This window comes from Citreicoccus inhibens (genome assembly GCF_019039035.1).
GTDB classification, from domain to species: Bacteria; Myxococcota; Myxococcia; order Myxococcales; family Myxococcaceae; genus Citreicoccus; species Citreicoccus inhibens.
The window spans coordinates 1-57671 of record NZ_JAHNZT010000009.1; the positions used below are offsets into that span (position 1 = coordinate 1).

Consider the following 57671-nt stretch of genomic DNA (forward strand, 5'->3'; position numbering starts at 1 on the left):
CGGAAGTTAAGCCCTCCAGAGCCGATGGTACTCCGCGGGAAACCGCGTGGGAGAGTAGGTCGCTGCCGGATTCTTTTTGAGAAGCCCTCGTCGCCTTCATGGCGCCGGGGGCTTTTCCTTTTTCTGCCCCTGGCTTCTCCTCCGGGGCTTTTGCTTGAGTGGCACTTCCACCCTGAACCGGGAGTCCCTCGCATGAAGCTGCTTCGTCCCTGCGTCGGTGCGCTGTTCGCACTCACCCTCGTTCTGGCTCCGAGCGCATCGGAGGCCTCAGCGGTTCGCGTGGGGCTTGGCGCCGACTACTGGATCGACACGAGCGCGCTCTTCAGCTTCACCTTGGGGGTTGAGGGCCATGTCGCGGGTCCGCTCTCCGCCGGGGGCCGGGTTGGCGCGTTCCTCGTGACGGACGGAAACACGGTGGGCGTCCCCTTGGATGTCTATCTTCGCGCGACCATTGATCGTGTCTACATCGAGGGCCTTGCCGGGCCGTGGATCTTCTTCGAGGGAGACACGTTCCGCGCTCATGGCGCGTTTGGATTTGGTCTCCAGGGCAAGGCCGCGAGCATTGGAGTCGAGGTGGGCTATCTCGATCCCAAGCCGACGATTGGCCTGAAGCTTGGCTACCGCTTCTAGCCGTGCTGGCTCAGTAGTGTGGTGGACGCTCGTTCGCGCGTGCGTCCACCAGCCCCGGTTCCGCATCCAGCTTGCGCTTCAGGACATCGAGTTCTGCTCGGAGACTGTCGATGACTCGCTGCTGGGCGTAGAGAACGTCGCTCAGTTCCTGCAGGGTCTCCTGCTGCTGGGTGTACCGAATCTCGAGCTCCACGATGCGGTTCTCGTCCATGGGGGCTTCCCCATACACCCAAGCCACCCCGGTCGTCCTCTTCCTCCTCTTGCGCTCGGTTCCACATGAAAGCCTCGCAACACATCCAGCGTGCGCAGGAGTTGCGGGAGCGCGGGCGCCTTGACCTCGCCGAGTCCGCTCTCAGTGATGCCATTGACGCGGCGGTGGCCGAGGAAGATCTCATCCTGCTCACCCGCGTTCGGTTCCTGCTGGGCGCGCTGCTCTTCGAGCAGGATCGTGACGATGAGGCGCTTCCTTATCTCAAGGCGGTAGTCCGCACCGAGCGTGTCGATGGCGCCGTCGACTCCGAGGTGAAGGAAGCCGCGCGGATGCTTCGCCAGATGCGAGACATTGCCCCGGAATGATGGGGAGGCGGTGGTCGCCGCCGGGAGCGGCGTCGGCGGCGACCGGAGCTGTGTTTACGGCAGCGTGCAGCGCTCGCGAATGGCGTCCATTCGCTGTGGGAACCGTCGCTCCAGGTCCATGCGAGACGTGCGCGCCGCCTCAATCTGGCCTGTCTTCAACTGGAGGGCGCAGAGGGTGGCCAGCGGCTCCTGGTTGGAGACATCCAGTCGGTCGGCTTGCCGAAGCGCGTCTTCGGCGGCGATCTCATTGCCGAGTCGGAACCACGCCAGGCCCAGCTCGAAGTGGCCTTCGGCGAGCTTCGGATCGCTCTGGACGGCTTCCTGCAACAGCTTCACGGCGTCGCGATCACGCCCCTCCTTCGCTCGGACCAGGCCCTGTTCCACCAGGAGCCGCGCGTGGGTCAGCTTGCCCTCCATCGCTCGGAACACCGCCATCGCTTCTTCGGGCTTGCCCGTGCGACTGAGCAACCGGCCGTAGCGAAGCGCGAGGAACGTGTCGGTTGGCGCCTGGGCATGCGCTCGCTGGAGCGCCTGAGTCGCGCCTTCCACGTCGCCGTTCTGCTCACGCAGGTCCGCACGGAGAAGCTGGGGGCGGGGATCCGTCGGCGCGGCCTTCTCGGCTCGCTCCAGTGACTGCTGCACGCAGCGCTCCATCCGCTCGACGTCGCAGACGCGCGCCATCAGGAGCAGCGTCTCCATGTCTTCGGGATGACGGCGGTCTGCTTCCTCGACGAGTTCGTGTGCCTCGGCCGGTGCTCCGCTCAGCAGCAGTTCGGCGGCCTCGCGCAGGTTGGCAGGCGTCGACTTCTCGTTGTTCTTGAGCGGGAGCAGGAACCTCACGCGGTGGGCGGGGTCCGGGGTCGCTCGGGCGATGGCCAGCTCCTGCTCGGGCATGTTCCGAGGCAGCAGGAGGGGGATGATGTGGATCAGCACGGCCACACCGCAGAGGGCCAGCACTCCTGGCAGTCCCGGGTCTCGCCAGCGCCGTCGCTGCCCAGTCCCCGTCTCGCCACGCGTCATCGATGCATCACCCACGAACTCCTCCTGCTCCTCGCGCGTCTCGCTTCGCGGACCGCGCTACACCGCTCTCAACTGGACTCGCAGCCCCGAGGGCAGCTCCAGGCCACAGCTCCAGCACACCTCGAAGTTCCCCGGGTTCTCCTCGCGGCACTTCGGGCAGGCGACCACGCGTTGCGCCGCGGCCTCGTTCTCCCGCATGGCGTCGAGGACCTGTCGAGCCGTGTCCAGCTCGTGGGGCCACACCCACAGCTCTACCCACGCCTCCGACATCGGGATCTCGCCCGCCAGCGGGGCCAGCGACTCACCCCGCAGCTCGACCGCCACCCCGGCCGCTTCCAGCGCGCTGGCGAGCAACCTCGCCTCTCCCACGGTGCGGTACACGGCGAGCTGCGCGCGCTTCATCGCCCCTGTGTCTCAGATGCGCGGGTCCCCAGCAACCATCACCCACCTCGGCACCCACGGTCTGCCTAATCGGTCGCCGTGTCCGTGGTTTGTCTATCGTCGCCTGGCGCACATCCTGGATCGAAATCAAGCGCTGGATTCACCGCCAAATCGGCTTGTCGATAAGATTCCGGCTCCCCCGCACCTGCCACCGCGATCCTCCACCGCGTTCGCCTTGGTGCTGTATGTATAGGGTTTGTTCATGGAGGCCTGACGCTCTCTATGTCCGCGCCTGCTCGCTCCGTTCGCGTTGCTCCCCCAGGTCGCGCTCGCTGGCTCGCTCACGGCCTCGCCTTGGCGCTCACTGGAGCTGCTTTGGGTGTGCAGTGGGGGCTCGCCGCCACCCGAGTCTCGCCGCCCTTCTTGCTCTTCCTGGTCGCGGTCTGCCTCGCTCGTCGCTGGGCGGGGACCGGGCCCGCGTGGCTCGCCACGGGCCTGTCCGCGCTCCTCTCGCTGGTCCTCACCATCCAGGAGCCCGCCACGGCTCAGTCGCACACCGAGGTCGGGGCCGGCCTCTTTCTCCTCCTCTGTGCGTTGATCGTCCACTGCCCGGAGAGGCGACCCCTGGCCGCAGAGTTCAGTGCACGGGCGGCGTCCTGGTCTGCGTCCCTGCTGCATGCCCTGCCGGATGCGTTCGTGGCGACTGACATGGATGGCCGGGTGTGTGCCTTCAACTCGGCGGCCTCCCGGCTCACGGGCTGGTCCGTGTCCAATGCCTTGGGGCAGCCGCTTGCTCGGGTTCTCCGCCTGATGCGGCAGGACACCCGTGAGCCTTTGGCGGATCTCCTCGGTGACTCGGCGTGTCCGAAGGGCGACAGTGTGTCAGTGCGGCCCTGTGTGCTGGAGCGCATGGATGGCTCGGTCCTCTCCGTCGAGGTCAACCTCGCGCCGGCGCCAGCTCGGACCGGACCGATGCAGGGCGGCTGGCTCCTGCTGGTGCGGGATGCCTCCAGTCGTCATTGGCTGGAGGCCGAGCGGGCCCGGTGGCTGGCCCGTGAGCATGCGGCGCTGCGTGAGGCGCAATCCACGTGTGCGCGTCAGGAGGCGATGCTCACCCAGGCGCCCATCGCCCTCTTCACGTTCCGAGGCCCCGAGCATCGCTGCGAAAGCCTCAACCCTGCCGCGCACGCGCTCCTCTCCGAGCGCTCCGTACTTGGCCGTCCTGTACGTGAGCTGCTTCCCGAAGGTGAAGCGGTGCTGGTCCGGTGTCTTGATGAGGTCTACCGCAGCGGGGAGCCCTTCGTCAGCCGCGAGGTGACGCTGTCACTGAAGTCACCTGTCACCGCATGCGTCGAGCCACGTGCCTTTGCCCTCACGTGCCAGCCCTGGCACGACACGCATCGGAGTCTCCAGGGGGTCATCTGCCTCGCGGTGGAGACGACCGATGCGGTTCGCGCGCGACGGGCGAGCGAGGCCCAGGCGGAGGCGCTGCGCGCCGCACTCGAGACCCGCGACGAGTTCCTGTCCATCGCGAGTCATGAGCTGAAGACACCGCTCACGTCTTTGCAGCTTCAGTTGCAATTGCTCGCGCGGGCCGTGGCGGGCCGCGCTTCAGAGGGTGAGGCTTCGCCACTGCCCGCGCGCGTTCGTGCGGCGCAGCGACAGGTGGCTCGGCTCGCGTTGCTCGTGGCGACCTTGCTCGACCTGTCCCGCATTCGGGCCGGACGGTTGGAGTTGGAGCCCGAGCAGTTGGACCTCTCCGCGCTGGTGACGGACCTGGCGTCTCGCTGCCAGGAGGATGCCACCAGCGCTGGGTGCCTGCTGAATCTGCAGGTGACGCCGGGGGTGGTCGGGTTCTGGGATCGCCTGAAGCTGGAGCAGATTCTCACCAACCTGCTCTCCAATGCCTTCAAGTACGGCGCGGCCCATCCCGTGGAAGTCACGGTGGACCATGACGACGCCAGGGCTCGCGTCATCGTGCGAGACCACGGCATTGGAATCGACCTGGAGCACCAGGTGCGAATCTTCGAGCGCTTCGAACGTGCTGTGTATGCACGGGACTATGGCGGGGTGGGGCTCGGCTTGTGGATCTCCCGCAAGCTGGCGCGCTCACTCGAAGGCGACATTCGCGTCGAGAGCGTGTTGGGCGAAGGCTCCACCTTCATCGTTCAGCTGCCGCTGCGTCCTCTGGCCTCCATCTCCGTGTGACGAGGGGGCCGGTGGTTGCCGCGCTCACTCTTCTTCGCGGAGTTGATGTGGAAGCACGGCGTGGGCGTGACGCGGGGCCCGGGTGTGCAGCTCCGCCGTGAGCAGGGCGTCCAGCTCGGCGAGCAGCGCATCGAGGGCGGCCCCCGCTCCTCGCGCGGGGAGGTGTGCTGTCGTCAGCCGGACGCGTGGCAGTTCCTCGTCCTCGAAGGCGAGGGTCACCATCAGCCCGTCGCTCTCTCCGGTGGCTGGCGCGAGCGGCGCGGGTGCGGGGGACTGACCTGCTTGCTCCACGAGGGGCAGCAGGCGGCGGGATTCCTCCGCGGTCAGGTCTCGCTCCACCAGCGACTCGCCTTGCTCCAGCACTCGGAGGTGTCGCAGTCCTTCCAGGCGCAGGGCCTGCGCGCCCGTGTTCGTCTTGCCGCTGCGCTCGTACATCACTGTCCTCACGTGGCCGCGCCTCCTTGGGATACGAAGTAGGCACGCCTGACGCGAATGCGCATGGAACTCCGTGCGAGCGACCGTTGCATGACAGTGCGGCGAGCCCCACGGCCGAGTGCGCCCTCCCAGGTGCTTTTCTAGGTTGCCGACCTCCCGGGCAGTCTCGCTCGGGACCGGAGGTCATGACGATGAGCAAGGATTCTGGAAAGCCGACCAGCCCGAACGACCAGCGCTCCAACTCGAAGAACCCCAACAACGGAGCGCAGAAGGCGGCACAAGAGAATCGTGGCAATCAAATGAACCCGAACAACCCTCGCCACCCGTCGAACTCGCCGGGGTCCGGCGGGTCGGGTTCCCCGAACTCGGGCGGTAGCGGCCACGGTGGGAACAAGAGCTGATGCAGCGCGCGGGTCGCGCGTCCCTTCGTGAGGACGACGCGACGCGCGCCTCCAATCGAGCGCGTGAGGGAAGGCAGTGGCTTCCCTCACCTCCAGGTGCCTTGCGCGATTGGCTTCAGCGCGCGCGTGGCGCGCACTCTCCCTCGCCGCGGTAGTGCCCCAACGTCCGCGCCAGCGCGCTGACGAAGTCCCGCAGGTTGTGCACGTTGGCCGCGCCGCCCGTGCCGTACTGGTTGGCGGGCAGCTCGGTCAGGTCCACGGCCGCGAGTTCCTCCAGCGTCACCTCTCCATCCGGTCCCACGATGCCCAGCTTGTCCGCGGCCGCGATGGCGTCGAAGCGCATCCTGGCGTCCGCGGACTGGAGGTCGTCGAAGAACAGGTGGTCGCCGTGGATGGTGAGCTGCACCGTCTCCGTGCCACCGCTGGGCACCGTGACGCCCTTGCCGACATCCGGGCTCTCGCAGTGCTCGTAGAGGGTGTTGAGCGGGAAGCCCCAGCGGAAGCGCTTGGTGGTCGAGCCCTTGGTGGCCGTGCCCTCCACGTAGATGGACCAGCCCTCCTTCTTCATCTGCTCCACGTCCGCCGCGTCCGCGGTGGCCGCCGTGGCGTTTGGCCAAGGCGCGATGGAGTACTGCACCTCGTCCCAGGTGTCCGAGGGCAAGTCCGTGAAGGCGGCCACGTTCACGGGGCCGGGCTTGTGCACATCGAACACGCGCGCGTCCGCGCGGTCCGCCGCCACGTCGCCGCCGTGCTTCGAGACCTTCAGCTCCCCGAGCGTCACCAGGAACTTGCTGTAACGGATGCTCCAGCCGTCCGCGAACGCGGCGGCGGGAATCTCCTTCTCGATGAAGTCCTCACCGTAGGTAGTGAACGTGACGTTGCCGGGGCTGCCGCTGCATGACACGAGCCCCAGGACCGATAGCCCCAGCATCCACTTGTGCTTCATTGCGCTGCTCCTTCCACCCACGTCGCGACGTAGGCGCTGGTGTCTTCCACGCCTCGGGTCAGCGCATTCTGTGCCTGACTCTCCGCGGGGAAGTGGGAAATGCCATCCGGGCCCGCCGAGGCCACGGTGGCGAAGTCGATGCGGCCGAGCCACGTCTTCAGGTCCACCGCGATGCGCACCCGGCCACTCTCCTTCTTCATCGTGCGCTCGAAGCGGATTCCTTCGATGGCCTTGGGCAGATCCACCGTCGCGTCGAAGTGCACACTGCCTCCGTCCGCGTGGCGCGCCGTTCCTCGCACATGCACCGCGTGGCCCGTCAGGGCTCCCGAGGCATCGGTGGACGCGGTGGGCGGCGTGAGCGTCAGCTCCAAGGAGCCGTACTCTCCTGTCACCGCGTTGGCGTCTCCGAGCGTCACGGGGCCCGCGAGGAGATCCACCGTGTGCGTGGTCAGCACCTCGCCCAGGGCGTCTCCCGCGATGTAGTGCCCTGGGTGCGCGTTCGCCGTGCCCCCGATGAGCGAGTACCAGTCGAAGCGCGGCGCTCGGCGCGAGATGAGGACCCGGCCCTCGAAGAATCGGACAGGGCCCATGGAGACGAAGAGGGACTCGGGGGTGACGCTCCAGCCCTTCTCATTGGGGCCCGTCATCGGGACGGCGGTCACCTCCACGGGGAAGGTGATGCGCTCCTCTGCGCTTCCGCAGCCCAGGCTCGTCAGCCCGAGGGCCAGCGCGCACGTCGCTTGTTGCCATCGCGTCACAGGTGCAACTCCAGGGTAAGCGAGGCCTCTCGGGGAGCCCCCGCGGTGAAATGTCTCGAAGGGACGAGGCTCGCGGGTGCGCTCGGGTCGAAGCGCGAGCTGTAGACGAACTCCCCGTCACGCCACCGCGCGTCGAGCAGGTTCTTCACGTCCAAGCGCAAGCCCACGTCGTCACGCCGCGCCGCGAGCAGCAGGTCCGCCAGGAAGACGGAGTGACTGCGCTCGTCGAAGGGCAGGGGACGCGGGCCGAGGAACGTCAGTCCCGTGCCCGCGAAGAAGGTTCCGTTCCAGAGCGAGGCCGCTCGCTCCCAACCCACGTCCGCGCGCGCGACGAACGGCGCGAAGTAGGGCAGCAGGGTCTTCGTCTTCGTGACGTAGGCGTGGGCCACCGTGGCGCTGAGCGCGGCGGTGACTCCTGGGAGCGGACGGGCCTGGAGCGCGGCGGTGATTCCCGAGCGCAGGGTCTGGCCCGTGAAGACCGTGGTGCCCACGGTGTGGTCGAAGAAGAAGTCATCGGCCACCTGCGAACCGAAGGCGCTGGCCTGCACGGAGAGGCGCTCGCCCTCGCGGCGCGCTCCCAACTCGGCGCCGTGGACCGAGACGAAGGGCGCGCGTTCTCCCTCGGCGAGGCCGCGGGCTTGGGGCGAGCGGAACCCATCGCCATAGCTGGCGAAGAGGCCCCAGGTCTCCGAGAGTGCGTACTCCAGTCCGGCCTTCGCACCCAGGTGCACGCCGAAGGCGCTGCGCGAGTAACCCTGGCCGTCATAGAAGCGCGGGTCTCGGAATGCGAGGGCGTCGAAGACCTCCGCGCCCAGCGCGTCCGCGCGCCCGCCGAGCCGCAGCGCCCACCGGCCCATGGAGAGCCGTCCTTCGGCGTAGCCCCAGACATCCGTCTGGGTGAAGTGCGCGTCGATCTGGTCTTCGAAGAAGGTGCCGTCGGTCTCTCGGTAGCGCCGCTGGGTCTGGGTCACGCTGTCTCGTCGAGTCCCGAGCCCCAGCTCCAACGAGGCGGGATGTCCGAGCACGCGCAGCGGACGCCGGTGCTCCACCTTCGCGCCCAACGTGGTGCCGTCGTTGGTTTGCTCCAGGCCATCGCCACGGTCATCCACGCGGAAGCCGGTGAAGTTGTTGCGCAGCCGCAGGTCCGAGAGGATTCCGAACACCTCCAGCTTCGTGCGCGCCGTGCCCTGTCGAGGCAGCTCGATGCCCAGCAGGAGCTGGTGGCGCGACACGGTGCCGCCCTGCCGAGGTGTGGAGGCGGCGAAGAAGGTGCTGCGGCCGAGCTCGTAATCGTCCTCACGCACGACCCCTGGCGAGTCGAAGCGCGTGACGTAGCTGCCCACGACGGCGCGGGCCGTGAGTCCTTCCCCGAGGTGGGTGATGGCTTGGGCGAGGAGGGCGGCTCGGCCATGGCTGCGCTGGGGACCGAAGCCGTCGCCCTGGCCCAGCTCCACCGCGGCGAAGGTGCCAGGGTCGTCTCCCGGGCGCACCGTCGCCACGAGTCTCCGCTGTCCGAACTGGCCCATCGTTCCGGCGAGCCAGACGCCGGGCTCCCGGGCTCCCAGTTCGAGCCTCACCGTTCCGGCGACCGCGAAGTCTCCCTGGAACGCGCGATAGGAGCCCTCGGTCACATCGAGCGCGTTCACTGCCTCCGGGATGATGAAGTTCGTATCCGCGTAGCCGAGTGCGTGGATGTGGCTGACTTCGTTGACCGGTAGCCCCGCCACGTTCAGCTCGACGTCTTGGCCGTGCAGTGCATCGAAGCCGCGCAGGAACAACTGCTGCGCCTTGCCCTCTCCGCTGTGCTGTGAGGCGACGAGCCCGGGAACGACGCGCAGGACATCCACCGCGTTCGTCCTGGGCGCTGCGTCCAGGACGTCTCGCTCCAGCACTACTTCCGAGGCGCTGCGTGGGGCGCGAGTGGCGCGAACCACGGTGGATTGCGTGGGCCGCGCGTCCGGTGTCGTTGCTCGAGCGGGGGCGAGCTGGGGAGATGGCTCGCCTGCCGTGTCGAGCCGTTCCTCTGGGGGATTCGTGGGCTCGGGAGCGGGGCTGGGATGTGTCTCTTGTGCGGCTGTCGCCTCGACGGGGCTCGTGCTGGCGTGTGGGGCTGGAGCGTGCTCGGTGGCTGGCGCTGGGCTGGCTTCCTTATGCAACTCCGTGGCGTTTGTTTCACTGTCACGAGAGGTGATGCCCGCTCGCTCGCGGACGGATGGCGGCGGCGCTCCTTCTTGGGCGAAGGCGGGCGTGAGGAGGACACACGTCGACACAGAGAGGACGAGGAGGGACACGGACGAGGGACCACGGCATGAGGGAGCGGACGCGTCTCGGACCGCGCACGTGTGACACACGCGCACGCCGAGCCGCGCCCATGACGGCGCACCACGACGACCTCACGCGAGTTCAGCGCGCGCGGCCGTGTGGATGCAGGGGACGTGTCTGGGGAAGCTGGCCGCTATGGGCCTTGCGGCATCGCCGTGGGACGCAGCTTCGTCCCTGGCGCAGGACCTGGCGCGTGTTGCCGGTCAACCGTCCACGAGACCCACCGCACCGCGGGCGGAGGCGGCGCGCTCCAGGTCGTCGCCACGGCCAACAGGTGCTCGACCGAGCCGCTCGGGTGCTGATGCGCGTGGGAGGCGGGCCGCTTCTTGCCGGGCGTGGCGTCGCTGGGGTCGTTCGGGTGGGTGTGCTCGCCCGGGCCGTGCCCGTGGACGTGCGCCGCACCACCGCCCAGGCCTCCCCCGTGACCCACCACCGCGTGGACCACCGGCGCGACCAGGAGGCCGTACACCAGGACCATCAGGCCCAGGCACGCCACGTCGCGTCGGTCTCGAGGGTCCAGCACCGCAGCTCACTCAGGTCGGGGAAGAGGAGGGGCGCCGTGCCTAGCCTGTCCCTCGCCCGACATACAAGCCCCGCATCCCCACGGTGCCGGACAATCCATACTCCCCGTCGGGTCCCTTGCCCCGTGGACCTCTTGACGCAGCGCAGCGGATTCCGCTGTCTTGGCAGACTTCTCGCCATAAACTCACGCCGTGCGCTCTGAATCCGCCGCTCTCCTCCAGCCCTCCGTGTCCGAAGGTGCCGTGCCTGTCGCCCCCCCTCCTCGCGCGGAGCGCCTGCACGCACTGGCCGCGCGGGAGTTCGATGTCCTCATCATCGGGGGCGGGGTGGTGGGCGCGGGCTCGGCTCGGGACGCGGCCCTGCGTGGGCTGCGCGTGGCCCTGGTCGAGCGTGAGGACTTCGCGAGTGGAACGTCCAGCCGCTCGTCGCGCCTCATCCACGGCGGCCTGCGCTACCTGGAGCACGGCCACCTGGGGCTCGTGTTCGAGTCGAGCATCGAGCGGCAGCGGCTCCTGAGGCTCGCGCCGCACCTGGTTCGCCCGCTCGCGTTCGTGTGGCCCGTCTATGCGGGCGCTCGGGTTCCGCGCTGGAAGCTCAACGCGGGCTTGATGCTGTACGACGCCCTGGCCCTGTTCCGGAACGTGAAGGGCTACCGGCGCCTCAATGTTCCGCAGCTGAAGGAGGCCGAGCCCGGCCTGCGCACGGACGGCCTCAAGGGCGGTGCGCGTTACTACGACGCGGCCACGGACGATGCGCGCCTCACGCTGGCCAATGCCCTGGGCGCGAGCGCGGCGGGCGCGGTGGTGGTCAACCATGCCTCCGTGCAGCGACTGGTGATGGAGGATGGCAAGGCGCGCGGCGCGGTGGTGCGCGATGCCGTCTCGGGGCAGGAGCTCACGGTGCGCGCGCGGGCCATCGTCAACGCGACGGGGCCGTGGAGCGATGAGGTCCGGCGCCTGGAGTCCACGGGCGCGAGCGGCGCCACGGTGCGCGGCAGCAAGGGCGTTCATCTCGCGGTCCCTCGCGAGCGCCTGGGCAACCGCGACGCGCTCACCGTGCTCTCTCCGGTGGATGGGCGGGTGATGTTCATTCTTCCCGCGGGCCCCTTCGCCATCATCGGCACGACCGAGACGTCCACGCATGCCCACCCGGCCGAAGTGCGCGCGAGTGAGGCGGATGTGACCTATCTGTTGAACTCGGCGAACGCCTTCTTCCCCGAGGCGCACCTCACCCGTGAGGACGTGGTGAGCGCGTGGGCGGGGATCCGTCCCCTCGTGGCGCGCGGCTATCACGGGGGCGACTCCGACGCGGGCAGCGCGAGCCGCGAGCACGCCATCGACGTGAGCCCCTCGGGCGTGCTGGCCATCAGTGGAGGCAAGCTCACCACCTTCCGGGTCATGGCTCGCGACGTGGTCAACGCGGTGGAGCGGCACCTGGGGTTGGCGCATCGCAAGCCGGTCACCGAGTTCCTGCCTTTGCCGGGCGGAGACATCGCCGACCTGGATGCGGAGCTGGAGTCGGCTCGCCAGGAGACGGGCGACGCGGCGACCGCCGTGCACTTCGTGCAGGCGTATGGCAGCGCCTGGCGCCACGTCTGGGCACTTACCCGAGCGCAAGGGGCACTTGCCCGACCGCTCGCCGCGGGGCTGCCGTATCGGTGTGCCGAGGTCGCGTGGGGCGTGTCGCACGAGCTGGTGCTCACGTTGTCCGACGTGTTGACCCGTCGTCTCAAGGTTGCCTTCGAGACGCGGGATCAAGGGCGGCAGGCCGCGCGTGTGGCGGCGAGCGTCATGGCGCCGCTGCTGGGCTGGGACGCGGCGGAGCAGGAGCGACAGCTCGCGGCCTACGACGCGGATGTCCAGCGCGTCTTCGGCGTGGACCCGGCGGAGACCTGACGCCACACGTCCTCCTCCCCTCACACGTCCGACGTCCGACGTCTGCCCACCCAAGAGGGGCGGGCGAGTCGGAAGACGGACAGCTCTTCGAGCAGCCTCTAGGCGGCCGTGCTTAACTTCGCGGTGGGAACGGGAAGGGTCGGCGGTCCGTTCCCCCGGCCGCGTTCCTGGGTCGGCGGCCATGGCAATCCGTGGCCTGGGCGCGTGCGTGAAGGAGAAGCGACGATATGAAGCGTTGGCTTTGGCTCGGGTTGTTCGGACTCATCGCTTGCAAAGACAAACCTCCCCCCACGCAGGCGGCGCAGGTCTGCCCCGGGACCAGTGAGGAGTCCCTGCCGTCCACCGCGAAGGCGGAGCTCACCCAGGCCACCGAGGACGTGCTCGTCACCTTCAAGCCGCGTGCGTCCGCGATGAGCGCGGCCGTGGCGACGACGGACTTCGCCGCGGGCCTCGAGCGCTCGGGCGCCATCGTCAAGCATCGCTTCCCTCGGCTGCGCACGGTGTCCGCGCGCATGACCCCCGCGGCGCTCGCGGCGCTGAAGAACAACCCCGACGTGGAGTCGGTGGAGCCCAACCGTCCGGTGCACGCGCTGGGACTGTCGCCGGGGCTGCCGCCCACTTCGCTGATGGGCGTGACGGCGCGGAACACGGTGGGGCACGTGGGCGAGTACACCGAGGGCCTGAAGATGGTGCAGGCCCCGCAGGTGTGGGACGCGAACAATGACGGCGTGCTGGACGATGGCCGGCCCACGGGCGCGGGCATCACCGTGTGTGTCATCGACAGCGGTTGGGACAACCGTCAGCCGGAGTTGCAGGCCGCGTACGCGGGCGGCAAGGACTTCGTCGACAACGATGACGAACCGTTGGATCAGAAGGTGGACGTCGCGGGCAACGTGACGTGGGGCGGTGGTCACGGCACGCACGTGGCGGGCACCATCGCGGCGCAGCTCGCGGCGGGCGGACACGTGCTTCCGGGGCAGGACCCCAACGGCGTGGTGGGCGTGGCGCCGGGCGTGTCCCTGCTCATCGCGCGCGTGCTGGACGTGAAGGGCAATGGCAGCACGGCGGACGTCATCGCGGCCGTGCAGTGGTGTCATGATCAGCACGCGCAGATTGCCTCGCTGTCGCTGGGTTCTCCGGAGCCGTCCGACAAGGAGAAGGCCGTGTTCGAGGCGGTGTGGGAGGGTGGCACCAAGCCGACGAGCATGCTGTCCATCGCGGCCAGCGGGAACGCCGGTTCGGATGACCCGGCCCAGTCGCAGCCCATCTCCTATCCGGCCGCGTATGACACGGTGATGGCCGTGGGCGCGGTGGACATGACGGGCAAGCACGCGAGCTTCTCGCAGTACGGCCCGCAGCTCTCCGTGGTCGGGCCGGGCGTCAACGTGCTCAGCTCCGTCATCATCGACTCGGCGTCATACGCGGACATCTCATCGGGGGGCGCGCGCTTCCCGTCCACGCCGCTGGAGTACACGGGCGTGGGCTCGTACACGGGCCGGCTGGTGAACTGCGGCGTGGGTGACAGCATCCACGCGTGCGGGACCGAGGCCACCTGCGATGGCTTCGTCGCCTATGTGGACCGCGGCGGCGGCGTCTTCTTCGAGGACAAGGCGCGCAATGCCATCCAGGCGGGCGCGCGCGCGGTCATCATTGGCAACAACGACGGGGATGATGGCGCGGGCAACTTCACGCTCACCAATCCGTCGCGCATCTGGGTGCCGACGTCCTCGGTCTCGCTCGTCTCGGCGCAGACCATCAAGGGGCTCTTCGGTGAGCAGGTGACGGTGGACGTCAACGGCGTGGACTACCAGCGCGAGACGGGCACCTCCATGGCCACCCCGCACGTGTCCGGCGTGGCCGCGCTGGTGTGGAGCTCGCGCCCGAGCCTCACCGCGCAGCAGGTGCGGACCGTGCTGGAGAACACGTCGAAGCGAGACGACTCGCCGGGCGTCCCCCTGCATGATGACAAGTTCGGCTGGGGCCTCGTTCAGGCGCTCGACGCCATCAACAAGGCCGCAACGCTTCCTGCTTCCACGCCGTGAGCCCGAGGGGCTTCGCGCCCCAGGGGTTCGCGTCATGAGCGCCCTCGGTCCTCGGCGGGACCGGGGGCTTTCTCTTGTCCCGGTGGGCTCAGCGCGCGATGGAGAGCACCACGGGCGTGGCCACGAGGCACGCGCCCACGCGCGCCTCGATGGCGGCCACGGCCTCACGCGTGGGATCCACGCAGGTCTCTCCCGCGGGGACGGACCAGGCCTCGAGTCCCCAGGCGTCCTCGGCCGGAGTCGGTGGGAGCTGCTGCGTCACGTTGAAGACGATGAAGAGCAGGGCGGCGATCGCCCCCAGCGCCATCTTCCCCTGGTGAGACCAGCGGCCCTGGGTCCGGGCTCGCAGGGCCTGCGCGGACGCGAGCCGGGCCTCCAGCGCCGAGAAGTCGAGCGCGCGACGATGCGGCGCGCGGCGTGCGCGCTGCGCCATCCATCCACGCTCCAGCTTCAGCCACGCCATCGATTGGGTACAGGCGGCGCAGCTGTCCACGTGGTGCTGGACGCGCTCGGCCTCGTCGAAGGGGAGCTCGCCCGCGAGCAGGGCCTCCAGCGGATGTTCAGGACAAGGGGCGTTCATGAATGGCCTCCGACGTGGTCCGCCAGCCGCTCGCGCAGTTGAAGGCGCGCGCGGTGAATCTCATTCTTCACCTTGGGGAGCGACCAGCCCATGACCGAGGCGATCTCCTCGTAGGGCAGGCCATGGTCGATGCGCAGCAACAGCGCCGCGCGTCGCTCCTCTCGCAGTGCCCCCAGCGCCTCGGCCAGCAGCCCCTCCAGCTCCCGGTCCAGCAGCAGGTCCTCCGGGGAGGGCGTGGGCAACACCGCCTCGACCTGCCCCTCGTGGGCCTCGTCGTCCACGTCCACGTGGGTCATGCCCCGCCGACGCCGCGTCTCCAGGTACACGTTGCGCGCGATGCCCAACAGCCACGCGCCCAGCCGGTCCCCATCGCGCAGCGCTGATAGCCGGCCATGGGCCCTCACGAAGGTCTCCTGCGTGGCCTCATCCGCCGCCGCCTCGTCGCGCAGCAAGTCGCGCAGGAAGCGCCAGACCGCGGGGGCGTGCCGCTCGAACAGGGTTCGGAAAGCGGCGGGGTCTCCGGCGCGCGCTCGACGCAGCAGCGTGGATTCCCGGTCCGTGTCGGACGGAATCACACTCACCATTGCCATCTTCACCGCGGAAAGGAAGGCCACGTCCCACCGTGACATGAACGGGGCGGTGGTTTCAGCGGCCGTTGATTTTCTTTCCCCTGGGGCGGATGTCCGGCGCTACCGCGCGGAGTCGAGGCCCGCCTTGCGCAGCTCGTCGTCGATGATGCGGCGGAAGTGGTCGATGGGCTCGGCGCCCACCACGGAGCGCCCGTTGATGAAGAAGGTGGGGGTGGCGCCGGCGCCAATCTTGATGCCCTCGGCCATGTCTGCCGCGATGCGCGCGTCGTTCTTCCCGGTGTCGAGCGCGGTGCGGAAGGCCCTCATGTCCAGCCCCAGGCTCTGGGCGTAGCCCTCCAGCGAGGCTCGGTCCAGCGCGCGCTGATTGCTGAAGAGCAGGTCGTGCATCTCCCAGAACTTGCCCTGCTCGTGCGCGGCCAGCGCGGCGGAGGCGGCCAGCTTCGCGTGCGGGTGCATGGGCAGCGGCTGCTGCTTGAAGGCCACGCGCAGTCGGCCCGCGTACTCCTGCTCCAGGGTCTTCAGCGTGGGCGCGGCGCGGCTGCAGAAGGGGCACTCGAAGTCGGAGAAGGCCACCAGCGTGACAGGGGCGTTGATGGGACCTCGCGAGGGCGCGGAGCCCACCTCGACCTTCTGCACGGGCAGCTCCTGCACGGGGCTCGGGGCGGCCCGGACGGGGGCTGCCTCCTGGCCTCGCGCGAGGATTCCCTCGTACACGTCCGCTGCGCGCGTGCCCGCCTTCACCTGTGCCCGCGCCTTCGCCAGCTCCTCATCCACGAGGGCGGAGAACTGCTCCAGCGGCAGCGCGCCCGACAGGAGTCGCCCGTTGATGAAGAAGCTCGGCGTCGCCGCTGCGCCCAGCTTCAGCGCGAGCGCCGAGTCGTGACGGATCCGCTCGGCCAGCTTGGGGCTGGACAGGTCTTGCTTCCACCGCGCCACATCCAGACCCAGCTCGCGCGCGTGGCCCTCCAGGTCCGCGTCTTCCAACTGCTTGGGGGCGTCGAAGAGGCGCTCGTGGAACTCCCAGAAATGGCCTTGCTCTCCCGCCGCGAGCGCCGCGAGGGCCGCGGGCGTCGCGCGCGGGTGGAGCTCCAACGGGTGGTGCTTCATCACCACGCGCAGGTCGCGGCCATAGCGCGCTTGGAGCTGCCGCACGGTGACGTTGGCGCGCGAGCAGAAGGGGCACTGGTAGTCGGAGAACTCGACGAGGGTGACGAGAGCGTCCTCGTCCCCCTTGATGGAAGCGCCCTCCACGGGCACGCGGAACACGGTGGGGTTCACGGGTGCGCCACGCGGCGCCGCGCTCGGCTTCAGTGCCACCATCGGTGCGGCCGCGCTCGGTGCGCTGACGCGGCCTCCCACGGCTCCCAGCACCAGCCCGACGATGAGGCTCACCCAGACACTCGGCTTGGACACGGACTCCTCCAGGGCGCGCGGCGGCGCGCGTGGACAGTTGTGCTTCGTGCCTGGTGAGTGACTCGCGCGTGGCGGGAGTTTCAGCGCGCGGTGCCTCGCGAATCGAAAAGGTCCGGATGGCAAGGGTGACCCTCCGAGCGGCGGACCCCGTGGTTCCCAGAGCGGTGGTTCCCGGGCGTCGCGCGCGCAGCTTTCAAGGGCCGGAAGGAGGACGCCACGCATGCGACGCAACATCTGGGCGGGGCTGGGCATCGCGGGGCTCGCGCTGGTGATGATGTGCGCGGGCGCGCAGCGGGCCCGTGGCTCGTCGCCTGCTCTTCGCGCGGTGCCTCGTCTGGCGCTCGCGCAGTCGGGAGGGAGCGCCCCGGACTCGTCCGGTGCCCAGGCTCCGACGAACGCGCAGACCCGCGGCGCGCCTCCTGGCTCGGCCGGCTCGCCCGCCACACAAGGAGAGCCGTCGCCGCTGGGGGCCTCGGGCACGTCGCGCGCCGGCAGCGCGCCTCCCCCGCAACAAGCTCAGGGCGCGCCATCGCAAGGTGTGGGAGGGGCGGGCTCTCCGCCCGCGTCGGGAAGTGAGCAGAGCACTCCGCCCGCGTCTCCTGCGCCGCAGCAGGGTGCTTCGACGGGCGCTCCTCCGGCCGCTCCTCCAGAACCGGGGACCGGCTCCTCGGCCCTGCCTCCTGTCGCGCCCACGGCCACGGGCGGCGGTGGCTATGCGGTGGTGGAGGCAGTTTTCACTGGCACGGTGCGCTCGGTGTCACCGCACGAGGTCATCATCGAGGATGCGGGGACGCGCTTGCCCATGGGCGTGTGGCCCGAGACCCGCATCCTCCGTGGCGGCCAGAGCATCGAGGTTCAACAGTTGAAAGTGGGCGAGCAGGTGCGCGCGGTGGTGAACCTGGTCGGGCACAATCAGACGGAGGAGATCGCTGTCCTGCCTCGCCCTCCGCCGAAGCGCTCGGAGCGGTGAGTCCCAGGCGAGCCACGTCAGTCGCACGATTCATGCACGTCCCAGCGTCGGAGGATCCCTTCATGACGGCGTATGACAAGTACCGTGCACTCCTGCGCAAGCTCGGGCTTGTGCGCGCGCAGCATTCCGGGCGCGACTCTCCCGAGGAGGATGCCCTGCTGGACGCGATGGATGAGGTCTGGTGGGAGATGTCCGAAGCGGAGCGCTCAGCGCTCGATGAAGAGCGGGCTCGCGCGCTCGGGGCCCTGCCTCCCCGCGCCGAGCCCTTTGCTCCCCCTCAGCACTGAGGCAGGCCGCTCACTTCCGCGAGGAGGTGAGCGGGGTCGAGCGTCCCTGGCCGAGTCCCGGGGACGCCGTGACCGCGGAGGACCGGCCCCGCTTGAGCCAGACCGCGCGCGAGTAGTCCCCCACCGCCGCGAGCGACAGCAGCCCGATGAGCGCCACGAGCGGGCGCACCGCGGGGGGGAACAACAGCACACACAGCAGCGTGAGGATCTGCAGCACCGTGACGGCCTTGCCGAGCGCGCGGGCCTTCAGCTCCACCGCGCGCAAGTCTGGCCGTACCCTCGCCACGAGGAAGCCCACGGCCGTGCCCACGTCGCGCACGAGCAGCAGCGCCAACTCGACGGGCTCGAGCAAGCCATCCAGCAGGCAGACGACCAGGGCCGTCACCATGAAGGCGCGATCCGCCACCGGGTCGATGATGGCGCCCCACCGCGTGGCGAGTCCTTGGGTGCGGGCAATCCAGCCGTCGAGGACGTCCGTGGCGGCGGCGAGGAGGACGAGCCCCGCGCGCAGCCAGGGCTCCGGCGTGATGATGAACGCCGCCGCGAGCGGGATGCGAGACAGCGACAGGGTATTGAGGAGCGTGAGTCTCGCCAGTCGGCGCATGACTCAGAAAAGGTAGTGCGCGCCTTCCCACACGCACGCGCGCATGGACCTGAGCGTTCAACGAAGGACTCCCAGGCATTCCCGCGCACGGGCGGGGCTGCCGCCGCGCGCACTCTTGCTCCCTGTCGTCGCGCCCGTCGACGTGAGCGCCTGCGCCCGCCAGAATCCAGCGCGTCAGCCGCGCGCACCGCTTCGGTCGCGATGCCTGGAGCCCTCGTCCGTGCCCCTCACTTCCCCGCGCCACCCCGCTTCGCTCTCCGCGCCCTGGCTTCGAGGCGTGGCCCGACAGCTGTCCCGTCTTGGACTCGTGGTGCTCTGCGCGACAGGTGCGAGCGCTGGCGCGGAGGAGGTCGTGCCCCGCGCGCCGACTCGGGAGGAGCGCGCGCGCTATCCATGGCTGGGCGCGGACGTGGCCGTGCGACCGTTGGATGTGGCCATCGCGCCCCCCGAGGGCTATGCGCGGGTGGCGGTGGAGCCGGGCTCGTTCGGCGCCTGGCTGCGCGGGCTGCCGCTGCGACCGGCCGGCACTCCGGCGCGCGACTTCCGCGGCGGGCGCGTGCTCGCGGGAGACGATGCGCGGCTGGCGGCGGTGGCCGAGTTGGATGTGGGCACCGCGAACCTTCAGCAGTGCGCGGACTCCATCATCCGACTTCATGCCGAGTGGCGCTGGGCCTCGGGGCACTCGGAGCAGATCGCCTATCGCTTCACCAGTGGCCATCTGGCGTCGTGGCCTCGGTACGCGGCGGGCGACCGGGCTCGGGTCTCGGGCTCGAAGGTGACGTGGGTGCGGGGCGCTTCGGCGGATTCATCCCGCTCGGCGTTCCGTTCGTATCTGGACCTGGTCTTCACCTACGCGGGCACGCTGTCGCTCCAGGGCGAGAAGGCTCGGCCTGCGCGCGCGGACGTGCGCCCGGGGGACTTCTTCGTCCTCGGGGGCAGCCCGGGGCACGCGGTGTTGGTGCTGGACGTGGCGGCCAACGCTCGGGGCGAGCGCGTGGCGCTGCTGGGCCAGGGCTTCATTCCCGCGCAGGACTTCCAGGTGCTCTCGCCAGGGGCGGGTGGCCCGTGGTTCTCCCTGTCGGGCGACACGGTGGCCACGCCGTTCTGGCAGCCATTCCCGTGGTCCTCGCTGCGGCGGATGCCGTCTCCCTGAGCGGCGCGCTCAGTGTCCGGCGGCATCCACCTCCGCCCACAGGCTGTGGCCCTCCAGGACCGTGTTGAGCGGCGCACGTCGCTCGGAGACGCGCAGGAGCACCGAGGCCAGCTCGTCCAGGAGGATGGGGCGCAGGCCGCGCAACAGGGGCAGGCGGGTGATGGTTCGGAGGCCGGGGATGGGGCGGTGGTACTCGCCCTCGAAGGCCGGTGGCCGCAGCACCGTGTAGGCGAGCCCGCTCTCGCGCACGAGCCGCTCGGCCTCCACCTTGGCCTTGAGGTACGCGCCTACAGGGCGGCCCGCGCCCATGGAGCTGAGCAGGACGAGGTGGTCCACGCCCGCCTGCTTCGCCGCCGCCACGAGCTGCCGCGTGGTGCCGATGTCGCTGCTCTCGTACGTGTCGCCCGCGGCGAAGCGCTTGCGCATGGTGCCGATGAGCTGCAGCACCGTGGTGCAGCCGCGCATGGCTTCCACCAGCGCGGGCGTGTCCGACAGCTCCAGCACGGCCTTGCGAGGCCAGTCGCGCACACGCTCCGTGTCCGCGCTCTGCGGCCGCACATGCGCCACCACGGGCACGTCGCGCGCGAGCGCCTGGCGCATCACCGTGCGGCCCGTGGCTCCAGTGGCACCCGCGATGAACAGCTGTCGGAGAGGCGTACTCATGGGACCTCGCGGCGAAGGGGACGCCCGCTTCTCAGCACAGCCCGGCCGCGCTGCCCAGTGGGGGACTTGCGCAAAGGGGCCCTGGCGGAACGGAGCGTTGTCCCACGGGCTCTCGTTCGGAACACAGCCGGCGGTTACATCCCGACCCACCACCCGAGGCCCGAGCGGGCCTCACGAGGAGGACGTCGCCATGTCAGGGAGTGTCATCGAGCTGGGAGACGCGGAGTTCGCGCGCGAGGTGCTCGAGTCGAAGGAGCCGGTGCTGGTGGACTTCACCGCCACGTGGTGCCCGCCGTGTCGGGTCCTCGGTCCGGTCATCGAATCCGTGGCCAAGGACTACGAAGGCAGGCTGAAGGTGGCGAAGTTGAACGTCGACGACCATCAGGCCACGCCACAGCAGTTCGGCATTCGCGCGATGCCCACGCTCCTGTTCTTCAAGGACGGCAAGGTCGCGGGGCAGATTGTCGGCGCGGTGCCGCGGACGCGAATCGAGCAGACGCTGCGCGAGATTCTGTGACGCCCTCGCGGCGGGCCGGGCGACCCGGGCTCGGTCCGTCGCGCGGCTTCGCTCGCGGCGAGCGCCCGGCAGGCCAGGCGCGTCTTCCGTCACGGGGGTGGAGGGCCCCCGTCGCGTCGAGGCGCCCGCGCCGCGAGGCCCGTGGGTGTCCCTCAGTCGACCCGCAGCGTCGCGCGCAGTTCGCTGTGGCTGCGTTCGCATCCTGACGCGCGGTCCGAGTGCCTCTCGATGTCTCGGATGATGATGGGACTCGCGTCGCCCTCGGAGCCACGCTCCGGGTGAACCACCTGATGGTTCCTCGCGCGCTCCATGACTCGCTTGCCCTGCGGGGTAATCAAGTTCCGGAGTGTCGTCAGTGAATGCGAGACTTGCTGAGTTTGTGTTTCCGGGCCCCCGCGTCTCTCCGCTCCCGCTATCATCCCGGCGGGCGGCCCCCCTCCTCCATGCGTCCCAGCTCCCTTGAAACACAGCCCCGGGTGGAAGACCTGGGTGTTGGTCCGTCCACCGACGCGGACGTGGTCGGTCGGCGCTACCGAGTTCTCGACTTCCTGGGCCGTGGTGGGGCCGGCACCGTGTGGCGCGCGCAGGACCTGCTCGCGGGCCCGGTGGCCATCAAGCGCCTGCACCAGACGGTGACGGACCTGGCGCGCAAGCCGGGAGAGGGCACGCCGGGCTCGTCCGCGACGCAGGGACTGGCGCTCACCCTGGCGCATGAGTTCCAGACGCTCGCGTCGCTGAGACATCCGCACGTCATCAGCGTGTTGGACTACGGCTTCGACGCCGAGCGCAGGCCCTACCTCACGATGGACCTGCTGGAGGATGCGCGCACGTTGGTGAGCGCGGGCACGTCGCAGCCGCTGGACGTGCAGGTCGGGCTGCTGGTGCAGACGCTCCAGGCGCTCGCGTACCTGCATCGGCGTGGCATCATCCACCGCGACCTCAAGCCCGGGAACGTCCTGGTGGTGCGCGGGCAGGTGAAGGTGCTGGACTTCGGCCTCGCCGTGGCGCGCGAGCATGCGCTCCAGGCCGCGCCCGCGGGCACGCCCGGCTACCTCGCGCCGGAGCTGTTCGAGGGACAGCCGCCCTCCGAGGTGACAGACCTCTTCGGCTTTGGCGCCATGGCCTGCCAGATGTTCTTCGGGCGGTTGCCCTTCGCGGGGCAGGTGCCGGCGCCCTCGGATTTTCCGCCGGGGCTCAAGGCCGTGTTGGAGCGGCTGGTGTCTCCGGATGCCCAGCTCCGTCCTCGCAACGCGTCCGAGGTCATCGCCTCGCTGTGCGCCGCCACGGGGCAGCCGGAGCCCTCTGAGTCGGCCGCGATGCGCGAGAGCTTCTTGCAGGCCGCTCGCTACGTGGGCCGCGAGCGGGAGCAGGGCCGGATCGCCGAGGTCCTCACGGGCGCGCTGAAGGGCAAGGGCGCCGGGTGGCTGGTGGCGGGCGAGAGCGGCGTGGGCAAGTCGCGCTTGCTGGAGGAGCTGCGCGCGCTGGCGTTGGTGCGCGGCGCGGTGGTGTTGCGCGGGCAGGCGGTGGGCGCGGGCGGCGGTCCCTATCAGGAGTGGCGCGCGGTGCTGCGCTGGCTGCCCATCCTCACCGAGCTGACGGACCGTGAGGCCAGCGTCCTCAGTCCGCTGGTGCCGGACATCGACGTGCTGCTCGGGCGGCCGGTGTCACGTCCCGCGGAGCTGGGCGCGGAGATGGCTCAGGCGCGACTCCTCCAGGTGCTGGAGGATGTGTTCGCGCGACTGGAGCAGCCCACCGTCGTCATCCTCGAGGACCTGCATCAGGCGCGCTCCGAGTCGCTGCACCTGCTCGCTCGACTGACGGCGCGCGCCACGCGGCTGCCGCTGCTGTTGCTGGGCAGCTTCCGCGACGACGAGGCTCGGCAGCTGCCCGCCACGCTGCCCGGGATGCAGGTGCTGCGGCTGCCTCGGTTGGAGGCGCAGGACATCGCGATGCTGGGCGAGTCCATGATTGGACCCGCGGGCCGCGAGCCGAACGTGGTGTCGCTGCTGCTGCGCGAGACGGAGGGCAATCCGTTCTTCCTCGTGGAGGTGGTGCGGACGCTCGCGGAGGAGGCAGGTGGGTTGGACCGGCTGGGCTCCATGACCCTGCCCGCGCGCGTGTCGGCGGGTGGCATGGGGCGGCTGGTGCGGCGCCGCCTGGAGAAGGTGCCCCCCGAGGCGCGCGATCTGCTCAACGTGGCCGCCGTCATTGGACGGCAGCTCGACGTGGCGCTGCTGCGCGAAGCCTCGCCGGGGCTGGATGTGGAGCGGTGGCTGACGGACTGCGCGGCCGCGTCGGTGCTCGACGTGGCGGATGGGCGCTGGCGCTTCGCGCACGACAAGCTGCGTGAGCGCGTGCTGGAGGACCTGCCTCGCGAGGAGCGGCCCGGCCTGCATCGGCGCGCGGCCATGGCGCTGGAGTGCGCGCACCCCGAGGGCTCCGAGTGGACGGCCGCGCTCGCGCACCATTGGGGCGCGGCGGGAGACCTGGCTCGCGAGGCGCTGTATTCGCAGCGGGCGGGTGAAGAGGCGCTCAAGGTCGGCGCGTGTCGCGAGGCGCTTCCGTTCCTGGCGCGGGCCGGTGAGTGCGTGGCGCTCCTGCACGGGAGCGACGCGACGCGACTGGGGCTCGTGGAGGCGCTTCAGGCGGAGGCGCGCTTCCAGCTAGGAGAGATGGAGGCGTTCCGCGCGCACGCCGAGCGGGCCCTGCGTCACTTCGGATGGCCCGTGCCGTCGAGCCGGGTGGGCTGGGGCCTGAGCACGCTGGGGCAGGTGGTGTCGCGGCTGGCGCAGAGCGCGCGGCCGGATGTGTTCGTGGATGATTCGGACGAGCGGCGCGAGGTGCGTCGGGTGGCGGGGCGTCTGCTCATGCGGCTGACGGACGCGTTCATCTACGCGCAGGAGGCGCTGCCGGTGCTGTGGACGGGCCTGCGCACGTTGAACCTGTGCGAGCCCGCGGGCCCCACGCCGGAGCTGGCGCGCGGCTACACGAACATGGCGGTGGTGGCTGGCACGGTGCCGGTGCGCGTGGTGGCGGATGCCTGGGCGAAGCGCGCGCGCGAGGTGGCGGAGCGGGTGGGCGAGCCGTCCGACTTGGCCTACGTGCTCAATCGCAACGCCGTGTACGGCGCGTACATGGCGCGCTGGGATGACGTGGAGGCCTCGCTGGAGCGGGCGATGACGCTCGTCGACTCCGTGGGGGACTTCCGGCTGGCGGAGGAGTGCCGCGCGCTGCGCGTGGTGTCGCTCTGTTACCAGGGGCACTTCGCCACGGGCCTTCCGTTGCTGGATTGGATGGAGGCCTCCGCGCGCCGCCGCGGTGCCGTGCAGACGCAGCAGTGGGTGCCGCAGATTCGCGCGCATTGCTTCGTGCGGCTGGGGCGCGACGCGGAAGTGCTGTCCATGCTGAAGCCGACCCTTGCCTGGACGGACCAGGAGGGCAGCGCCGTGGACGTGGTGGTGGTGAACGCGGCGTTCGCGCTGGCGTGTCTCCACGTGGGGGACCTGGCTGGAGCGCGAGAGGCGGCGGAGAAGTCCCTGGTCCGGTTGGCGGCGGGCAAGCCCGTGGCGCATTTCGCGCAGCTGGGCGCCACGGCCGTGGCCGAGGTCTTCTTGACGCTGTGGGAGAAGTCCGAGGGGGCGCCACCGGCCGAGCGGGCCGCGCTGGCTCGCGGCGCTCGCTCCGCGTGCAAGGTGATGGCGGCCTTCGCCAAGGTGTTCCCCTTCAGTCAGTCCGCGGCGTCGCGGTGGCGCGCGACGGAGCAGGGGTTGTCGGGCCAGCCCGCGAAGGCTCGGGCGGGCTGGGAGCGCGCCATCCGGGAGGCGCAGCAACTGGCGCTGCCCTATGATGAGGGCCGCGCGTGTTTGGAGTTGGGCCGGCACCTTCCGGAGACGGACGGCGCGCGGCGAGTGCAATTGAATCGGGCCGTGGAGCTGTTGTCGCCTCTGGGCGCGGCGCTGGACGTGGCGCGCGCGAGGGACGAGCTGGCCCGAGGCGGGGGATGATGGACCACGGTGATGTGGAGTGGCTGGCGTGCCCGTCGTGTGGTGGCCGGCTGGTGTTCCATGGGCAGATGACGGAGCGAGAGCACCTCCGGCATGGGGCGCTGCGCTGTGGCGGGTGTGGCGAGGCGTGGAAGGTGTCTCGGGGCCTGGCGCGGCTGTACCGCGAGGGCGAGGTGCGCGGCACGGATCGCCTGATGCGCGTCATCTACGACGGGCTGCCCGCGCTGCATGACCCGCTGACGGCGGTCCTCACGCCGCTGCTCCAGTCCGTGTCCGAGCCCGATGCGCGGGACCGGTACATGCGGCGCGTGGAGTTGGGTGCGCTGCGCCCACGTCTGGATGGGCAGCCCACGCGCATCCTGGAGGTGGGCGTGGGGACGGGCGCGAACCTCCCGCTCATTCATCGCGACCTGCCGCGAGGGCTGGACGTGGAAGTGTGGGGCGTGGACCTGAGCGAGGGGATGCTGACGCAGTGTCGCAAGCGGCTCGCCTCGGGGGAGCTGCCGCGCACGCGCTTGTTGATGGCGGATGCGCACGCGCTGCCGTTCCCGGACGCGATGTTCGATCGCGTGCTGCACGTGGGAGGCATTGGAGGGTATCGGCAGCCCCGCGTGGCGCTGGAGGAGATGGCGCGCGTGGCTCGGCCGGGCACGCCACTGGTGGTGGTGGACGAGCAGCTCGACAAGGCGGCGCGACCCAACTGGATGCAGCGGCTCGCCTTTCGAGCCATCACCTTCTACGACCGGAACCCGCACTGCCCCCGCGAGCTGTTGCCGCTGGGCGCCACGGGCGTCGTGGAGGAGCAGGTGGCGCCATTCTATTACTGTCTGACATTTCGCGTGGATTCTCCCAACACGCGAGCCATGTCAGGACGAGAGGGTACATCCTCGGCTGGCTAGCTGGAGCGTGGATGGAAAGTGAGAGAATTCCCTCCGAGTCTCAGCGAGCTTCGAGCAGTGACTCTCGGGATGTCTGTGCATGCGCGCCTTGGCTCAGGGATGAGTCGTACGCGCGGGCCCCATTGCTGTTGCTTGTCCGCTAGAGAGGATAGACTGAGGCAAGGCCTGTGCCTCCACTCCGCGGAGGGCAGTGGGGGCAGAATGATGGTTGCGCGTGGATGGGTGGTGTTGACGCTGCTGACCGTAGAGTGTTCTGGGCCGTCGTACCATGACAGCGGTGTGGGAACATGGTTTGGAAGGGATGCTCGCGGCGCCGTCTGGGGACGCGGGCCATGGCCAGAAGTCCATCCCGCTGATGATGTAGATGTGGTGATCGACCAGCTCTGCCCTGCACTCATGCTGCTCCCTGGTGCGACCGCTGGCTCGGCAGGCGAAGAGTACTGCGGTGCGATCTACAGCTTCAAAGGGGCCTTCCACGTGAGCTGGCCTGCACCAATCCACGCTTCTTCGACCTCCACGAACAAGACTTGCATTCCTCCCAGTGTCGTACGCGACGACCGTGGTCAGATCTCGGTGCTTGCGGACTATCATTCACATCCTTGGCGCCATTCTCGGATGTCCGAGAGGGATCGTTGGAAGTCGACTCAGCGTTACTCCTATCGAATCCAGTTCGACACGACCTGCACCATTGAAAAACTCATTCCGTTTGTATTCGAGGAACGCCCAGGAGAGGTCTACGAACGTCGCTCGGGACGGTGGGTTCTCACGGGCAGAATCTACGAGAAGAATACTGGACGGATTGAACCCGTGGGGTCGACACCATGAATCGTACCGTCATGTTGGCGCTGACCGTGCTTCCCCTGGTGGGCTGCTCGCTCTTTCACCGGCCCTATCGCCCTCCTCGCGCACCCGGGGCCGAGCGTGGTGACTATGCATTCCCGCAGCTAGGGGTCGCGGGTATTCCTTCGACTCGTGTCACGGGAGATGTGGCGACCGCCATCGCGATGGCGATGGATGACTTCTTTCTCTCGATGCCGCCGCTTCCCACGGACGCGGATGAAGTTACCCGCTGTCTGCGCCAGCGGGATGTTTGGGCCGTCCAGGTCGTGCCTCACTCAGAGCACACCCTCATTGTCGAGATTGCGCCGCGCCACGAGGCCTGTGACCCGAACAATGTCACCCTGGATGGCGAAGCGCTCTATGCCATCGATACTCAGACATGGCGGATCCTCTCTGTAAGGAAGTAGAGCCCTCGCCTGCCGAGGAGCGCACTTCGGTAGGAGCTCCCAGCCGCGCGCGCAACATTCCAAGCTGGGAGAGTGGGCCGTCCGCGGGGAGTGATTCCGGAGATGCAGTTGCAGTTGAAGTTCGTTCCGCGCCCAGGTGGGAAGTTCTTGGGGACGAGTTCGAGCAGTGCCGGAACTGTGACGCCTCCGCCGAAGGCCACCTTCTCCGGTGGCGTTGGCCCGGGTGCTTGCGGGCCACGGGCGTCAGGGATTGAGCACCAGGTCCAGCAGGCGCAGTGTCATACCTCCGCTGAAGTCGATGGTCGCCCCGTTGAACCAGGCCGCGTCCTCACCCACCAGCACCGTGACGAAGCGGGCGACTTCTTCGACGGTGCACATGCGCCCCGCAGGATTCAGCTTCGCGTGTGCCTCCTCCAGCCTCGCCAGTGCTTCCGGCGAGTACACGTGCCGCAGCGCGGGCGTCATCACCGTGCCGAACTTGAGCAGGTTCACCCGGTGGCCCCTCGGCCCCAGCTCCATCGCCAGGTGCCGCACGTACATCTCCAGCGAGGCCTTCGCCGCGCTGATGAGCCCTGTGTTTCCCAGGTGCGTCTGATCCAACGGGTTCTGCAATCCCAACAGGCGCGCCTCGGGTGCCAAGAGGTCCCTCGCCACCAACGCCTGCGCCCAATACACGAACGAGTGCGCCATGCAGTCGAACGTGCGCTGGATGCGGCGCGGGTGCAGCCGGTCCTCTCCCGTCGACAAGAAGTGTCCCACCGATGCGCCCGCGATGGAGTGCACGAACAGCTTCACGCTCCGCGGCCCCGCGCTCGCGAGTAGCGCGTCTGCGCCCGCCTCCGCACCCTCCGGCGTGGAGGCGTCCGCCTGCCGCAGCACCACGTCTCGCCCCTGGGCTCGGACGCGTCGCTCCACCTCCGCCGCTTGCTCCGCGTACCGCCCTCGGTGCACCCCGAACACGTTCAGGCCCGGCCGTTGCGCCACCGCTTCGGCGATCGCCGCGCCTGTTCCCGACGACGCCCCCAGGATGACCGCCCACGTCCCGTCCCCGACTTCCCGACCGCTCATGCCGCGACCCGCTCCTCGTTCGTGTTCCGTTCCTGCCCGCGCGCTCGGTCCAGCAGGGCCTGCACCGCGCCCATCACTTCGCGATGCATGCCGCGCCATGCCTCGGGGTCGTTCGCGTCGAAGCCCGCGTCCAGGTGTCGCTCCAGGGGCTCGCCCACCCACTGGGTCACCTTCACCGGGAAGGGCAGCGCCAGCGGCCACAGCCCCGTCGCGCCCACGCCCAGCCACAGCGGCAGCTTCCCCGGCAGGCCCAGGCGCTTGCCCAGCGCGGCCCCGTCGTTCAAGCCCACGTAGAAGTCATCCATCCCCGAGCCCCCCACGGGAACAATCGGCAGCCGATACCGCAGCGCCAGCCGCAGGTAGCCCAGCCGCTCGCCCCAATCCACGCGATACCGGTGACGGAAGCTCCTGCATCCCTCCCGCGTGCCGCCAGGCTGCACCAGCACGTGCTCGCCTCGCGCCACGGCCTCCGCCAGTCTCGGGTCGTCCCCGGTGACGAAGCCCAGCCCGTCCGCCACGCGCCGCATCCCTGGCAGTGCCCCGAAGGCGCCGTGCGCGATGCCGTGGGGCAGGTAGCCCAGGCGCTCGTGCAGCGTCACCGTCAGCATGCACAGGTCCAGCGCGAGCGGTCGCCCGTGATAGCCCACGATGAGCTTGGCTCCGGGCCGCAGCAGCGGCTCCAGGTTCACCACGTCATAGCGGTGATAGCGACGCAGCAACCCGAACGCGCGCAGCCACGCCGCCAGGGGCAGCCCTCCCGCCGCGTTCACCCGCCCACCCGGTACAGCACCGCGCCATACGAGACGCCCGCGCCCACGCCCACCAGCAACACCCGCTCCCCCGGCCGCACGCGCCCCGAGCGCATCAGTTCGTCCAGGCTGGTGCCCAGCGACGCCGAGCCGATGCTCCCCGTCTTGTGCACCACGCGGATGCTGCGCTCGGCCGGCACCTCCAGCACCTGGAGCATCGTGTCCAACATGCTGCCGTTGGGCTGATGCGGCAGCACCCACTCCACGTCGCGCAGCGACACCTGGGCCTGCGTCAGCGCCGCGCGCGTGGCGGTGAGCACCGCGTCCAGCGCCACCCGCGTCATCTCCTTGCTGTGGGTGAGGAAGCGCATCCACTCGCGCTGCCCGGTGAGCTGCGGGTTCTGCATCATCACGTCCGGCGGCAGCGTCCCGTTGTTGCCGAACGCCGAGCCCAACACGCCCTCACCCGGTCGCGCCTCGCCCAGCACCGCCGCCGCCGCCGCGTCTCCGAACACGAGGTAGGGCCGAGGGTCCTCCGGCGTCATCGCCCGCGTGCTCATCTCCACCGAGACGATGCCCACCGGCCCCAGCCCCGTCGCCACCGAGCGCGCCGCCAGGTCGAATGCGGTGAGGAAGCCCATGCAGGCGTTGTTGAGGTCCATCGCGTCGCACTCGCCCGCGAGCCCCAGCCGCGCCGCGATGCGGTTCGCCGTGGCGGGCGCCGTCACGTCGCCCCCAATGCTGCTCACGTAGATGATCCGCCGCAGCGCTCGCGCCGGAAGCTCCGCGCGCTCCAGGGCCTTCTCCAACGCCTGCGCGGCCAGCTCGGAGGACTGCGTGCCCGGAGGTGCGTGGTAGCGCACGTGGATGCCCGTCTTGCGCTTCACCTCCTCGGGGTCTCGCCCCACTTGGGCGCAGACCTCCTCCGTCGACACCGCGCGGCCCGGCAGCACGCCGGCCGTGCCCAGGATGCGGACCGGAATCACGCCGCCCTCCTTCCCGCCGCGCCCTCGGGGAGCTTGCTGCGCCGCTGGAGCTTCTCCCAGTGCGCCGCCAGCTCCTCCAGCTTCGCCTCCAACACCGGGTCCTGCTCGGCCTGCGTGATGATGTCTCGCGCGCGCGTGAACTCCATGGCCGTCAGCAGCGGCTCACTGCGCGAGAGGATGTCGAAGCCCACGTCCGATTGCTGCGTGCCCACCTCTCCGCTGTTGTGCAGCAGGAGGACGCCGCTGGCCACCAGGTCCAGCGCGCGCTCCAGCGGGTTGAGCGCCGCGATGAACCGGCCAATCGTGCCGGGGAACAGCGGCTGTCGCGAGCTGTGCCCGAACGGGAAGATGTTGCCCGCGAAGGTGAGGTCCGCGCCGGCGCGCAGCAGCGCCTCGGCCGGGACGTTGCTCGTGAAGGCGCCGTCCACGTAGCGCGCGGGCGGCAGCAGCGTGGGCGCCCAGATTCCCGGCGCGGAGCTGCTCGCGCGCACCGCCAGCGCCAGCGGACCTTCCTCCATCGCCGTGCACAGGCCCGTGGTCAGGTCGCTGGCCACCGGCAGGAAGCGCGTCGTCAGTGAACCCAGCGCCACGTTCCCCAAGTCTCTCTCCACGCGCCATTGCAGCGCGCGCGTGGTGATGACCGAGGCCAGCGCCGCCGCCGTGATGCGGCGACTCATGGCCTGGTCCACCAGCAGGTCCAGGCCGCCGAGCCCATTCGCGCCGTCCAGCGCGGTGCCGCAGAAGTAGCCGCCCACCGCCGAGCCCATGCTGGCGCTGCTCACCATGTCGATGGGGATGCCTCGCCGCACCATCCAGCGCAGCACATGCACATGGTAGAAGCCCCACACGCCGCCGCCGCTCAGCGCCACGCCCACGCGCCGATGCGTCACCGCTCGCGCCCACCGCGCCAGACTGTCCAGCGTCCCCGCGTTCAGCCCCAGCGCCTCCAAGGGCGCATCGCCCACGGGCGCCTTGCGCTCCAACTCGTCCCAATCCAACCGCACCCAGACCGGCGCCAGCAGCTCCGGCTCGAGCCCCGCGTCCCCATCGTCGCGGAGGTGACGGCCGCACAGCTCCTGCTCCTCGGGCGGGCGCCTCGGGTGGACGAGCACCGTGGGCAGCGTGCGGTGCGCCAGGGAGCGCAGCAGCGGACGCACCCGCGCCGTGGGCGCGTTGGTCGCGGGCGGGCGATCCACCAGCCGCACCGTCTTGTCCTGCTCCAGCCCCGGCGGCTCGAGGCCGTCCAGGAACACGTAGTCGAACCTCGCCTCGCCGGTGTGCGAGAGCACGAACTCGCGCACCTGCTGCTCCGTCACGTCGGCGGGAACTGTCGCGGAGTACACGCCGTCCGCGCCCAGAACGGGCGGCGCGGCCTGGGCGCCCTGCTTCAAGAGCAGCAGCCGATCCCCGAAGTCCCGTACCTGCACCTTGGCCAGGAGGCCCACCAGCAGTGACAAGGGCACCCCGCGCAGCTCGGGCGCGGTGGAGAACGCGACCACCTCCGCGCGCTGATCCACCGAGTGCTGGCGTCCCCCTTCACTCCCGAGCAAATCCAACCCGAGGTCCTGGCGCAGTCCGGCGCGGGCCTCCGCGAGGTTCAACACGGCCTCACGGGGGAAGAACAGCGCGCGTGCGCGGGAGATGGCCGTCACGGTGGCGGAGGCGATGCCGCGCACCACCGACTCGACGCCCAGCACCTGTCCGGCCCTCAGCTGGAGGAGCACCAGCCCGTCGCGCCGTGCCTCCAGGATGCCGTCGCTGAGGAGGAAGAATCCGTCGAAGGGCTGGCCCTCCTGGCAGACCTGTTGGCCCTCCTCCCACGTGAGCTCCTGCGCGGACTCCAGGAGCTGGAGGAGGACGGAGTTGCTGGTGTAGCGCAGCGGGCCCGCTTGCTTCAGGGCGAACAGGCGCTGCCGCGTTTCGGACAGAGAGGGGAGAGTGCCCATGAGGGGCTGCGAGATTAGCCAACCCCCTCGCCGCCGCGAACAGCACGGCGGGTCTTCTCTGGCCACTCGGGGCGTTATACCGGCTGCGGGCGAGGCGGCTCGGCGGGCGGTGAGCCCTCGCCGGGGCCGGCGTGCTCGCGGCGCTTGAGCAACCGGGAGCGCGCGCCCTCGACGATGGCGTACAGCACGGGGATGAAGATGAGGTTGACGAAGGTGGAGAAGAGCATTCCACCGAACACCGCGGTGCCCATCGACTTGCGCGACGCCGCGCCGGCCCCCGAGGCCACCATGAGCGGCACCACGCCGAAGAGGAACGCGAAGGACGTCATCAGGATGGGCCGCAGGCGCGTCTCGGCCGCGTTGACGGCGGACTCCACCACGCCCTGCCCCTGCGCGCGCAGCTGCTCACCGAACTCGACGATGAGGATGGCGTTCTTGCTGGCCAGGCCCACCAGCATCACCAGCCCCACCTGACAGAAGACGTCGTTCACCAGCGAACGCGCGTTCTGCAGGAGCAGCGCGCCGAGGATGGCCACGGGCACCGCGAGCATCACCACGAAGGGCAAAGAGAAGCTCTCGTACTGCGCGGACAGCACCAGGAACACGAACACGATGCCCAGCGCGAAGATGATGAGCACCTTGCCGCCCGCCGCCTTCTGCTCGGCGGACAGGCCCGTCCACTCATACGTGTAGCCCGCGGGCAGGGCCTGTTGGGCCACCGCCTCCATCTGCGTGAGCGCCGTGCCGGTGCTGACGCCGGGCGCGCCCTGGCCATTGATGGTGGCCGAGCGGAACAGGTTGTAGTGCGAGATGTTCTGCGCGCTCGTGACGGGCGTCACCTTCACCAGCGACTCCAGCGGCACCATCTGCCCGGACTGCGAGCGCACGTAGAACGAGCCGATGTCCCGGGGCTCGCTGCGGAACGGCATGGCCGCCTGCACGTACACGCGATACACGCGGTTGGCGAAGGTGAAGTCGTTGACGTACTGGCTGCCCAGGTAGACCTGGAGCGTGGAGAAGAGCGTGTCCAGCGACACGCCCAGCGACTTGGCCTTCTCGCGGTCCACCTTCACGTCGAGGAGCGGCGTGTTCGCGGTGTACGACGAGAAGATGCCCGTGAGCTGCTTGTCCTGCGACGCGTGGCCCACCAGCGTCTGCGTCGCCTGGGCCAGCTCGTCCAGGGAGCGCCCGCCGAGTTGGTCCTCCAGCACGAACTCGAAGCCGCCCACGCTGCCCACGCCGCGGATGGCGGGCGGTTGGAAGGGCAGCACGCGCGCGCCGCCAATGGAGAGCAGCGGCATGCGCAGGCGGTCCACGAGGCCCGCGACGCTCTGGTCCTTCTTCTTGCGGTCCCCCCACGGGTGGAGGTTGACGAAGAGGGTGCCGTAGTTGGAGCCGGTGCCCAGCAGCGAGAAGCCGCCGACGGTGAAGATGTCCGCCACCTCCGGCTGCTTCTTCAGCACCTCCTCCGTTTGCAGCAACACCTGCCGCGTGTAGTCGAGCGACGTGCCCTCCGGGCCCTGCACCGCGACGATGAGGTAGCCCTGGTCCTCGTCGGGGATGAAGCCGCTGGGCGTGCGCGCGTAGAGGAAGCCCGTGGCGAAGATGAGCAGCAGGAAGACGCCCACCACGGGCCAGCGCCACTTGCCCAGCAGCAGCCCCAGGAGCTTGCCGTAGCCGCGCTGGAAGCGCATGAGCGCCGCGTCGAACTGGCGCGCCAGCTTCACCTTCTGCCCTTCGTGCGGGCGCAGGAGCCGCGCGCACAGCGCGGGAGACAAGGTGAGCGCCACCAGCGCGGAGAGGCTGATGGAGAAGGCGATGGTGAGGGCGAACTGCTTGTAGATGGCGCCCGTGGTGCCGGGGAAGAAGGACACGGGGACGAACACGGCGGACAGCACCAGGGCCGTGGCCACCACCACGCCGGCCACCTGGCGCATGCCGCGGTGCGTGGCCTCGCGCGGGCCCACGTTGTCCACGCCCATGACGCGCTCGACGTTCTCGATGACGACGATGGCGTCATCCACCACGAGGCCCGTGGCCAGCGTGAGGCCCAGGAGGGTCAGCGTGTTGAGCGAGAACCCGAACGCGTTCACGAACGCGAAGGTGCCCACCAGCGACACCGGCAGCGTCGTCACGGCCACCAGCACGCTGCGCCAGCCATGCAGGAAGATGAAGATGACGAGCACCACCAGCGCGATGGCCTCGCACAGCGCCTTGATGACCTCCTCGATGGAGGCCTGCACGGCGAGCGTGGTGTCGAAGGCGGGCTGGTACGCGAGCCCTGGCGGGAAGGCGGATTTCAGCCGCTCCAGCTCCTTCACCACGCCGTCGCGCACCTGGAGCGCGTTGGAGCCCGGGAGCTGGAAGATGCCCAGGCCCACCGCCTCCTTGCCGTTGAAGCGCAGGAGCTGTTGGTAGTTCTCCGCGCCCAGCTCCGCGCGGCCCACGTCCTTCAGGCGCACCAGCGAGCCATCCTGGCCGCGCTGCACCACCAGCTCGCCGAACTGCTCCGGCGAGGTGAGCTGACCGGCCACGCGCAAGGTGAGCTGGTACGTCTGGCCCTCGGGCGCGGGAGGCTGGCCCACCTTGCCGCCGCCCACCTGCACGTTCTGCTCGCGCAGCGCCGCCACCACGTCCGACGCGGTCAGCTTGCGCCGCGCGAGCTGGGTGGGGTCCAGCCACAAGCGCATGGCCAGTCGGCGCTCGCCGAAGATGCGCACGTCGCCCACGCCCTTCACGCGCAGCAGCGCGTCCCGGATGTAGACGTCCGCGTAGTTGCTGAGGAACTCCGTGTCGTAGCGGCCGTTCTGGTCGTAGATGCCGAAGGCCATGAGCAGCTGCGTCTGCGCCTTGGCCACCGTGACGCCCAGCGCGTTGACCGCCGCGGGGAGCTGCGGCGTCGCCGTGGCCACGCGGTTCTGCACGTCCACCGAGGCCAGGTCGATGTTCCGCTCGGGGTCGAAGGTGACGATGATGCTGCTGGCGCCATCGTTGGTGCTGGACGAGGACATGTAGCGCATGCCCTCCACGCCGTTGAGCTGGCGCTCCAGCACGGTGGTGACGGCGCTCTCCACCGTCTCGGCCGCCGCGCCGATGTACGTGGACGTCACCTGCACCTGCGGCAGCGCCAGGTTGGGGTACTGCTCAATGGGCAGTGCGGGAATGGAGATGGCCCCGACCAGCGTGATGAGGATGGAGACGACGCTGGCGAAGACAGGGCGATTGATGAAGAAGTCGGTGAACATGCGTCCCCCTCACTGCCCTGCGTCCGCGCCGCCACCCGTGCCGGTTCGCTCGGATGCGGCGGGCGCTTCCTTGGGCTGGATGGGCATGCCGTCGCGCAGCAACTGAAGGCTGCTCACGACCACCTGCATGCCCGCGTCCAAGCCGCCGAGGACTTCGTAGTCATTGCCCTGGATGCGCCCCAGGTCCACGGGCGTGCGCTTCGCGACGGTGCCGCCGTCCCCCTGCGCCACCACCATGGCGAAGGACTCCGTGCCCTGATGGGTGACCGCGGCGGTGGGCATCTTCAGCGCGTCGCGCGCGGAGTAGATGATCTGCGCGCGCACCAGCTGGCCCGCGCGCAGCTTCGCCGTGTTGTCGAAGGCGGCCTTCACCTCCACCAACTGCGTGCCGGTGTTGGGGGTGGGCGCGACGAAGAAGACGGGCGCGCGCACCACCGGCTTGCCCTCCGCGTCGAGTACCTCCAGGGGCGTCTTGCCCACCTCCACGTGCGAGGCGCGCTCCACGGGCACCTGCACGGACAGCTCCAGCGCCAGGCTCTGGTCCACTCGCGTGAGCGCCGACTGGGGCGTGACGTAGTCGCCAAGCTTCACCGGGATGTCGCCCACCGTGCCGGAGAAGGGCGCGCTCACGTTGTAGAAACCCAGCTGCACTTGCTGCGATTGAATCTGGGCCTCGGAGGAGCGGGCCTGGGCCTCGGCTTGCTCGGCCTGGGCCACCGCCTGGTCATAGTCCTGGCGACTGGTGAGGCCCTCCTTGAGGAGCTGCTCGCTGCGCTGGCGCGTGCGGCGCGCGTACTCGCGGTTGGCGAGGGCGGAGGCGCGCTGCGCTTCGATGGCGCGCAGGTTGGCCTTCACCTGTCGCGGATCCACCACCAGCAGCAACTGACCCTGCTTCACCGTGTCCCCGGGGCGCACGGAGATGGTCTCGATGTAGCCGGCCACTTGAGGGAAGACGGTGATGCTGCGCCGGGAGATGAGCGTGCCCACGTACTCGACCGAGTCGAGCACCGGGCCTGGCTTCACCGACAGCACTTGCACGGGGAGCGCCTTGCCGGCCGCCGCGCCCTGCTGCTTGCTCGCGTCCTTGTCGTGGCACCCCGCCACGAGGGCCAGCACCATGCCCCATCGCCCCCAGCCGCTCACCAATCGCATGCTGCCTCCGCGAGGAACGCGTCCACCTGCGCTTGCTGGTACTGGAACTCGCGCACCACCAGCTCCAGCTCGGCGCGGCGCAGGTCGCCGGCTGACTGCACCAGCTCGAGGCTGGTCCCCGTGCCCACCTCGAAGCTGCGGCGGGTGAGCCGGTCGCTCTCCTCCGCCAGCGCGCGCTCACGCGCCGCGATGTCTCGGGTGGAGCGCGCCACCTCCACCTGACGGCGCGCCCGCACCACCTCCACCGAGACCGAGCGCTCGCGCGCCACCACGTTCTGGCGCGCCTGGTCCGCTTCCGCGCGCGTCTGCCGCAGGCTGCCCTCGCGCGCGCCGCCATCCCAGAAGGGGAGGTTGAGGGACACGCCCACGCCCCAGGCCGGTACGTCCGCGAAGCCGGGGTCCACGGTGATGGCCACCGCCGTGGCGGACAGGTCCAACGTGGGCGCGTACTTCCACTTCACGCCGGTCACCGCGCGCTCGGCCACCTTGAGTCGCGAGCGCGCCACCTCGAGGTCGGAGCGCTCGTTCACGTCGCTCAGCGCCCGACAGTCATGGTGGTTGTGGTCCAGCAGTTGTTCGAGCCCCGCGCCGTTGGCGGGACCCACCTGGGCGGGGATGCCCAGCACCAACCCGAGCGACTCGCGCGCCTTGCGCAGGTCCTCGTCCCCCGTCACCACCGCCGTGCGGGCGATCTCCGTGTCTTGCGCCACGCGCACCACGTCCAGCCGCGTGCCCGCGCCCAGGTCGAAGCGGCGCTGGGCCAGGGCCTGCCGCTCCAGGGCCGTGCGCAGGTTGACGCGATTCACTTCCGCCAACCGCTCGGCGGACGAGGCCGTCACCAGCGCTTGGGCCAACCCCAAGGTGAGCTGCCGCTTGGTCTCCGCCAGGGACAGCGCCGCGGTGTGCCGAGACTCCTTCGCGGTGCCCACGCCGTAGATGCTCCCCAGGTCCACCAGCGGCATGGAGCCGGTGAGCAGGCCCACCACGAGGGGCTGGGTGGGCCGCTTGGCGCCGGTGTTCGAGCCCTCCACGCCGCTGCCGCCGCCGCTGATTCCTCCGCTCAAGCCGCCGCCAATGAGGCTGGAGTCCTTGGGGAGCTGCGTGGCGATGGTGCCGTTGATGGTGGGCAGCAGGTTGGCGAGCGCGATGCGCCACTGGCCCGCGGCCACCTCCACTTGGGCCAGCGCGGTGCGCAGGTCGGTGGAGCGCTGCCGCAGCAAATCCAACGCTTCGCCCCAGGTCTTCACCTGGAGGGGCGGCGGCGGCACGGGGGTCAGCAGTGGATCCGACACCTGGGGTTGGAAGGGCGGCGGGACCTCCGGCACGTCATCGGGTGAGTGCGTGGGCGGCGCCGCCTGGGCGGCGGACTTCACCGGGCGCTCGGGCCCCGGGGTGGCCGGGGGTGGCAGCGCGACGATGAGTCCGGCGCGCGACAGCCAGGCTGCGAGCAGGAGGGGCGTCATAGGCGATGCCCTCCCAGGTAGGAGTCATCGCCGCGCGGTGCCACTGCCCGTCGCGTCTCGGTGGCGCTGGCCAACACAGCGAGGCGGGCGGCTGCTCACCAGTGAATGGTGCGCGCGCCTCGCGCGTGGAGCCGGCTCAGCGGCCCGACTGGAGCATGGACAGGCGCTGCCTGGCGCCGCGGCTCTGCGGATCGAACCGCAGCGCCTCTTCCAGCAGCTCCTTGCCATGCGCGGGGTTGCCCTGGACGACGTACAGGTCCGCCAGGCGCACCAGCACCTCGGCGTTGTACGGCTGGAGGTCCAGCGCGCGCTCGAACTCGCGCGTGGCGGTGGCCGCGTCACGCCGACGGATGGCGAGCTGGCCGAGCAGGACGTGGGGCTGCACCAGCCCGCTCGTCTCGGGCTGCGTCGCCAGCGCCTGGAGCGCGGGCAGGGCGCGCACGTCCCCGAAGCTGCCCAGGGTGATGGCCGCCGTCTGCCGCACCCACAGCGAGCGGTCATTCAGGAAGGGCAGCAGGTCCGCCGCGGCCTCCTTCGCGCCCACGCTGGCCAGCCCGTCGATGAGGTTGCAGCGCAAGAGGTCATCCTGGGTGTCCTTCAGCACGGCGCGCAGGGTGGGCACGGCGGCCTTCTTGAAGCGGAGCGAGAGCAGCTCCGCGGCGGCGCCCCGCAGCGTGGGCACCTCCGAGGTGTCGCGCAGCACCGCCTCCAGCGCGGGGGCGCTGTCCGCGGCGGACTTCTCGTCGAACGCGTCAGCGAGGCGCAGGCGGCGCTGCTGGCGCTGCTCGGCCTGGGGCCACCACTTCGCCAGCGACTGGCCCAGCGACTCGGGCGTCTGCTTGGCGTGGCAGGTGCCGCACGCGTTGGGGATGTCGTGGCGCGCGGTGTTCTGCGGCGCGGGCACGTCAATGGCGTGGTCCGCGAACTTGTCCAACACGCCCGAGACGACGGACGGCATGTGGCACGCGATGCAGTCCTGCGCGGCCGCGGCCTGGTGGTGCGTGTGCTTCGCGCCCTGCGCGACGATGTCCGCGTGACAGCCCTGGCAGGTGGCCGCGCCCACGGAGGTCGCCTTGACCTGGGGCTTCTTCAGCTCGTCCGCCGCGTGAGGCTCGTGGGGCGCGGTGTGGCACGTCAGGCAGGTGGCGCCGCCCTGGGTGTGGCAGCGCGACTGGATGAGCGCCTGATACTCGAAGCTGGAGGTGCTGGGGCGGCCATCCGAGAAGAAGTCCCCCGAGCGCTCTCCGCCCACCATCAGCACCATGGGCTGGTAGTGGTCCTCGTAGCGCTGGCCGGGCTGGAAGCGGTGGGCCGCGTCGAGCATGGGGAAGAGCGTGCGGCGCGGCCCGTGGCACTGCGTGCACACCGCGAGCTGCGCGTCCTTGGCGAGCTTGCGCGGCTGGACGATGTCCGTGGGGTCCTGCGTCTCCGCGTGGCGCGCGCCGGGGCCATGGCACGACTCACAGGCGACGCCTGGGTCGATGAACTGCGTGCTCCACTCGTGGTTGGCGCGGTCGTAGCGCGCGTCCAGTCCGGTGACGTGGCAGTCCAGGCACGCGTGCTGGGCGCTGCGCGCGAAGTTGGCCCAGAAGAAGGGGTGGTCCGGGGTCAGCGCGCCCTGCTTGGCCTCCGAGTAATCCACCCACGAGCCCTTGCCCGTGACGTGGAAGTAGATGGGCAGCACCTGCCAGCGGCCGTCGCTCAGCACGGTGACGGGGTCCTGCATGCGCTTGCCGCCCACGAGCCACTGCACGGGCCACTCGCCGAGCTGTCCGTCGCGGCCCTGCGTGCGCATCCAGTACCGCGCGCTGTCGCGGTGCATCCACGCCTCGCTCGACTCGCCCTTGAAGTGGGCGTTGGCGAAGGTGCCGACCACGTACTCCTTCGTGGCGGGCGACAGGGCGCGCGCGTGCCAGTCCTTGTGCCACGCGGTGTGCTCGTCCTCGTGGCAGTCCGCGCAGACGGCCGAGCCCGCGAAGGCGTTCGCCGCGGGCAGCGCGCTCGCTCCCGGCTTGTCCGGCGCGACGGCGGCGGTGACCGTCCCCGCGTCCGGCACGACCGCCGTGACGGGCGCGGCGGGCGGTGCCACGGCGGGCGGCGGCGCGGACGGGGACGCGCGCTGCGAGGTCACGATTCCCACGGCCGCCCCGACTGCAACGAGGGCCGCGAGGGAGAGCAGGACAGGACGAGAGGGGCGCATCCGGAGGTGGCGCCATGCTCCCCCGGACGCCGCTTCAGCACAAGCCGCCCTCCCGTTAATTCATGTCTCTACTGTTATTCCTGAGCAGTGGCCGGGCCTGCCAGCGCGGCGGCCTTGACGGCGAGCAGGCGCTCCCGGACGGCGTCCAGGTGGGTGCCGTCCCTCGTTCCCGGGGTTGGCGGGCACGATGCCGAGCCCGCGCGGGCACCAGGTGAGCCAGCGCAGAAGGTACTACTCCGGCCAGTCGTCCACCGGCACCTTCCCGTACCGCCGGCCACTCTGGCACTGCCGTCCCCTGGGCTCGACCCCCGCCGTGCGCGCCGCGCTAGGCTGGGGCGCTCGGGGGACTCACCATGCCGAGGCTGTCCGTCAACGGAACCACGCTCTATTACGAGGACACCGGAGGCAGGGGCGAGCCCGTCGTCTTCAGCCACGGCCTCCTGTGGAGCACACGACTGTTTGATCCGCAGGTGGAGGCGCTGCGCTCGCGCTATCGCTGCATCGCCTACGACCATCGCGGACAGGGACAGAGCGCGGTGCCCGCCATGGACGTCATCGACATGGAGACCGTGTACGCGGACGCGGTGGCGCTCATCGAGCAGCTCGGCGTGGGGCCCTGCCACTTCGTCGGACTGTCCATGGGCGGCTTCGTGGGGATGCGGTTGGCCTCGCGCCGGCCGGACCTCGTGCGCTCGCTCACGCTGTTGGAGACGAGCGCGGACATCGAGCCGCCGGAGAACGCGCCCCGTTACAAGTGGCTCAACCGCATCGCGCGCTTCGTGGGCCTGCGGCCCGTGGCTGGCGTGGTGATGCGCATCATGTTCGGCCGCACGTTCCTCACCGCGCCGGAGCGCGAGGCGGACCGCGCGCTGTGGCGCTCGCGGCTCGTGGGCAATCGCCGCGACATCTGGCGCGCCGTCAACGGGGTCATCTACCGCGCGGGCGTGCTGGACGAACTGGCGCGCATCCGCGTGCCCACCCTGGTCGTCGTGGGCGAGGAGGACGTGGCCACCGTGCCCGCGAAGGCCGAGCGCCTGCACGCGGACATCCCCGGCTCGCGCCTGGTGCGACTGCCGCGCGGTGGACACTCGTCCACGGTGGAGGAGCCCGCGCTGGTGAACGCGGTGCTCCTGCCCTTCCTGGACGAGCAGGGCGGGCGAGCGGGCGCGTCGGCCGTGTGAGCGGTGCTCGGACGTGATAGGCCCGCTCCCGTGCGCATGACGAGAGGTGTCGCGTGAGCCAGCTCACCATCGTTCGCCACGGGCAGACGACCGGCCCGCTGGAGGACAGGGACCGCTTGTCCCCCTTGGGACACGAACAGGCCGCGCAGCTCGGCCGGAGCTGGGCCGCCGCGCGCCGCGCGCTCACCCACGTCTTCGTGGGCCCCGCGCGGCGTCACCATCAGACATGCGACGCGGTGGGCGCCGCGTATCGCGACGCGGGCCTGACCTTCCCCACGCCGGTGGAGCTGCCCGGCCTGGACGAGTACCCCGCGGAGCGCCTGTTCCGCGTGCTGCTGCCGGAGCTGGCCCAGCGCGACGCGCGCATCCGCGCCCTGTTGGAGCAGCGCGACGAGGGCGACGATGGCGAGCGATTGGCGTTCCGCCTCTTGGAGCCGCTGGGCCTGGGCTGGGCGCGAGACGAGCTGACGCACGCCTCGGTGGAGCGCTGGGGCGAGTTCGTCGCGCGCGTGGAGGGCGCGCTCCTGCGCATCGCGCGGGAGGCGGGACGTGGCGCCACGGTGGCGGCGTTCACCTCGGCGGGGCCCACGGCGGTGGCCACGGGCTGGTCCCTGGGCGCGACGGGCGAGCGCGTCTTCACGCTGAGCCTGTCCGTGCGCAACGTGTCCTGCACGGACTTCCTCTTCGCGGGGGAGCGGCTGTCGCTCCAGGGCTTCAATGACGTGTCTCATCTGACGGGCGAGGCCCGCACGTTGCGCTGACGCAGCGGCCCGTGCGGCGACCCATTCCAGACGTGGCCGCGGCGCCACGGGACGGAGGACAGCGGCGATGACGGCGGAATGGCAGGACAAGACGCGCGAGGTGCGGCAGGGAGAGGAGCTGGACGCGGCGTGGCTGGAGCGCTTCCTCAAGGAGAAGCTGCCGGAGCTGAGCGGCCCGCTGGTCGTGGAGCAGTTCCCCGGTGGCCACTCGAACCTCACGTACCTGTTGCGCGTGGGCGAGCGGGAAATGGTCCTGCGCCGTCCGCCCTTCGGCGCGAAGAACATCAAGGCCGGCCACGACATGGAGCGCGAGTTCCGCATCCTGTCCCACCTGATGCCGGTGTTCCCGCGCGTACCCAGGCCGCTGGTGTTCTGCCCCGAGGACGGCTCACCGCTCGGCGCGCCCTTCTACGTGATGGAGCGCGTGCGCGGCGTCATCCTCCGAGGCCGCCCACCCAAGGGCCTGTCCCTGGGCGAGTCCGATTACCGCCGCCTGTCCGAGTCCTTCGTGGACAACCTCGTGGCGCTGCACGCGGTGGACCTCCAGGCCTCCGGGCTGGCCTCGCTCGGCAAGCCCGAGGGCTACCTGGGCCGGCAGGTGCAGGGCTGGACCGAGCGCTACCAGAAGTCGAAGACGGACGACCTGCCGGAGATGGAGGAGGTGGCGACGTGGCTCGCGGCGAACCTGCCGCCGGACACGGGCGCGGGCGCCACGTTCATCCACAACGACTACAAATACGACAACCTCGTGCTGGACCCCGACGACCTCTCGCGCATCCGCGCGGTGCTCGATTGGGAGATGGCCACGGTGGCGGATCCGCTGTCGGACCTGGGCATGGCGCTGGCGTATTGGATTGAGCCCAATGACCCCGAGGAGCTGCGCTCGTTGGGCATCGGCCTGACGTCCCAGCCCGGCAACCTCAGCCGCGAGGAGCTGGTGGCGCGCTACGAAGAGAAGAGCGGCCGACAGGTGCACCACCTCTCGTTCTACTTCGTGCTCGCGCTGTTCAAGGTCGCGGTGATTGCCCAGCAAATCTACGCGCGCTTCAAGCGCGGTTACACGAAGGACGAGCGCTTCGCGGGCCTCATCTTCGCCGTCGCCGTGCTGGGGCGACTGGCTGCCAAGGCCATCGAGAGCGGCGGCGTGAAGCCCCCCGCCAGCCTGTAGGTAAATATCCGGGTTGGATCGTTTCGCAGCGAGTTCTAGTCTTCAGGGGATGAACCCACTGAAGAGCGGTGCGATGCGAAGTGTGTTGGCGGTCATGGTCCTGGCGCTGTCCGCGTGCGCGGGCGGCGTGGAGGGCGAGGACGCGGCGGCGCTCGGCACGTCCGAGTCCGCGCTGTCCTGTGACGTGACCCAGGCCTGCGCGAGCGGGGTGAGCGTGACGTGCTCGTCCGTGAGCGGCGTGTGCACGTCCGGCGCGGACAACGGTGGCTGGGTGGAGTGTGACGGCGCGCGCACCTACTGTCCGCCCGCGTGTACCTGCGGCACCGCGCGCTACACGACCACGAAGTCTGCTCAGGCGGCCACGTGCGGACTGGCCTTCCAGCATGCCCTGTCGCTGCTGAATGCGGCGATTCTCGCGAAGTGCCCGGCGGGGTCCTGCAACCGCGTCGAGACTTCGGATGAGTGCACGCCGGTGGGCCCGAACCGCACGGATGGCTTCCGCCAGTCGCTCTCCATGACGTACTCCTGCAACGAGCCGGCGAACTGCAAGTAGGCCGGGTGCCCGGAAGGGCATTCGTGGAGTGGTGGACGTCTGGGGAGCGCGCGGGCTGCGCTCCTCGGACGTCCATGTCTTAAGTCGGCGCGGCGGGCCTGAAGCCCGCGCAAGGAGTCGCTATGCCCGTCGCGAAGTGGAACGGCGTCGTCCTCGCGGAGAGTGACGAGTGCGAGAAGGTGGAAGGCAACTGGTACTTCCCGCCGCACGCCATCCGCCGCGAGCACTTCCAGGCGAGCCAGACGCAGACGAACTGCGCCTGGAAGGGCACGGCGAGCTACTTCGACGTCGTGGTGAACGGGCAGCGCAACAAGGACGCTGCCTGGTTCTATCCCGCACCCACGTCCGCCGCCGCCAACATCAAGGACTACGTGGCCTTCTGGCGCGGCGTCTCCATCGAGGGCTGACTCAAGCGAGGGCTGACTCAAGCCCCGCGCAGCTCCTGCGCCTGTCTGTGCAGCGCGGGGTGGCTCGTCACGGCGGGAAGGCGGAGGACCTGCTCGGCGATCTGCTTCGCCGCGAGCGGAATCCGCTTCGCCAGCCAGAGCAGCCCCGCCGCGCGATCCGCGAAGTCCGACTCCTGCTGAATCGGCTCGAGCCGCGCCAGGAACTCACGGGCGATGACCTCCGGCTTGAACTGCTCCATGAACACGGCCGGCTTCATGTGCTCGCGCAGGGACTTTCGCTCCAGGGCCTCGGGGCGGTACTCCGCCAGGTCCATCAGGACGTGGAGCCCCGCCAGATTGAACATGCTCCACGCCTCCGCGAGCCGGTCCGGTGGCTTGCCCTCCAGACACGCGTCCGCCACCAGCGCGGCGCAGTGGATGTCTCCCAGCACGCTCACGCCATAGGTCCCCGGGTGGGCCGCCACGCCAGGAGTCGGGACGGCGAAGAGCGCGCGAGAGAGGAGGCGCCAGCAGCCCGTGCCGTCATTCAGTAGCGCGAGCATCATGGAGGTGTCCGTATCCAGGGAGCTGGCCCTCCGCACTGCCTGGCGAAGCGCTGGCATCACCTCGGGGTTGTTCTGCTCCGCCAGTTGATGCATCGCCCGCTGGCGCTCATTTTCCGTGGGGCCAGGGAACGGGTAGTCGGGATTGCGCACCAGCGCCCATGGCTCCACGGGCTGCATGCGCGTCACCGCGCTCAGGTCCGCGGCCGCGTCCCGGCGCTGGCGCTTCAGTCGCGCCACCTCCGCGTCGCCGGCCGCGCGAGCGAGCAGGTCCTGGAGCGTCGTGGCCGCGAACTGCTTCAAATAGAAGTCCGCTTCCCGCTCCTTCACGGCCTCCAACTCACGCCGAGCCTCCGGTCCACCCAGGGCACCCAGCACGCGCAGGCCCGTATGGCGCACCAATCGGCTGTGCTCGGGGGCCAGCGCGCCTCGGGCGGCCTGGAGCGCCCGCTCCCCGTGCGGCGCGAGCAGCTCGGGGATCCGCCGGCTCGCCACGGCGTCGCTCCACAGGGGGTAGTAGCCGCGCAGCAGGGCTTCCGCATCCAGCCGGACGACGGACCAGGCCTCCTGCGCCGCGGCATGGTGCGGGGACAACTCTTGCCGCGCTTGTTTCAGCCAGCGCTTCTTGGGTGACAGCAGGGTCTCCGGCTCATACGCCCAGAGGCTGGGCCGCGTGGCCACGGGGGCGAGCGCCATCGGCGCGACCTGCACCTGGGCGGAGAGCCGCGTCACCGCGAGGCTCACCACCTGGAACACCTTCATGAAGTCGTCCAGGCGCTCCTGTGACTCGGGGCGCCCGGCCAGGGCCTCCAGCAACGCCCCCGGTTTCTCCAGGCCCAGCGCCTTCAGCCGCGCGGCCAGCGGCGCCACCTCGCGAGGCTCCAGCGCGGCGAGGCCGTGGGAGAACAGGTCGGCGAGCGTGTCGCGCGTCTCAATCAAGGCGAGCGCCGCGTCGGACGCGCCCGCCTCCCGCGCCGCGTCCGCCCGCTCGGTGCGGGACAGCGTGCTGGGCTCCAGGATGCCCCCATTCTGGAAGAGGACGAACTCCAGCGCGTCCGCCGTCTCCACCACCAGGGCCATGGGCTGAAGCGTGGGCAGCGCCTCGCTCATCCGCACGTTCCCGAGCACCGCCCGGAGTGTCACGCTCTCCAGCGCGACGTGCAGGAACTCCTCCAACTTCGCGTGGGTGGGGAGGAACAGCGCCTGTCCGTCCGCGTCCACCAGGTGCGCTCGGCCCTTGCCAATGCGCAGCGCCTCCGCGCGGACCACCACGGGCAGCGCGTGGGGCGTGAACAGGCGCTGGCTCTGTTGGATGAAGGCCGCCACCGCCGAGGCCACGTTCGGATGCGCCACCGCCAGCAGCGCCTTCAGGTCCACATGCTCCGCGGCTTGCCGCGTGCGCGACTTCACCTCCACGCGGTGGGGTGCGAAGCCCGGGTACTGGCTTCCCATCGCCTGGTGGAGCACCTGGCCTTCGTCGGACGGCCTCGGCTGCTCATCGGACGGGATGCGCAGCCGCTCGCGGTAGTGCCTCCCCGAGTCCACGTCCACGTAGCGCATCTCGTAGCGGTAGGTGTCGGAGTTTTCCTCGCGGGGGCAATACTGGAACCCGTACCCCAGCAGGCGCAGCCCGGAGACTGGCGCCGGCTCCGCGTTCGTCCACTCCTGGTCGATGAGCGCCTCGACGAGGGCGTCCTCCATCGGGTCGCCGCCCAGATGCTTCTGGAGCTTGCGCGCCGCGAGCTGCATGTGGACGAGCTGCTCGGTGTACTCCGTGGGCTCGAAGACCGGGCCCCTGCTCGCGGAGATGGTCTCCAGGCATTTCGACAACGCCTCGGCCTGCTCGGCCATCCGAGGCAGGCCGTTGGCCCGCAGGGCGGTGGCCACCTCGCCCACTTGTCCTGGGCGCTCCCTGCCCATGGCCGCCACGCCCGACAAGCTCAGCTCCTTCACCAGCGTGAGCACCTGCTCCACGCCCGCCTGGCGCAGCTCCGCCGAGTCCGGCGCGCCCTTCTTCACGTCGCGCTTGTTCGCGGGCACGTCGGCGGAAGGCGCGGGCGCCGTCGCGGTGGCGAACGCCTCCGGCATCCGGGACCAGGCGACGAGCAGCCCCGCCGCGTGCTTGCAGAAGGGCCGCGAGCGCGCCGCCGGACACGAGCACGCTCCCGACACGTCCGTCGCGTCCTCGCCGAAGGTCACGGTGACTTGATACTTCGCCGAGCCCGAGCCGCGCGCCCGCCCGAGGAGTTGGTTCTCGTGGCAGGCCAGCTCTGACAGGTGCTCGCTGTCGACCAGCGCCATGCCCTTCGCCAGCTCGCTGCCATCCTTGATGAACGCCGACAGCCCCGCGACTCCCCCCGTGATGCGTCGTACCTCAGCCAAGCGTCACCCCGGACTCGATGGACGCCATGAGCGGCGTCAGGTCTTGATTGCGCAGCACCCGGTCCATCACCTCCGCCAGCTTGCGAGGGGGGCACCCGAAGCAGGGGATTCCCAGCGCGGTGAGCCGGCGCGCCATGTCGGTGTTGTAGGCGGGCGCGCCCGCGTCGGACAACGCCAGCAGACACACCACGCGCGCCCGGGACTCCACCAACTGGCGCATCCGCGCGACCAGGGCCTCCTCGTCGCCGCCCTCGCACAGGTCCGAGATGAGCAGGAACAGCGTCTTCTCCGGCCGGCGCACGTGGTTCTCGTGCGCGTAGGCCACTGCCTGGTGGATGTCCGTGCCGCCACCGAGCTGCGTGGAGAAGAGCACCTCCAGCGGGTCGGTCAGGTGCCTGGTCATGTCCAGCACCTGGGTGTCGAAGAGGACCAAGCTCGTGTTCAGCGCGTTCAGCGACGCGAAGATGGCCGCCATCACCGCGCTGTACACCACGCTCTCCGCCATGGAGCCGGACTGGTCCACCACCAGCGTCACGTCCCATTCGTGGCGCTGTCGCTGGTTGGGCCAGAAGTAGATGCGCTCGGGCACCAGCCGCTGGTGCTTTGCGTCCCAGCCCTTCAGGTTCGCGCGCAAGGTGCGCTTCCAGTCGAGGTTGCGCGCCAGGGGCGCCGGGCTCGTGTTGGCGCGCCGCAGCGCCCCCAGCACCGTCGTGCGCATCGTGGCTTCGAGCTGCTTTCGCAGCGCCGTCACCACGTCGCGGACGATGGCGCGCGCGCGCGCCTTGGCCTCGTCCGGGACGAGGTCCCGCGAGGCGAGGATCGCCTTCACCAACTCGAGGTTCGGCTCGAGCAGGGGAAGGGACTCCGGATCCTGGAGGAGTGGCGCCAGCCCTCGCCGTGCGATGACCTCCTGCTGGACCAGCGCGAGCGTCTCTCCCTGGAAGAAGCGGCGCATCGCGGCCAGCCAGTCGGGCATGTACGGCTGGGATTTGGACAGGTCGCCCGTCCGAGGTCCGTAGACGTACGAGAGCATCCCATCCAACAGGGGCAGCTGCTCCTCGCTGTCCAGGCCCAGTGACACCCCGCTCGGCGCCAGGGATTCCAGCGAGGGGATGAGGCCCGTCTTCTCGGCCTCGGGCCCCAGCACGAGCCGCCAGCGCGTAAGCGCGTCGCGGTCTTGCGCGCTCATAGCAGTCCATCCAGGTCATCGAGCATCTTGCCCAGGTCCGCGTTCAGGTCGCGCATCGCCGCCTGCTCCTTCGCGTCGAGCTTGGGCGGGCTCGCGGCCTCGTTGCTCTGCGCCAGCGCCGTCACATGCTGGAGGAGGTGGCGCCGCTCCGCATCGCTCAAGGCTCCGAATGCTCGACGCAGCATGGGAAGAGCCTGGATGAAGTGCTCGGCGCGCAGGCCGCGCAGGAAGACATCCAGCGTCCTCACCACCTCGCGGTTCCTCACCAGCGCGAGCGCGTTCACCTGGAGATAGCCCTCCAGGAAGAGCGCGGACGCCCCGGGGGCCACCGCGCGCGACAGCCGTCGCTCCAACGCCAGGGCCACCGCGTCCTCGGGCAGCTCTCGCGCCAGGTAGAGCAGGCCCATCGCCAGGCCCGAGAACGTCGGGTTCACCTCGGTGGAGGCCATCAGCCCCCGGGCCTCGGCGAGCCAGCCCTCCTTGTCCGCCAGCGGCTGCGACAGCGCGGCCTCGTGCAGTGTGCGCAGCGCGTTCGAGACCAGGAAGACGTCATGGGCCGGGCTGCCGCACGCCTCGCGCACGCGCAGCAGCGCCTGGGTGAACGTCCGCTGGCCCAGGGCGGCCACGGCGTCATCCCCCAGCTCGGAGCGCGTCCGCGATGAGCCATACGCCATCAGGCCGAACAGCGCCCGCGCCGCGGACGCCAGCGAGCACAGGTCCTCGTCCATGGCCGCGTGCGAGTCCACCGCGCGCAAGGCCGCGTCCACGGTCCGGGAGCAGCCCGTGAGGACGGACTCCAACAGGATCTCCGCCGCCGCGCCCGTCGTCTTCGCCGCGTCCAGCCGCGCCTGGAGCACGCGCGTCGTCACGCCCTCCAGCGTGATGCCCAGCGCCAGCTTCTCCACCAGCGCCGCGTCGGTGGCCGGCGTCCACCGCGCCTTCCAGGACTCGCGCACGCGGCCCAGCGCGGTGATGCCGCCCGCCGCTTGCTCCTCGTTGCGCTTGTCGTGGGTGCTGCCCACATGCGTCGCGTAGGGGACGCCCATCACGCGCAGGCGGTGGAGGAACACGGACGTCCCCACCTCCAACGCGTTGTTGAGTTGCAATGAGAAGGGCTCGGGGCGGTCCATCCGCGGCAGCCAGCGGGAGTCCACCTCGTGCCAGAACTCTTGCTGGAGCGGGTTCCGGCCGGCGCGGCTCGACACCTGTCCCACCTGATGCCCGATGACGCTCTTCCAGAGGAACGCGTCCGCGTGGCTCGCGTCGCCCCGGCACAGCGTGGCCACCGTCGCCTCGCGCAGCTCGTCCAGGCCCGGTGCCTGCTTGTCCCGGAGGCTCGCCAGCGTCATCGCCAGCCGGTAGGACTCCAGCACGTCGTCGAGCGACGCGGTGAAGCCCCGGCCGCGCAGGCTCGCCGCGAACTCCAGCAGCACCTCCAAGGTGGCGCGCCGGAAGTCCCCCTGGGCGTCGTGGGCCCGCTGGTAGAAGCGGGGCGCGCGATTGCCCGCGCCGTAGCCGAGCTGCTCCGACAGCCGAGGGAAGCTGTACGGAATCACCGTCACCGTGCTGGGCACCGCGGGCGGCAGGCGCTGCGCCAGCGCGAGGTCCACGTCCCCCGCGGCGAAGGCCGCGACGTGGGCCGCGCCCGCCACCACCGCCACGCGAGAGGGCGCCACGCCCGAGGCCACCACCTCCAGCAGCCGCCGCGCCATGAAGGCGTCGCGCTGACGGTGGACCTCGTCGCGCGGCTGCATGTTGAGCACGGCAGCCCAGGCGAGCAGCACGGCGCGGAATTGCTCGGGGCGCCAGTCGGGGGCCTCGAAGTCGGCCTCCCAGAACTCCTCGAACGAGCGGTAGCCCCGCGCCCGCGCGATGGCCTCCACCGGAGACGGCCCCGACGCGGGCGCGGAGGAGGACTCGGGTGTGCGCTTCACCGTGAGGGTCACGCCCACGGGCAGGTCGATGAACTCCGCTCGGGCGCCGTGCTCCCGGGCCCAGCGCAGGGCCTGGTACTCGGGCGAGTACGCCGCGAAGGGCCACATCGCCGAGCCCTGCGTCCCGTCCGTGCGGTATCCGAGCAGGGCCACCGGTGGCACCGTCCGCGCGTCGCACAGCACCTCCACCAGCGCCGTGGCATCGCACGGCCCCTCCACGAGCACCACGTCCGGCCGCACCTGCTCCAGCCAGCGGGAGAGCACCGCCGTGGTGCGGGGCGAGTGGTGACGCACCGGGAACAGGTGCATCTGGGTCAGGGGCGTCAGGTCCATCAGCGCCTCAGCAGCTTCTTGCTCTCGGCGTACAGGCTCTTCCACGGCCCGGTGCGGACCTTCGCCACGGTCTCCATGTAATCGCGCAGGGCCTGCTCGTCCTCCTTGCGCTCCTTCGACACGGCGCCCAGCAGCGACGCGGCCAGCTCTTGAGACGTCACCTCGCCCGTGCCGAACTGCTCCGCGAGGATGGCGCTGTTGAACAGCACGCTGATGGCCTCGGACGTGGACAGCACGGTCTCTGGGGGGCGCACGCGCGTCCTTCCATCCAGCGTCACGCCTCGGCGCAGCTCTTGGAAGAGGGTCAGCAGCACCCGAGACAGCTCCTCGGAGGGGGGCACGCCCGTCGCATATTCCGAGCGCAGCTCCGCCTCGCGCATCGTGACGATGCGCAGCTCCTGCTCCAGGTCCTCCACCACGGGCACGGTGACGAAGTTGAAGCGGCGCTTGAGCGCGGCGCTCATCTCGTTGACGCCTCGGTCCCGCGTGTTCGCCGTGGCGACGAGGTTGAACCCCCGCTGCGCGCTCTCCACCCGGCCCAGCTCCGGGATGGACACCTGCTTCTCCGACAGGAGCGAGATGAGCGCGTCCTGAATCTCCGACGACGTGCGCGTCACTTCCTCGAAGCGGGCGAACTGGCCGGCCCGCATGGCGCGCAGGATGGGGGAGGGCACCAGGGCTTCGGGCGTGGGGCCGAGCGACAGCAGCAGCGCGTAGTTCCACGCGTACTTGATGTGGTCCTCGCTGGTGCCCGCGGTGCCCTGGATGATGAGCGAGGACGTGCCGCTGATGGCGGCGCACAGGTGCTCGGACAGCCAGCTCTTCGCGGTGCCTGGCTCGCCCACCAGCATCAGCGCCCGGTCCGAGGCGAGCGTGGCGATGCACACCTGCACGAGGCTCCGGTCGCCTACGTACTTGGGAGAAATCTTCACGCCGCCCACGGGCGTGTCACTGCCCAGGATGTAGGTCTCCACCGCGCGAGGCGATAACCTCCAACCTGGTGGGCGGGGGCGGCTGTCATGCGCCGCGAGTGCGTCCAGCTCGGTCTTGTACTTGGTCTCGGCAGGCAGGCGGATGTCCGGCATCCAGCGCACGCTATCCAGGGCGTCTGACGTCCCGCAATGCAGGGGGGCCCCAGGAGTGGGGCCGCGCTCCGAATGCCCGGGGTGAAGCCAGGGTGACTCAGGAGGTCTTGTTGCCCGAGCGCGACGAGAGCCCGGAGAACTCGCGCGCCACGTCCGCGAAGGCTCGCAGGGCCGGGGACATGCGCGCACGGCTGGGGAAGTAGAGGAACAACCCGGGGACGACGGGGGCGTACGGCTCCAGGACCGCGCGCAGCGCGCCACGCGCGAGCTGGGTCTCCACCAGCGGCTCGAACGCGTACGCCAGCCCCATGCCCGCCTCCGCCAGCGTCATCATCAACGCGCTGTCGTTGGTCGTCACCGGCCCCGTCACCGGCACGCGCCAGTTCCGGCGGCCGCGCTCCAGCTCCCACGCATAGCGGGCGCCGGAGGTTTCTGACTGGATGCAGATGCAATCGTGTTTCAGGAGGTCCTCGGGCTTCTGGGGCGTCCCGCGGCGCGCCAGGTACGCCGGCGCGCCCACCACGAGGAACCGGCGCTCCGTCGACAGGCGAAGCTGCACCATGTCCCGCTCGATGGCCTCGCTCAGTCGGATGCCCGCGTCCAGCTCCTCCTCGACGATGTCCACCATGCGGTTCTCGGCGCGCACATGCACCTCGACCTTCGGGTGGCGCGCGAGGAACACCGGCAGCAGCGGCGCGAGGAACACCGGCACGGCCATGGTGGGCACGGTGAGTCGCACGCGGCCCGTCACCTCGCCCGGCCGCGCGGTGACCCGCTTGAGCGCCTCCATCGCCTGGTTCACCGCGGGCCCCGCGTCCTCCAGCAGCCGGTGTCCCGCGTCCGTGAGGGCCACGCTGCGCGAGGTGCGCGTCAGCAAGGTGACGCCCAGCCGCGCCTCCAGCTGGCGCACGGCCTGGCTGAGCGCGGACGGGGAGAGGGCCAGGTCCGCCGCGGCCGCCGCGAAGCTGCGTCGGCGCGCGACCGCGAGGAAGGCATTCAGCGCGTTGAGCGGAGTGGTGGCCATCGTGTCACTGTCCTATCGGCCCCGCTCCGCTCACGCCAGTCGGGAACCCCGTCACTCCTTCGGCAGGCTGGCCATGTCGATGACGAAGCGGTAGCGCACGTCGCCCTTCATCATTCGCTCGTAGGCCGCGTTGACGTCCTGGATGGGGATGAGCTCGACGTCGGACGCGATGCCTCGGGCGGCGCAGAAGTCGAGCATCTCCTGCGTCTCCGCGATGCCGCCAATCATCGAGCCCACCAGCCGCTTGTTCCCGGTGATGAGCGAGAACGCGCTCACGGGCGTCGGCGTCGGGGGCGCGCCCACCAGCACCATGGTGCCGCGCGGGCGCAGCATGCCCAGGTACGCGTTGTAGTCATGCTCCGCCGAGACGGTGTCGATGATGAGGTCGAAGTGGCCGGACAGCCGCTCGAACGTGGTGGGGTCCGTCGTGAGCGCGAAGCCCTGGGCCCCCATGCGGCGCGCGTCGGCCTCCTTGCGGGTGGACGTGCTGAGCAGCGTCACCTCGGCGCCCATGGCGGCCGCGAGCTTCACCGCCATGTGCCCCAGTCCGCCCAGGCCCACCACGCCCACGCGGTCTCCCGGCTTGCAGTTCCACTGGCGCAGCGGTGAGTACGTGGTGATGCCCGCGCACAGCAGCGGCGCGGCGCGGGACGGCTCGATTCCCTCGGGGATGCGCACCACGAAGTGCTCGGTGACGACCATCCGCGCCGAGTAGCCGCCGTAGGTGGGCGTCTTCCGGTCCATCTCCGTGCCGTTGTACGTGAACGCGGTGCCCTGCTCGCAGAACTGCTCCGCGCCGTCGCGGCACTGCGAGCACGTCCGGCACGAGTCCACCGTGCAGCCCACGCCCACCAGGTCTCCCACCTTGAACTTCGTGACGCCCGAGCCCACGCGCAGCACGCGGCCGACGATTTCGTGGCCGGGGACCATGGGGAAGAGGCCGCCCCCCCACTCGTCGCGGGCCTGGTGGATGTCGGAGTGGCAGATGCCGCAGTACAGGACGTCGAACACCACGTCGTGAGGGCCGGGCTCGCGGCGCTCGATGGTGGTGGGGGCCAGGGGCGCATGGGGCGTGGCGGCCGCGTAAGCAGGGGTCTTCATGGTCAGGTCTCCGTCGGTGCTGTCGAGGTGCCCAGATATGGCCCGAGACCCTCGTTCGGGAAACACGAGGAGTCTGCATGGCCCGTGTAGGAAAACTTCACGACCCCCGAGGCGGCCCGACGCGCGTTGTCGGCGTGGGCTCGGCTGAGCAAGACGCGGGCATGCGCGCGCTCGCCATCGTTCGCTATCGCCGTCCGCTCGAAGAGATGTTGCCCCACGTGGAGTGGCATCGCGCGTACCTGGGCGCGCTGCTGCTGCGCGCTCCGGACGCGGACGCGCATGCCACGCTCGACCGCATCCGCGACGGGGAGCCGTTCACCCAGGCGGGCGTCGCCCGGTACGACTTGCTGTCGTGGGTGCCCGGCATCGGACGCGAGTCGCTCGACACGCTCGCGCGTTCGAGGCTCGCCTCACGCGTAGATTTCCGCGCTCTCGGTGGCCATGGCCACGCGCCGGTTCACCTGGTCCAGGCGTTCGTAGCGCTCGCGCAGCATGTCTCGGTAGGCGTGCTGCTCCGCGTGGGCGATCTCCTCCAGCAGCAGTCGCAGCGCCGCGTCCAGGGCCTGCCTCAGCTCGCGCGCGTCCTCGTCCGACAGTTCCAGCAACATGGCGGAGCCCTCCTTCTCCAAGGTTAGGCACCCGCTCTCGAGAGTCCGCGTGCGGGCCGCCCGGGACGGGGCCACGGGTCGCTCCAGGCGCCCCCTCCGCCTCCTGCCGTCGAGCGGGAATGCGCCGCGCGCCGCTTCCATCGGGGAGCATCCGCCGCACCGCGTGCCCGCCCCCTTCCCGCGCGGACGCGTCCGCGTCTCCACCTTGAATCCAGGGGCGTGAACGAATCCCCGATGCCCCGGCCACTCCAAGGAGGCTCCCGATGGTCAAGCAGGGAAGCGTGCGCGAGGGCATGACGGTGCGCGCGGCGGATGGACACAAAGTGGGGCACGTCGTGGGCGTGGGCGACACCCACTTCGAGCTGGAGAAGCACCTGGTGCCCATTCCGCGTCGCGACTACCTCATCGAGTACGGCGACGTGGACATGGTGCGGGGGCACGAGGTCTTCCTGAAGCAGGCGGACCATCCCTTGCTCACCTTGGAGATCGACGACGACGGCGGCGCCTTGCCCCCGCGCAACAGCCGTGGCCTGGACTCGGAGCCGAGCAACGAGACGCCTGGGATTGCCTCACCCTCCTGAGTGACGCGTCGCGCGCTCCTCGCCGGGAAGGGCGGAAATTCCAACCTGCTGGGCTGGACAACCGTCTGAAATCATTCAGGTAAAGGCCGCAAGGCATGTCAGACCGTCAGGTTAGACCTCCTCCTTCGACCCGACGTCCAGGTGGGGGACATGCGACGGCTTTCGGCTTCTTGCGTCACGGTGGCGCTCTTCACGGTGGTCTTCTCTTGCAGCTCCGGTCCTCGCGCGGACACGGGGGCGTCGGAGCTTTCTGGCGTGCCTGGCGCGTTGCTCACGCCGCGGCGGTTGCTGCCCTTCGTCCTGTTGGAGGATGGGCGCGTGTTGGCGGCGGGAGGCCATGACGGGCATCGCACGCTGACGGCGTGCGAGGTGTTCGACCCCGAGACCGGCGAGTGGCACGCCACGGGCGCGCTGCACACGGGGCGGCGCAATCACGCGACGGTGCGACTTGGGGACGGGCGCGTGCTGGTGGTGGGGGGCACCAACGGTCTGGCGATGGGCGCGCTCGCGAGCGCGGAGGTCTTCACGCCTTCTACGGGGACGTGGACGGAAGTGGCGCCCATGCGCGAGCCGCGCAATGACCCGGCGGTGGTCCTGCTGGCGGATGGGCGCGTGCTGGTGGCGGGAGGCACGGATGTGGATCGCCGTGTGCTGCGCTCGGCGGAGTTGTTTGAGCCGATGACGGGCACGTGGTCTCCAGCCGAGCCGCCTGCGTTCGCGCGAGGTGGCGCACGGACGGCCGTGCTGCTGGGAGATGGTCGAGCGCTCTTCGCGAGTGGTCTCCAGTCGGAGCTGTACGACGCGACCACGGGTCACTGGGAGAAGGCGGGCCTGGTGGGCGGCGCGGCTGGCACGCATCGCTTGGGGCACACGGTGACGTTGCTGCCGGACGGGCGCGTGCTCGTGGTGGGCGGCGTCACGCAGCGCGCGGCGGAGACGGCGGAGGTGTTCTCTCCGGTGACGGGCGCGTGGACGCTGTTGCCCTCGCCCACGGTGCCGCGTGAGAACCACGCCGCGGTGGTGACGTCCGAGGGCGCGGTGCTGGTGATGGGTGGGGAGCACTACACGACGGGAGCGCTCGCGTCGGTGGAGCGCTTTGAGCCGACGACGGACACGTGGTCCCCCTCGCCCGCGCTGCACGACGCGCGCGAGGGCGCCACCGCGCTGTTGCTGCCGGATGAGACCGTGGTGCTGGCGGGGGGCTGGAACGAGCTGGGAACGCTCGCGTTGAGCGAGGCCTACGTTCCGGACAGCTGCGTGCCCGCCACATGCGCGACGCGAGCGGGCGCATGCGGCGCGATGGCGGACGGCTGCGGGCGCGTGCTCGACTGCGGCCCGTGCACGGTGCCGGAGCGCACGGGCCCGTAGCGCGCGTGGAGGTCGCGTGTCGCTGCGCTCCGTCATCGGTGCAAGGTGCCGGAGCGCAGCGGCCCGGCGCGCGCGTGGCTAACTCGCGCTGGCACTCGTGCTGCGTGTTGGTGCGAAGCGGTTCGTCGTGCTCAGCAGCGAGCGCGCATCGCATCACGCTGGTGCCCATGCTCCGGGGCTGGCGCGACGCGGCCCGTTGCCCCTGAGGCCTCGGATTCGGCGCGAAGTCCGCGCATCGCGCCGAGTTTCCGGGAATGGTGGCCAGCCGAGGGAGCGAAACGGGTCCGAGGCCATCGCATCGCGGCGGCATGAGAAGTCCTCGCGTGCCAGACTGCGCGCCATGCGCACTTGGAAACGGTTCCTCTTCCTTCCGCTCGTCTGTTCCACCGCCTGCGCCACCGCGAACTCGGCTGCGTCGCCGGCCGTTGCTTCACCCGCGCCAACGGTCACCCCGGCCGCGCCGTCGCCCGTCGCGAGCGCCGCCGTGGAGCGGCCCTTCGGAACGCTGCGCGAACAGGCCGAGCGTCAGCAGGGCTGGCTGCGCGAGCGCCTCACCGTCGCGGTGCCCGAGCTGATGCGCAAGTACGGCGTGCAGATGTGGGTCGTGCCCATGCGCGAGTACAACGAGGACCCCGTCTTCAAGGCGCTGGTGTCGCCCACTACCTTCGCCGCGCGCCGCCGCACCATCTACGTGTTCTTCGACCGCGGCCCGGAGAAGGGCGTGGAGCGGCTGGCCCTGGGCGGAGGCTCGCAGGGCGGGGTGTACGAGCCGCACCGCGCGCAGCAGCAGGTGGACCGAGGCGGCGCCACGCGGGCCGCCGAGCTGTGGGGCCCCGAGCAGTGGCAGGTCCTCAAGCAGGTGCTGGAGGAGCGCCAGCCGAAGTCCGTCGCCATCAACGTGTCGCGCACCTTCGCCTTCGCGGACGGCCTCTCCCATGGCGAGTACGAGGGCATGGCCGAGGCGCTCGGGCCGGCCTGGATGAAGCGCTTCAAGCCCGCGGGCAACCTGCCCGTGGACGTCATCGCGTGGCGGAGCGCGGACGAGGCGCGCTTCTACGAGGACCTGACGAAGCTCGCGTGGAACGTCATCGAGACGGCCTTCTCCAGCCAGGTCATCACCCCCGGCGTCACGCGCACGCAGGACGTCCAGTGGTGGATGCGCCAGCGCCTGGGCGACCTGGGCCTGGACACGTGGTTCCAGCCGGACGTGGACGTGCAGCGCCAGGGCGCCACCGAGGAGCAGGTGGGGGAGAACCCCGTCATCCAGCGCGGCGACGTGCTGCACTGCGACTTCGGCATCACCGCGCTGCGCCTCAACACGGACACCCAGCACATGGGCTACGTGCTGCGCGAGGGCGAGCAGGACGCGCCCGAGGGCCTCAAGGCCGCGCTCCAGCGCTCCAATCGGCTCCAGGACATCGTCACCGCGGAGCTGCGCCCTGGCCGCACCGGCAACGACATCCTCCGCGCCTCGCGTGAGCGGATGAAGGCCGAGGGCATCGACGGCACCGTGTACTCACACCCCATTGGCCTGCACGGCCACGGCGCCGGGCCCATGATTGGCCTGTGGGACCGGCAGGAG

At 70.3% G+C, this 57671-nt stretch carries 48 protein-coding genes and 1 rRNA gene (1 of these 49 running past the window's edge); 21 read left to right on the top strand and 28 right to left on the bottom strand.

Annotation, left to right across the window (positions count from 1 at the left end):
- Positions 1–71: ribosomal RNA gene (gene rrf / locus KRR26_RS13515) — 5S ribosomal RNA — on the top strand; the annotation flags it as partial.
- 121 nt (positions 72–192) lie between these two features.
- Positions 193–630 carry a hypothetical protein gene (locus tag KRR26_RS13520; RefSeq protein WP_120210923.1) on the top strand — a complete coding sequence of 146 codons (438 nt, stop codon included), beginning with the start codon at positions 193–195 and terminating at the stop codon, positions 628–630.
- Between the two features lie 10 nt (positions 631–640).
- Here the strand turns inward: KRR26_RS13520 and KRR26_RS13525 are convergent, their stop codons facing one another.
- Complete coding sequence (locus tag KRR26_RS13525) at positions 641–841, bottom strand: SlyX family protein (protein WP_120210922.1); 201 nt, start codon at positions 839–841, stop codon at positions 641–643.
- 65 nt (positions 842–906) lie between these two features.
- On the opposite strand from KRR26_RS13525, the gene KRR26_RS13530 reads away from it, so the two are divergent.
- The gene (locus KRR26_RS13530; RefSeq protein WP_217080000.1) at positions 907–1206 is read left to right on the top strand and encodes a hypothetical protein; all 300 of its coding nucleotides are present in this window, start codon (positions 907–909) and stop codon (positions 1204–1206) included.
- A gap of 54 nt (positions 1207–1260) precedes the next feature.
- On the opposite strand, the gene KRR26_RS13535 is transcribed toward KRR26_RS13530, so the two are convergent.
- Both KRR26_RS13535 and KRR26_RS13540 read right to left on the bottom strand, forming a co-directional pair.
- A complete protein-coding gene (locus KRR26_RS13535) occupies positions 1261–2241 on the bottom strand; it encodes a tetratricopeptide repeat protein (RefSeq protein ID WP_233577549.1) in 981 nt (326 codons plus the stop codon).
- A 42-nt stretch (positions 2242–2283) separates the two neighbouring features.
- On the bottom strand, positions 2284–2628 hold the full coding sequence (locus tag KRR26_RS13540) for a nucleoside phosphorylase-I family protein (protein ID WP_120210920.1): 345 nt from the start codon (positions 2626–2628) through the stop codon (positions 2284–2286).
- A gap of 360 nt (positions 2629–2988) precedes the next feature.
- Between KRR26_RS13540 and KRR26_RS13545 the strand changes: the two genes are divergently transcribed.
- Entirely contained in the window at positions 2989–4815 is a 1827-nt protein-coding gene (locus KRR26_RS13545; protein ID WP_328707133.1) for a sensor histidine kinase, read from the top strand.
- Between the two features lie 24 nt (positions 4816–4839).
- Here KRR26_RS13545 and KRR26_RS13550 read toward each other — a convergent pair whose 3' ends face one another.
- From KRR26_RS13550 to KRR26_RS13570, 5 genes are all read right to left on the bottom strand, one after another.
- Positions 4840–5262 carry a hypothetical protein gene (locus tag KRR26_RS13550; RefSeq protein WP_120210918.1) on the bottom strand — a complete coding sequence of 141 codons (423 nt, stop codon included), beginning with the start codon at positions 5260–5262 and terminating at the stop codon, positions 4840–4842.
- A 504-nt stretch (positions 5263–5766) separates the two neighbouring features.
- Positions 5767–6597, bottom strand: a complete 831-nt coding sequence (locus KRR26_RS13555; RefSeq protein WP_217080002.1) for a hypothetical protein — start codon at positions 6595–6597, stop codon at positions 5767–5769.
- On the bottom strand, positions 6594–7355 hold the full coding sequence (locus tag KRR26_RS13560) for a hypothetical protein (protein ID WP_217080003.1): 762 nt from the start codon (positions 7353–7355) through the stop codon (positions 6594–6596). The genes KRR26_RS13555 and KRR26_RS13560 overlap by 4 nt, the downstream gene beginning before the upstream one ends.
- Entirely contained in the window at positions 7352–9289 is a 1938-nt protein-coding gene (locus KRR26_RS13565) for a TonB-dependent receptor (protein WP_328707122.1), read from the bottom strand. Before KRR26_RS13565 ends, KRR26_RS13560 begins: the two co-directional genes overlap by 4 nt.
- A 521-nt stretch (positions 9290–9810) precedes the next feature.
- Entirely contained in the window at positions 9811–10200 is a 390-nt protein-coding gene (locus tag KRR26_RS13570) for a hypothetical protein (RefSeq protein WP_120210913.1), read from the bottom strand.
- A 190-nt stretch (positions 10201–10390) separates the two neighbouring features.
- Here KRR26_RS13570 and glpD point away from each other — a divergent pair, with 190 nt between their 5' ends.
- Together glpD and KRR26_RS37625 are read left to right on the top strand one after the other, a co-directional pair.
- The gene (glpD, locus tag KRR26_RS13575; RefSeq protein WP_120210912.1) at positions 10391–12094 is read left to right on the top strand and encodes a glycerol-3-phosphate dehydrogenase; all 1704 of its coding nucleotides are present in this window, start codon (positions 10391–10393) and stop codon (positions 12092–12094) included.
- Positions 12095–12321: 227 nt separating this feature from the next.
- Positions 12322–14136, top strand: a complete 1815-nt coding sequence (locus tag KRR26_RS37625) for a S8 family serine peptidase (protein ID WP_120210911.1) — start codon at positions 12322–12324, stop codon at positions 14134–14136.
- A gap of 88 nt (positions 14137–14224) precedes the next feature.
- Here the strand turns inward: KRR26_RS37625 and KRR26_RS13585 are convergent, their stop codons facing one another.
- From KRR26_RS13585 to KRR26_RS13595, 3 genes are all read right to left on the bottom strand, one after another.
- Entirely contained in the window at positions 14225–14716 is a 492-nt protein-coding gene (locus KRR26_RS13585) for a zf-HC2 domain-containing protein (RefSeq protein ID WP_120210910.1), read from the bottom strand.
- Complete coding sequence (locus KRR26_RS13590) at positions 14713–15330, bottom strand: RNA polymerase sigma factor (RefSeq protein ID WP_217080005.1); 618 nt, start codon at positions 15328–15330, stop codon at positions 14713–14715. The genes KRR26_RS13585 and KRR26_RS13590 overlap by 4 nt, the downstream gene beginning before the upstream one ends.
- A gap of 75 nt (positions 15331–15405) precedes the next feature.
- On the bottom strand, positions 15406–16719 hold the full coding sequence (locus tag KRR26_RS13595; protein WP_217080006.1) for a DsbA family protein: 1314 nt from the start codon (positions 16717–16719) through the stop codon (positions 15406–15408).
- Between the two features lie 220 nt (positions 16720–16939).
- Between KRR26_RS13595 and KRR26_RS13600 the strand changes: the two genes are divergently transcribed.
- Entirely contained in the window at positions 16940–17689 is a 750-nt protein-coding gene (locus KRR26_RS13600) for a hypothetical protein (protein ID WP_147423109.1), read from the top strand.
- Positions 17690–17751: 62 nt separating this feature from the next.
- Complete coding sequence (locus KRR26_RS13605) at positions 17752–17976, top strand: hypothetical protein (RefSeq protein WP_233577547.1); 225 nt, start codon at positions 17752–17754, stop codon at positions 17974–17976.
- Between the two features lie 10 nt (positions 17977–17986).
- On the opposite strand, the gene KRR26_RS13610 is transcribed toward KRR26_RS13605, so the two are convergent.
- Entirely contained in the window at positions 17987–18580 is a 594-nt protein-coding gene (locus KRR26_RS13610) for a CDP-alcohol phosphatidyltransferase family protein (protein WP_217080007.1), read from the bottom strand.
- Positions 18581–18800: 220 nt separating this feature from the next.
- Between KRR26_RS13610 and KRR26_RS13615 the strand changes: the two genes are divergently transcribed.
- Complete coding sequence (locus KRR26_RS13615) at positions 18801–19733, top strand: DUF4846 domain-containing protein (protein WP_407931718.1); 933 nt, start codon at positions 18801–18803, stop codon at positions 19731–19733.
- Between the two features lie 9 nt (positions 19734–19742).
- Here the strand turns inward: KRR26_RS13615 and KRR26_RS13620 are convergent, their stop codons facing one another.
- The gene (locus KRR26_RS13620) at positions 19743–20396 is read right to left on the bottom strand and encodes an NAD(P)-binding oxidoreductase (protein WP_120210905.1); all 654 of its coding nucleotides are present in this window, start codon (positions 20394–20396) and stop codon (positions 19743–19745) included.
- 190 nt (positions 20397–20586) lie between these two features.
- Between KRR26_RS13620 and trxA the strand changes: the two genes are divergently transcribed.
- The 4 genes from trxA (at position 20587) to KRR26_RS13640 (ending at position 27063) form a co-directional block, all read left to right on the top strand.
- Positions 20587–20913, top strand: coding sequence for a thioredoxin (gene trxA, locus KRR26_RS13625; protein WP_120210904.1), 327 nt, complete (start codon positions 20587–20589; stop codon positions 20911–20913).
- A 476-nt stretch (positions 20914–21389) separates the two neighbouring features.
- Positions 21390–24917 (top strand): protein kinase domain-containing protein, encoded by a 3528-nt coding sequence (locus tag KRR26_RS13630; RefSeq protein WP_321202816.1) that lies wholly within the window; start codon positions 21390–21392, stop codon positions 24915–24917.
- Positions 24914–25816: a class I SAM-dependent methyltransferase gene (locus tag KRR26_RS13635; protein WP_217080009.1), complete on the top strand. Its 903-nt coding sequence runs from the start codon at positions 24914–24916 to the stop codon at positions 25814–25816. Before KRR26_RS13630 ends, KRR26_RS13635 begins: the two co-directional genes overlap by 4 nt.
- An 821-nt stretch (positions 25817–26637) precedes the next feature.
- On the top strand, positions 26638–27063 hold the full coding sequence (locus KRR26_RS13640; RefSeq protein WP_217080010.1) for a hypothetical protein: 426 nt from the start codon (positions 26638–26640) through the stop codon (positions 27061–27063).
- 243 nt (positions 27064–27306) lie between these two features.
- Here KRR26_RS13640 and KRR26_RS13645 read toward each other — a convergent pair whose 3' ends face one another.
- The 8 genes from KRR26_RS13645 to KRR26_RS13680 all read right to left on the bottom strand — a co-directional run bounded on the left by KRR26_RS13645 (position 27307) and on the right by KRR26_RS13680 (position 39812).
- Entirely contained in the window at positions 27307–28131 is an 825-nt protein-coding gene (locus KRR26_RS13645; RefSeq protein WP_217080011.1) for an SDR family NAD(P)-dependent oxidoreductase, read from the bottom strand.
- Positions 28128–28901, bottom strand: coding sequence for a lysophospholipid acyltransferase family protein (locus tag KRR26_RS13650; protein ID WP_217080012.1), 774 nt, complete (start codon positions 28899–28901; stop codon positions 28128–28130). The genes KRR26_RS13645 and KRR26_RS13650 overlap by 4 nt, the downstream gene beginning before the upstream one ends.
- Positions 28898–29866: a 3-oxoacyl-ACP synthase III family protein gene (locus KRR26_RS13655; RefSeq protein ID WP_217080013.1), complete on the bottom strand. Its 969-nt coding sequence runs from the start codon at positions 29864–29866 to the stop codon at positions 28898–28900. Before KRR26_RS13655 ends, KRR26_RS13650 begins: the two co-directional genes overlap by 4 nt.
- Positions 29863–31812, bottom strand: coding sequence for a patatin-like phospholipase family protein (locus KRR26_RS13660; protein WP_217080014.1), 1950 nt, complete (start codon positions 31810–31812; stop codon positions 29863–29865). The genes KRR26_RS13655 and KRR26_RS13660 overlap by 4 nt, the downstream gene beginning before the upstream one ends.
- Positions 31813–31886: 74 nt before the next feature.
- Entirely contained in the window at positions 31887–35057 is a 3171-nt protein-coding gene (locus KRR26_RS13665) for an efflux RND transporter permease subunit (RefSeq protein ID WP_120210895.1), read from the bottom strand.
- A gap of 9 nt (positions 35058–35066) precedes the next feature.
- Positions 35067–36209, bottom strand: a complete 1143-nt coding sequence (locus KRR26_RS13670; protein WP_120210894.1) for an efflux RND transporter periplasmic adaptor subunit — start codon at positions 36207–36209, stop codon at positions 35067–35069.
- On the bottom strand, positions 36197–37672 hold the full coding sequence (locus KRR26_RS13675; protein WP_120210893.1) for a TolC family protein: 1476 nt from the start codon (positions 37670–37672) through the stop codon (positions 36197–36199). The genes KRR26_RS13670 and KRR26_RS13675 overlap by 13 nt, the downstream gene beginning before the upstream one ends.
- A 136-nt stretch (positions 37673–37808) precedes the next feature.
- Complete coding sequence (locus KRR26_RS13680) at positions 37809–39812, bottom strand: HEAT repeat domain-containing protein (RefSeq protein ID WP_328707123.1); 2004 nt, start codon at positions 39810–39812, stop codon at positions 37809–37811.
- 413 nt (positions 39813–40225) lie between these two features.
- Between KRR26_RS13680 and KRR26_RS13685 the strand changes: the two genes are divergently transcribed.
- The 5 genes from KRR26_RS13685 to KRR26_RS13705 all read left to right on the top strand — a co-directional run bounded on the left by KRR26_RS13685 (position 40226) and on the right by KRR26_RS13705 (position 43942).
- Positions 40226–41053, top strand: a complete 828-nt coding sequence (locus tag KRR26_RS13685) for an alpha/beta fold hydrolase (RefSeq protein WP_217080016.1) — start codon at positions 40226–40228, stop codon at positions 41051–41053.
- 53 nt (positions 41054–41106) lie between these two features.
- A complete protein-coding gene (locus KRR26_RS13690) occupies positions 41107–41814 on the top strand; it encodes a histidine phosphatase family protein (RefSeq protein WP_217080017.1) in 708 nt (235 codons plus the stop codon).
- A 67-nt stretch (positions 41815–41881) separates the two neighbouring features.
- Positions 41882–42982: a phosphotransferase family protein gene (locus KRR26_RS13695; RefSeq protein WP_120210889.1), complete on the top strand. Its 1101-nt coding sequence runs from the start codon at positions 41882–41884 to the stop codon at positions 42980–42982.
- A gap of 73 nt (positions 42983–43055) precedes the next feature.
- Positions 43056–43535 carry a hypothetical protein gene (locus KRR26_RS13700; RefSeq protein ID WP_217080018.1) on the top strand — a complete coding sequence of 160 codons (480 nt, stop codon included), beginning with the start codon at positions 43056–43058 and terminating at the stop codon, positions 43533–43535.
- A gap of 122 nt (positions 43536–43657) precedes the next feature.
- Positions 43658–43942 carry a DUF427 domain-containing protein gene (locus KRR26_RS13705; protein WP_120210887.1) on the top strand — a complete coding sequence of 95 codons (285 nt, stop codon included), beginning with the start codon at positions 43658–43660 and terminating at the stop codon, positions 43940–43942.
- Between the two features lie 17 nt (positions 43943–43959).
- On the opposite strand, the gene KRR26_RS13710 is transcribed toward KRR26_RS13705, so the two are convergent.
- From KRR26_RS13710 to KRR26_RS13740, 7 genes are all read right to left on the bottom strand, one after another.
- Positions 43960–46866 carry a HEAT repeat domain-containing protein gene (locus KRR26_RS13710; protein ID WP_217080019.1) on the bottom strand — a complete coding sequence of 969 codons (2907 nt, stop codon included), beginning with the start codon at positions 46864–46866 and terminating at the stop codon, positions 43960–43962.
- Positions 46859–48055: a VWA domain-containing protein gene (locus KRR26_RS13715; RefSeq protein ID WP_217080020.1), complete on the bottom strand. Its 1197-nt coding sequence runs from the start codon at positions 48053–48055 to the stop codon at positions 46859–46861. The genes KRR26_RS13710 and KRR26_RS13715 overlap by 8 nt, the downstream gene beginning before the upstream one ends.
- Complete coding sequence (locus tag KRR26_RS13720) at positions 48052–50322, bottom strand: DUF5682 family protein (protein WP_217080021.1); 2271 nt, start codon at positions 50320–50322, stop codon at positions 48052–48054. Before KRR26_RS13720 ends, KRR26_RS13715 begins: the two co-directional genes overlap by 4 nt.
- Positions 50322–51407 carry an ATP-binding protein gene (locus tag KRR26_RS13725; RefSeq protein WP_120210883.1) on the bottom strand — a complete coding sequence of 362 codons (1086 nt, stop codon included), beginning with the start codon at positions 51405–51407 and terminating at the stop codon, positions 50322–50324. Before KRR26_RS13725 ends, KRR26_RS13720 begins: the two co-directional genes overlap by 1 nt.
- Positions 51408–51504: 97 nt before the next feature.
- Complete coding sequence (locus KRR26_RS13730; protein WP_217080022.1) at positions 51505–52431, bottom strand: LysR family transcriptional regulator; 927 nt, start codon at positions 52429–52431, stop codon at positions 51505–51507.
- A gap of 51 nt (positions 52432–52482) precedes the next feature.
- On the bottom strand, positions 52483–53532 hold the full coding sequence (locus KRR26_RS13735; RefSeq protein ID WP_120210881.1) for an NAD(P)-dependent alcohol dehydrogenase: 1050 nt from the start codon (positions 53530–53532) through the stop codon (positions 52483–52485).
- 410 nt (positions 53533–53942) lie between these two features.
- Positions 53943–54140, bottom strand: a complete 198-nt coding sequence (locus KRR26_RS13740; RefSeq protein WP_120210928.1) for a hypothetical protein — start codon at positions 54138–54140, stop codon at positions 53943–53945.
- A gap of 263 nt (positions 54141–54403) precedes the next feature.
- On the opposite strand from KRR26_RS13740, the gene KRR26_RS13745 reads away from it, so the two are divergent.
- From KRR26_RS13745 to KRR26_RS13755, 3 genes are all read left to right on the top strand, one after another.
- Entirely contained in the window at positions 54404–54721 is a 318-nt protein-coding gene (locus tag KRR26_RS13745) for a DUF2171 domain-containing protein (RefSeq protein ID WP_120210880.1), read from the top strand.
- A gap of 150 nt (positions 54722–54871) precedes the next feature.
- Positions 54872–56089, top strand: coding sequence for a Kelch repeat-containing protein (locus KRR26_RS13750; protein ID WP_217080023.1), 1218 nt, complete (start codon positions 54872–54874; stop codon positions 56087–56089).
- A gap of 340 nt (positions 56090–56429) precedes the next feature.
- A protein-coding gene (locus KRR26_RS13755) for a M24 family metallopeptidase (RefSeq protein ID WP_120210878.1) crosses the window boundary here: on the top strand, positions 56430–57671 show its 5' portion. The gene runs 195 nt beyond the window's last position; the window shows 1242 of its 1437 coding nt (coding positions 1–1242); the start codon lies at positions 56430–56432; the stop codon falls past the right edge of the window.

Excerpts from the sequence above, each read along its gene's own strand:
- KRR26_RS13665 (WP_120210895.1), bottom strand. The coding sequence starts at position 35,057 with ATGTTCACCGACTTCTTCATCAATCGCCCTGTCTTCGCCAGCGTCGTC.
- KRR26_RS13685 (WP_217080016.1), top strand. The coding sequence starts at position 40,226 with ATGCCGAGGCTGTCCGTCAACGGAACCACGCTCTATTACGAGGACACC.
- KRR26_RS37625 (WP_120210911.1), top strand. The coding sequence starts at position 12,322 with ATGAAGCGTTGGCTTTGGCTCGGGTTGTTCGGACTCATCGCTTGCAAA.
- KRR26_RS13530 (WP_217080000.1), top strand. The coding sequence starts at position 907 with ATGAAAGCCTCGCAACACATCCAGCGTGCGCAGGAGTTGCGGGAGCGC.
- KRR26_RS13555 (WP_217080002.1), bottom strand. The coding sequence starts at position 6,597 with ATGAAGCACAAGTGGATGCTGGGGCTATCGGTCCTGGGGCTCGTGTCA.
- KRR26_RS13700 (WP_217080018.1), top strand. The coding sequence starts at position 43,056 with ATGCGAAGTGTGTTGGCGGTCATGGTCCTGGCGCTGTCCGCGTGCGCG.
- KRR26_RS13750 (WP_217080023.1), top strand. The coding sequence starts at position 54,872 with ATGCGACGGCTTTCGGCTTCTTGCGTCACGGTGGCGCTCTTCACGGTG.
- KRR26_RS13660 (WP_217080014.1), bottom strand. The coding sequence starts at position 31,812 with ATGGGCACTCTCCCCTCTCTGTCCGAAACGCGGCAGCGCCTGTTCGCC.
- KRR26_RS13610 (WP_217080007.1), bottom strand. The coding sequence starts at position 18,580 with ATGCGCCGACTGGCGAGACTCACGCTCCTCAATACCCTGTCGCTGTCT.
- KRR26_RS13725 (WP_120210883.1), bottom strand. The coding sequence starts at position 51,407 with ATGCCGGACATCCGCCTGCCTGCCGAGACCAAGTACAAGACCGAGCTG.
- KRR26_RS13540 (WP_120210920.1), bottom strand. The coding sequence starts at position 2,628 with ATGAAGCGCGCGCAGCTCGCCGTGTACCGCACCGTGGGAGAGGCGAGG.
- KRR26_RS13620 (WP_120210905.1), bottom strand. The coding sequence starts at position 20,396 with ATGAGTACGCCTCTCCGACAGCTGTTCATCGCGGGTGCCACTGGAGCC.
- KRR26_RS13720 (WP_217080021.1), bottom strand. The coding sequence starts at position 50,322 with ATGGACCTGACGCCCCTGACCCAGATGCACCTGTTCCCGGTGCGTCAC.
- KRR26_RS13600 (WP_147423109.1), top strand. The coding sequence starts at position 16,940 with ATGCGACGCAACATCTGGGCGGGGCTGGGCATCGCGGGGCTCGCGCTG.
- KRR26_RS13635 (WP_217080009.1), top strand. The coding sequence starts at position 24,914 with ATGATGGACCACGGTGATGTGGAGTGGCTGGCGTGCCCGTCGTGTGGT.
- KRR26_RS13645 (WP_217080011.1), bottom strand. The coding sequence starts at position 28,131 with ATGAGCGGTCGGGAAGTCGGGGACGGGACGTGGGCGGTCATCCTGGGG.
- KRR26_RS13730 (WP_217080022.1), bottom strand. The coding sequence starts at position 52,431 with ATGGCCACCACTCCGCTCAACGCGCTGAATGCCTTCCTCGCGGTCGCG.
- KRR26_RS13695 (WP_120210889.1), top strand. The coding sequence starts at position 41,882 with ATGACGGCGGAATGGCAGGACAAGACGCGCGAGGTGCGGCAGGGAGAG.
- KRR26_RS13585 (WP_120210910.1), bottom strand. The coding sequence starts at position 14,716 with ATGAACGCCCCTTGTCCTGAACATCCGCTGGAGGCCCTGCTCGCGGGC.
- KRR26_RS13735 (WP_120210881.1), bottom strand. The coding sequence starts at position 53,532 with ATGAAGACCCCTGCTTACGCGGCCGCCACGCCCCATGCGCCCCTGGCC.
- KRR26_RS13670 (WP_120210894.1), bottom strand. The coding sequence starts at position 36,209 with ATGCGATTGGTGAGCGGCTGGGGGCGATGGGGCATGGTGCTGGCCCTC.
- KRR26_RS13740 (WP_120210928.1), bottom strand. The coding sequence starts at position 54,140 with ATGTTGCTGGAACTGTCGGACGAGGACGCGCGCGAGCTGAGGCAGGCC.
- KRR26_RS13705 (WP_120210887.1), top strand. The coding sequence starts at position 43,658 with ATGCCCGTCGCGAAGTGGAACGGCGTCGTCCTCGCGGAGAGTGACGAG.
- KRR26_RS13640 (WP_217080010.1), top strand. The coding sequence starts at position 26,638 with ATGAATCGTACCGTCATGTTGGCGCTGACCGTGCTTCCCCTGGTGGGC.
- KRR26_RS13605 (WP_233577547.1), top strand. The coding sequence starts at position 17,752 with ATGACGGCGTATGACAAGTACCGTGCACTCCTGCGCAAGCTCGGGCTT.
- KRR26_RS13745 (WP_120210880.1), top strand. The coding sequence starts at position 54,404 with ATGGTCAAGCAGGGAAGCGTGCGCGAGGGCATGACGGTGCGCGCGGCG.
- KRR26_RS13715 (WP_217080020.1), bottom strand. The coding sequence starts at position 48,055 with ATGAGCGCGCAAGACCGCGACGCGCTTACGCGCTGGCGGCTCGTGCTG.
- KRR26_RS13520 (WP_120210923.1), top strand. The coding sequence starts at position 193 with ATGAAGCTGCTTCGTCCCTGCGTCGGTGCGCTGTTCGCACTCACCCTC.
- trxA (WP_120210904.1), top strand. The coding sequence starts at position 20,587 with ATGTCAGGGAGTGTCATCGAGCTGGGAGACGCGGAGTTCGCGCGCGAG.
- KRR26_RS13675 (WP_120210893.1), bottom strand. The coding sequence starts at position 37,672 with ATGACGCCCCTCCTGCTCGCAGCCTGGCTGTCGCGCGCCGGACTCATC.
- KRR26_RS13525 (WP_120210922.1), bottom strand. The coding sequence starts at position 841 with ATGGACGAGAACCGCATCGTGGAGCTCGAGATTCGGTACACCCAGCAG.